The 56009-nt window shown below is 67.1% G+C and carries 55 protein-coding genes and 3 pseudogenes (1 of these 58 running past the window's edge); 32 read left to right on the top strand and 26 right to left on the bottom strand.

Features of this window, described 5'->3' with window-relative positions; genetic code table 11:
- Both EV643_RS28995 and EV643_RS28990 read right to left on the bottom strand, forming a co-directional pair.
- A protein-coding gene (locus tag EV643_RS28995) for an FAD-binding oxidoreductase (protein ID WP_133803338.1) crosses the window boundary here: on the bottom strand, positions 1-1295 show its 5' portion. 31 nt of this gene lie to the left of the window's left edge; only the first 1295 of its 1326 coding nucleotides appear in the window; it begins with the start codon at positions 1293-1295; the stop codon falls past the left edge of the window.
- Between the two features lie 54 nt (positions 1296-1349).
- Positions 1350-2186 carry a helix-turn-helix domain-containing protein gene (locus EV643_RS28990; RefSeq protein ID WP_133803337.1) on the bottom strand — a complete coding sequence of 279 codons (837 nt, stop codon included), beginning with the start codon at positions 2184-2186 and terminating at the stop codon, positions 1350-1352.
- Between the two features lie 261 nt (positions 2187-2447).
- Here EV643_RS28990 and EV643_RS28985 point away from each other — a divergent pair, with 261 nt between their 5' ends.
- Positions 2448-2885: a VOC family protein gene (locus tag EV643_RS28985; RefSeq protein WP_202869799.1), complete on the top strand. Its 438-nt coding sequence runs from the start codon at positions 2448-2450 to the stop codon at positions 2883-2885.
- Positions 2886-2893: 8 nt separating this feature from the next.
- On the opposite strand, the gene EV643_RS28980 is transcribed toward EV643_RS28985, so the two are convergent.
- Entirely contained in the window at positions 2894-3475 is a 582-nt protein-coding gene (locus EV643_RS28980; protein WP_133803336.1) for a dihydrofolate reductase family protein, read from the bottom strand.
- 151 nt (positions 3476-3626) lie between these two features.
- On the opposite strand from EV643_RS28980, the gene EV643_RS28975 reads away from it, so the two are divergent.
- Both EV643_RS28975 and EV643_RS28970 read left to right on the top strand, forming a co-directional pair.
- Positions 3627-4298 (top strand): histidine phosphatase family protein, encoded by a 672-nt coding sequence (locus EV643_RS28975; protein ID WP_370452399.1) that lies wholly within the window; start codon positions 3627-3629, stop codon positions 4296-4298.
- A 315-nt stretch (positions 4299-4613) separates the two neighbouring features.
- Positions 4614-5138, top strand: a complete 525-nt coding sequence (locus tag EV643_RS28970; protein WP_133803334.1) for a DinB family protein — start codon at positions 4614-4616, stop codon at positions 5136-5138.
- Positions 5139-5253: 115 nt separating this feature from the next.
- On the opposite strand, the gene EV643_RS28965 is transcribed toward EV643_RS28970, so the two are convergent.
- The 3 genes from EV643_RS28965 to EV643_RS28955 all read right to left on the bottom strand — a co-directional run bounded on the left by EV643_RS28965 (position 5254) and on the right by EV643_RS28955 (position 7953).
- Positions 5254-5949 (bottom strand): ABC transporter ATP-binding protein, encoded by a 696-nt coding sequence (locus EV643_RS28965; protein ID WP_202869798.1) that lies wholly within the window; start codon positions 5947-5949, stop codon positions 5254-5256.
- An 85-nt stretch (positions 5950-6034) separates the two neighbouring features.
- Positions 6035-7300 (bottom strand): sensor histidine kinase, encoded by a 1266-nt coding sequence (locus EV643_RS28960; protein ID WP_133803333.1) that lies wholly within the window; start codon positions 7298-7300, stop codon positions 6035-6037.
- Entirely contained in the window at positions 7285-7953 is a 669-nt protein-coding gene (locus tag EV643_RS28955) for a response regulator transcription factor (RefSeq protein ID WP_133803332.1), read from the bottom strand. The genes EV643_RS28960 and EV643_RS28955 overlap by 16 nt, the downstream gene beginning before the upstream one ends.
- 98 nt (positions 7954-8051) lie before the next feature.
- Here EV643_RS28955 and EV643_RS28950 point away from each other — a divergent pair, with 98 nt between their 5' ends.
- From EV643_RS28950 to EV643_RS28905, 10 genes are all read left to right on the top strand, one after another.
- On the top strand, positions 8052-8774 hold the full coding sequence (locus EV643_RS28950; protein ID WP_133803331.1) for an ABC transporter ATP-binding protein: 723 nt from the start codon (positions 8052-8054) through the stop codon (positions 8772-8774).
- Positions 8767-9534 carry an ABC transporter permease gene (locus tag EV643_RS28945; RefSeq protein WP_133803330.1) on the top strand — a complete coding sequence of 256 codons (768 nt, stop codon included), beginning with the start codon at positions 8767-8769 and terminating at the stop codon, positions 9532-9534. Before EV643_RS28950 ends, EV643_RS28945 begins: the two co-directional genes overlap by 8 nt.
- A complete protein-coding gene (locus tag EV643_RS28940; protein WP_133803329.1) occupies positions 9531-9989 on the top strand; it encodes a hypothetical protein in 459 nt (152 codons plus the stop codon). Before EV643_RS28945 ends, EV643_RS28940 begins: the two co-directional genes overlap by 4 nt.
- A 117-nt stretch (positions 9990-10106) precedes the next feature.
- Positions 10107-12692 (top strand): AMP-binding protein, encoded by a 2586-nt coding sequence (locus tag EV643_RS28935; RefSeq protein ID WP_133803328.1) that lies wholly within the window; start codon positions 10107-10109, stop codon positions 12690-12692.
- Entirely contained in the window at positions 12671-13699 is a 1029-nt protein-coding gene (locus tag EV643_RS28930) for an iron ABC transporter substrate-binding protein (protein ID WP_133803327.1), read from the top strand. The genes EV643_RS28935 and EV643_RS28930 overlap by 22 nt, the downstream gene beginning before the upstream one ends.
- Complete coding sequence (locus tag EV643_RS28925) at positions 13683-15278, top strand: ABC transporter permease (RefSeq protein ID WP_133803326.1); 1596 nt, start codon at positions 13683-13685, stop codon at positions 15276-15278. Before EV643_RS28930 ends, EV643_RS28925 begins: the two co-directional genes overlap by 17 nt.
- A complete protein-coding gene (locus EV643_RS28920) occupies positions 15275-16330 on the top strand; it encodes an ABC transporter ATP-binding protein (protein ID WP_133803325.1) in 1056 nt (351 codons plus the stop codon). Before EV643_RS28925 ends, EV643_RS28920 begins: the two co-directional genes overlap by 4 nt.
- 9 nt (positions 16331-16339) lie before the next feature.
- Positions 16340-16738, top strand: a complete 399-nt coding sequence (locus EV643_RS28915) for an ArsR/SmtB family transcription factor (protein ID WP_133803324.1) — start codon at positions 16340-16342, stop codon at positions 16736-16738.
- Positions 16735-17508, top strand: coding sequence for a cation diffusion facilitator family transporter (locus tag EV643_RS28910; protein WP_370452398.1), 774 nt, complete (start codon positions 16735-16737; stop codon positions 17506-17508). The genes EV643_RS28915 and EV643_RS28910 overlap by 4 nt, the downstream gene beginning before the upstream one ends.
- A 204-nt stretch (positions 17509-17712) precedes the next feature.
- Positions 17713-19329, top strand: coding sequence for an alkaline phosphatase D family protein (locus EV643_RS28905; protein WP_133803323.1), 1617 nt, complete (start codon positions 17713-17715; stop codon positions 19327-19329).
- A 24-nt stretch (positions 19330-19353) separates the two neighbouring features.
- Here EV643_RS28905 and EV643_RS28900 read toward each other — a convergent pair whose 3' ends face one another.
- Positions 19354-19767 (bottom strand): VOC family protein, encoded by a 414-nt coding sequence (locus tag EV643_RS28900; protein WP_133803322.1) that lies wholly within the window; start codon positions 19765-19767, stop codon positions 19354-19356.
- 48 nt (positions 19768-19815) lie between these two features.
- Positions 19816-20247: a helix-turn-helix transcriptional regulator gene (locus EV643_RS28895; protein ID WP_133803321.1), complete on the bottom strand. Its 432-nt coding sequence runs from the start codon at positions 20245-20247 to the stop codon at positions 19816-19818.
- A 291-nt stretch (positions 20248-20538) separates the two neighbouring features.
- Between EV643_RS28895 and EV643_RS45970 the strand changes: the two genes are divergently transcribed.
- The 5 genes from EV643_RS45970 to EV643_RS28875 all read left to right on the top strand — a co-directional run bounded on the left by EV643_RS45970 (position 20539) and on the right by EV643_RS28875 (position 24670).
- On the top strand, positions 20539-21216 hold the full coding sequence (locus tag EV643_RS45970) for a globin domain-containing protein (RefSeq protein WP_238165870.1): 678 nt from the start codon (positions 20539-20541) through the stop codon (positions 21214-21216).
- Positions 21213-21839, top strand: coding sequence for a ferredoxin reductase domain-containing protein (locus EV643_RS45965; protein WP_238165869.1), 627 nt, complete (start codon positions 21213-21215; stop codon positions 21837-21839). Before EV643_RS45970 ends, EV643_RS45965 begins: the two co-directional genes overlap by 4 nt.
- Complete coding sequence (locus EV643_RS47015) at positions 21787-22344, top strand: DivIVA domain-containing protein (RefSeq protein WP_166665619.1); 558 nt, start codon at positions 21787-21789, stop codon at positions 22342-22344. The genes EV643_RS45965 and EV643_RS47015 overlap by 53 nt, the downstream gene beginning before the upstream one ends.
- 56 nt (positions 22345-22400) lie before the next feature.
- Entirely contained in the window at positions 22401-23843 is a 1443-nt protein-coding gene (locus EV643_RS28880) for a nitric oxide synthase oxygenase (protein ID WP_238165866.1), read from the top strand.
- A 302-nt stretch (positions 23844-24145) separates the two neighbouring features.
- A complete protein-coding gene (locus EV643_RS28875) occupies positions 24146-24670 on the top strand; it encodes a DinB family protein (RefSeq protein WP_133803319.1) in 525 nt (174 codons plus the stop codon).
- Between the two features lie 63 nt (positions 24671-24733).
- Here the strand turns inward: EV643_RS28875 and EV643_RS28870 are convergent, their stop codons facing one another.
- A complete protein-coding gene (locus tag EV643_RS28870; protein WP_133803318.1) occupies positions 24734-25549 on the bottom strand; it encodes a sulfite exporter TauE/SafE family protein in 816 nt (271 codons plus the stop codon).
- A gap of 19 nt (positions 25550-25568) precedes the next feature.
- Complete coding sequence (locus tag EV643_RS28865; RefSeq protein ID WP_133803317.1) at positions 25569-25907, bottom strand: ArsR/SmtB family transcription factor; 339 nt, start codon at positions 25905-25907, stop codon at positions 25569-25571.
- Between the two features lie 85 nt (positions 25908-25992).
- Between EV643_RS28865 and EV643_RS47180 the strand changes: the two genes are divergently transcribed.
- From EV643_RS47180 to EV643_RS45940, 4 genes and pseudogenes are all read left to right on the top strand, one after another.
- On the top strand, positions 25993-26178 hold the full coding sequence (locus EV643_RS47180) for an NAD(P)-binding protein (protein ID WP_255513049.1): 186 nt from the start codon (positions 25993-25995) through the stop codon (positions 26176-26178).
- Between the two features lie 28 nt (positions 26179-26206).
- Positions 26207-26326, top strand: a pseudogene (locus EV643_RS45950) (hypothetical protein); the annotation flags it as partial.
- A pseudogene (locus EV643_RS47010) lies at positions 26268-26462 on the top strand (hypothetical protein); the annotation flags it as partial. The pseudogenes EV643_RS45950 and EV643_RS47010, both read left to right, overlap by 59 nt.
- Positions 26463-26583: 121 nt before the next feature.
- Positions 26584-27012: an NAD(P)/FAD-dependent oxidoreductase gene (locus EV643_RS45940; protein ID WP_238165891.1), complete on the top strand. Its 429-nt coding sequence runs from the start codon at positions 26584-26586 to the stop codon at positions 27010-27012.
- Here the strand turns inward: EV643_RS45940 and EV643_RS28855 are convergent.
- Positions 26996-27304, bottom strand: coding sequence for an ArsR/SmtB family transcription factor (locus tag EV643_RS28855; RefSeq protein ID WP_238165865.1), 309 nt, complete (start codon positions 27302-27304; stop codon positions 26996-26998). The two genes, EV643_RS45940 and EV643_RS28855, sit on opposite strands and share 17 nt — an antisense overlap.
- 217 nt (positions 27305-27521) lie before the next feature.
- Positions 27522-29575, bottom strand: a pseudogene (locus EV643_RS28850) (PhoX family protein).
- Positions 29576-29932: 357 nt separating this feature from the next.
- Here EV643_RS28850 and EV643_RS28845 point away from each other — a divergent pair.
- From EV643_RS28845 to EV643_RS28810, 8 genes are all read left to right on the top strand, one after another.
- Positions 29933-30901, top strand: coding sequence for a PstS family phosphate ABC transporter substrate-binding protein (locus EV643_RS28845; RefSeq protein ID WP_133803316.1), 969 nt, complete (start codon positions 29933-29935; stop codon positions 30899-30901).
- Between the two features lie 2 nt (positions 30902-30903).
- On the top strand, positions 30904-31893 hold the full coding sequence (pstC, locus tag EV643_RS28840; RefSeq protein WP_133803315.1) for a phosphate ABC transporter permease subunit PstC: 990 nt from the start codon (positions 30904-30906) through the stop codon (positions 31891-31893).
- Entirely contained in the window at positions 31893-32789 is an 897-nt protein-coding gene (gene pstA / locus EV643_RS28835; RefSeq protein ID WP_133803314.1) for a phosphate ABC transporter permease PstA, read from the top strand. Before pstC ends, pstA begins: the two co-directional genes overlap by 1 nt.
- 26 nt (positions 32790-32815) lie before the next feature.
- Positions 32816-33715 carry a phosphate ABC transporter ATP-binding protein PstB gene (gene pstB / locus EV643_RS28830; RefSeq protein WP_166665618.1) on the top strand — a complete coding sequence of 300 codons (900 nt, stop codon included), beginning with the start codon at positions 32816-32818 and terminating at the stop codon, positions 33713-33715.
- A 5-nt stretch (positions 33716-33720) separates the two neighbouring features.
- Positions 33721-34551 carry a response regulator transcription factor gene (locus tag EV643_RS28825; RefSeq protein ID WP_133803313.1) on the top strand — a complete coding sequence of 277 codons (831 nt, stop codon included), beginning with the start codon at positions 33721-33723 and terminating at the stop codon, positions 34549-34551.
- Between the two features lie 81 nt (positions 34552-34632).
- Positions 34633-35988: an FAD-dependent oxidoreductase gene (locus EV643_RS28820; protein ID WP_133803312.1), complete on the top strand. Its 1356-nt coding sequence runs from the start codon at positions 34633-34635 to the stop codon at positions 35986-35988.
- Between the two features lie 24 nt (positions 35989-36012).
- Positions 36013-36663, top strand: coding sequence for a phosphate signaling complex protein PhoU (gene phoU / locus EV643_RS28815; RefSeq protein WP_133803311.1), 651 nt, complete (start codon positions 36013-36015; stop codon positions 36661-36663).
- A gap of 590 nt (positions 36664-37253) precedes the next feature.
- Positions 37254-38156 (top strand): EamA family transporter, encoded by a 903-nt coding sequence (locus EV643_RS28810; protein WP_133803310.1) that lies wholly within the window; start codon positions 37254-37256, stop codon positions 38154-38156.
- A gap of 247 nt (positions 38157-38403) precedes the next feature.
- Here the strand turns inward: EV643_RS28810 and EV643_RS28805 are convergent, their stop codons facing one another.
- On the bottom strand, positions 38404-39810 hold the full coding sequence (locus tag EV643_RS28805; RefSeq protein ID WP_133803309.1) for an FAD-dependent oxidoreductase: 1407 nt from the start codon (positions 39808-39810) through the stop codon (positions 38404-38406).
- Positions 39811-39929: 119 nt separating this feature from the next.
- On the opposite strand from EV643_RS28805, the gene EV643_RS28800 reads away from it, so the two are divergent.
- A complete protein-coding gene (locus tag EV643_RS28800) occupies positions 39930-40289 on the top strand; it encodes an ArsR/SmtB family transcription factor (protein ID WP_133803308.1) in 360 nt (119 codons plus the stop codon).
- Between the two features lie 25 nt (positions 40290-40314).
- The gene (locus EV643_RS28795) at positions 40315-41376 is read left to right on the top strand and encodes an ArsO family NAD(P)H-dependent flavin-containing monooxygenase (RefSeq protein ID WP_238165864.1); all 1062 of its coding nucleotides are present in this window, start codon (positions 40315-40317) and stop codon (positions 41374-41376) included.
- Here the strand turns inward: EV643_RS28795 and EV643_RS28790 are convergent, their stop codons facing one another.
- From EV643_RS28790 to EV643_RS28725, 13 genes are all read right to left on the bottom strand, one after another.
- Positions 41377-42360, bottom strand: coding sequence for a metalloregulator ArsR/SmtB family transcription factor (locus tag EV643_RS28790; RefSeq protein WP_133803307.1), 984 nt, complete (start codon positions 42358-42360; stop codon positions 41377-41379).
- A gap of 55 nt (positions 42361-42415) precedes the next feature.
- Complete coding sequence (locus tag EV643_RS28785) at positions 42416-42817, bottom strand: arsenate reductase ArsC (RefSeq protein ID WP_370452397.1); 402 nt, start codon at positions 42815-42817, stop codon at positions 42416-42418.
- Positions 42814-43563 carry an aquaporin gene (locus EV643_RS28780; protein ID WP_133803305.1) on the bottom strand — a complete coding sequence of 250 codons (750 nt, stop codon included), beginning with the start codon at positions 43561-43563 and terminating at the stop codon, positions 42814-42816. The genes EV643_RS28785 and EV643_RS28780 overlap by 4 nt, the downstream gene beginning before the upstream one ends.
- A complete protein-coding gene (locus EV643_RS28775; RefSeq protein ID WP_133803304.1) occupies positions 43560-44228 on the bottom strand; it encodes an arsenate reductase ArsC in 669 nt (222 codons plus the stop codon). The genes EV643_RS28780 and EV643_RS28775 overlap by 4 nt, the downstream gene beginning before the upstream one ends.
- Complete coding sequence (locus tag EV643_RS28770; RefSeq protein ID WP_305000416.1) at positions 44225-45028, bottom strand: arsenate reductase/protein-tyrosine-phosphatase family protein; 804 nt, start codon at positions 45026-45028, stop codon at positions 44225-44227. The genes EV643_RS28775 and EV643_RS28770 overlap by 4 nt, the downstream gene beginning before the upstream one ends.
- Positions 45029-45423: 395 nt before the next feature.
- Complete coding sequence (locus tag EV643_RS28760) at positions 45424-45795, bottom strand: hypothetical protein (RefSeq protein ID WP_133803302.1); 372 nt, start codon at positions 45793-45795, stop codon at positions 45424-45426.
- A gap of 276 nt (positions 45796-46071) precedes the next feature.
- Complete coding sequence (locus EV643_RS28755; protein ID WP_133803301.1) at positions 46072-47049, bottom strand: hypothetical protein; 978 nt, start codon at positions 47047-47049, stop codon at positions 46072-46074.
- Between the two features lie 119 nt (positions 47050-47168).
- Positions 47169-48233, bottom strand: a complete 1065-nt coding sequence (locus EV643_RS28750) for an alginate lyase family protein (RefSeq protein WP_133803300.1) — start codon at positions 48231-48233, stop codon at positions 47169-47171.
- Positions 48230-49858, bottom strand: a complete 1629-nt coding sequence (locus EV643_RS28745; protein ID WP_133803299.1) for an extracellular solute-binding protein — start codon at positions 49856-49858, stop codon at positions 48230-48232. The genes EV643_RS28750 and EV643_RS28745 overlap by 4 nt, the downstream gene beginning before the upstream one ends.
- A gap of 37 nt (positions 49859-49895) precedes the next feature.
- Positions 49896-50846 carry a carbohydrate ABC transporter permease gene (locus tag EV643_RS28740; protein ID WP_133803298.1) on the bottom strand — a complete coding sequence of 317 codons (951 nt, stop codon included), beginning with the start codon at positions 50844-50846 and terminating at the stop codon, positions 49896-49898.
- Positions 50843-51829 (bottom strand): ABC transporter permease, encoded by a 987-nt coding sequence (locus EV643_RS28735; RefSeq protein ID WP_133803297.1) that lies wholly within the window; start codon positions 51827-51829, stop codon positions 50843-50845. The genes EV643_RS28740 and EV643_RS28735 overlap by 4 nt, the downstream gene beginning before the upstream one ends.
- The gene (locus EV643_RS28730; RefSeq protein ID WP_133803296.1) at positions 51829-53073 is read right to left on the bottom strand and encodes a polysaccharide pyruvyl transferase family protein; all 1245 of its coding nucleotides are present in this window, start codon (positions 53071-53073) and stop codon (positions 51829-51831) included. The genes EV643_RS28735 and EV643_RS28730 overlap by 1 nt, the downstream gene beginning before the upstream one ends.
- A 140-nt stretch (positions 53074-53213) precedes the next feature.
- Entirely contained in the window at positions 53214-54227 is a 1014-nt protein-coding gene (locus EV643_RS28725) for a LacI family DNA-binding transcriptional regulator (RefSeq protein ID WP_133803295.1), read from the bottom strand.
- Positions 54228-56009: the final 1782 nt, after the last annotated feature.

The raw sequence follows: 56009 nt of genomic DNA, 5'->3' as shown, positions 1-56009 counted from the left end.
TACGGGTCGTAGGCCTGCTTGATCGCTGCCAACCGCGGATAGTTGCCCGCGTGGTACGCCGCGGCGCAGTCGTCCAGCGCCGGGTCGGGGAAGTTGGGGTAGACACGTCCTGACCCATCGGCGTGGGCGATCGCCCAGGACTCGTCGACCCAAGGATCGGCTGCCTCGGCGATGTGTTCGAGCAGGAAGCGTTCGCTGCGATGGGCGAACGCGGTGGCGTCCTCGGCGACCCAGTTGTAGGCGCCGCCCATCACGGTGAACGTGAGCTCCCGTCGGCCGTTGGTCCTTGGCTCGCCGAGCTTGGTCAAAAGTGATGCGAGGGTGCCGGGGGCCATCGACTGGGAGAAGAACTCCGACCGGAACCGTACGACGCGTTCCGGTACGTCGTGTGGCTCGGCAAAGGTGCTCTTGAGGTGGTGGAAGGGCAGGCCGGCGCGCAACTCGATGGTCGTCGGGGCCACGCGCGTCCGCTTACTGAACTCCTGCAGCAGTTCCCGGGTCGATCCCTCGTCGAGGTTGGAGGCGCCGAAGAGGGTGGTCTGGACAGGTGCGCCGGGCTCGGACACGAGGGTGAGGTTGACGGTGAGTTCGTCGGGGGCGTCCGGTGCCCAGGCTTGCCAGGCCGAGACCAGTTCCTCGAGAGCGGGGTCCGACCAGTGCGCCTCGATGCGGGTGGTCATCGGCTCAGGGACGGTGTCGAACTGCAGTGACGTGACCACACCGAATTGGCCGCCGCCAGCGCCGCGCAGACCCCAGAACAGGTCTGGTTCGTGGTCGTCGTCGCAGTCCACAACGCTGCCGTCCGCGAGTACGACCTGCGCGCCGACGAGGCGATCGCAGGTCAGCCCGTGCTTGCGCCCGAGTAGACCGATCCCGCCTCCGACGGTGAGGCCTGTGATGCCGACGGTGGGACCGCATCCGGCCGGCAGGGTCCGGCCGTAGGCGTGGAGCCCCGCGTACACCTGGTTCAGGCGGGCACCGGCGCCGATCGTGGCGATCTGGTCGTCTGCGATGGAGATGTCGTCGAGGCCGGACAGGTCGAGCACGATCCCGTCCGTGGACGATCGGCCCGCGAAGCAGTGCCCGCCGCCGCGAGGGACGAGGCGCTCCCCCGTGGCTGTCGCGTACTTGATGGCGGCAACGACGTCCGATACCGAGCGGCACAGAACCACGAGCCGGGGACGGACCTCCCGGTACGCGAGGTTGACCGGTCGGCGGATCGCTGCGTAGCCCGGGGAATCAGGGCTGAACAACTCGCCGTCGAGTGAATTGCCGAACTCGGTCAGGTCGGACATGGGTTCGACACTAGGGTCGGCGTGACGGCGGGGTCTTGAACGAATCGCGCAGGCTCAGACTCGTACGGGCAGCCTGTTGCGGATGGCGAGGAAGGGCTGGTAGGAGGCGGAGTGGTCATGGCCGCAGGTGCACCGGTCGATGTCGCCGCCGAGGAGTTGGCGTGGGGTGAGGCCGGTCAGGCGGAGGCATTCGCGGCTGAGGTGCGCCTGGTCGGCGTACCCCGCATCAATCGCCAGTCCCGCCACGCCGTCCGCTCCACGCCGACCCGTTGCCGTGGCGCCGGCCTGAGCCAGCGCGAGAAATCCCTGAAATCGCAACGTCCGCTGGAGGACCTTGGGACTCACCCCAACCGCGTGCAGGCAGCGGCGGCGCAGTTGGCTCGCGGACAGAGCCAGGTGGCCGGCGAGGGTGTCGATGTTGACCGGCTGCCAGGGCATCAGCGCCTTCACGGCTTCGCCCACCAGCGGATCCACGCGGACCGTACTTCGAAACTCGCGCAGGAGGTGGCTCTGCAAGAACATGAGTGCCCGCTCGGGCGTACCGGCCTGGGCCATCAGCTCCACGAGGCGGTCCGCCGAACTTCGCCACAGCTCCGCCAGGCCCAGGCGCTGGTCCACCAGGTCATCGAGCACCGTCGGAAGGGGCGGCGCGGTCCCCGGTAGGAACCGGACACCCACGATGGTGGTGTGCGCCGGAATGACCTCAATCTCCGGACCGGTCAGCGGACCAACCAGCTGGGGACGGCCACCGATCGGGAAGTGGATCTCGACCCCACCCGTAGGCAGGTGCCGTTGCACGTACGCCGCTTCGCCGGTGCGCTGGATCCACACCGTCCTCACCACTCCCGCCAACCCCGGCAACGGCGGCCGCTCAACGTATGACTCCGTCACGGTCACCCTCGCAATGAACCGCCCGACCGGGATCGACGTCAACCCCCTTTGGCCGCTCGGCGAATCGCCATCAGGTCCACAGCACCGGTCCGTACGGCGAACGTGCGCGAACCGCTTTGGTCCAACGGATCGACGCGATCCGCCGCTGGACGCGAGCCACCAACTGATCGACCAGCCGCTGCATGTCGAGAACGGCTTGGCGGCTCCGTCCCCGGGGTAGATGCGGCCACCGTGCCCTTGACTCTTGAAGGAGAGACCAGCGTGACGATCAAGCGAATGGACCACGTCGGCGTCGTTGTCGACGACCTCAAGGCCGCGACCGCGTTCTTTCTCGAACTCGTTATGGAACTGGTCGGCGAGGGGCCGGCCGAGGGACCTTGGGTGGACAGCGTCGTCGGGCTCGACGACGTCCGAGTCGACGTCGCCTTCCTACGGACCCCGGACGGCCACGGCCAGATCGAGCTGACGAAGTTCCGCACCCCGACGGCTTCCACCACCGAGCCGAACGCACCGGCGAACACCCTGGGCATCCGCCGCATCATGTTCTGCGTCGACGACATCGAGGACACTGTCGCCCGCCTGCAACCCCACGGCGCCAAACTCATCGGCGAGATCGCCCAATACGAAAACACCTACCGCCTCTGCTACCTCCGAGGCCCCCAACAAATCATCATCTCCCTCTCCGAGGAACTCACCTGACCGCCAGCTCAGATATGCAGGGTGGGCCGGTAGATGAGCTCTTGGATGTTGCCGTCGAGCGTCCGGCTCTCGAGCAGCTCGAGGTCGAAGTCGGCCGCACCCTGGAAGATCGGGTCCACTCCGGTCTGGCCGGTGATCACCGGGAAGAGCGTCACCTGGACGCGGTCGACCAGACCGGCGGCCATCAGGGCCCGGTTCAGCGACAGGCTGCCGTGCGAGCGCAACGGCACCCCGGACTCCTCCTTGAGCCGGGCGACCACGTCGACGGCGTCGCCGCTCACGAGGGTCGCGTCCGGCCAGTCAAGGGGTCCTTCCAGTGTGCTCGACACCACCGTTGTCGGCAGGCTCATCAGCCGCGTGTTCACCGGGTTGTCCACCTTGGCCTCCTCGGGGCTCGGGCCGAGCACCTGCACGAACTGCCGATAGGTGTTGGCCCCGAGCACCATCCGCTGATCCTCGCCGTACAAGGCGAGGCGGCGGTCGAGAAACTCGGGGCCCTGCTTGCCCCAGTAACCGCCCCAGTCGCCGCCGTTGTAGGAGCCGTAGCCGTCGAGGCTGGAGAAGATGTCGAAGGTGTAGGTAGCGGTCATGATGCTCTCCTTGAGTACGGTGCGGCGCCCTCGTGGGCGGCCGCTCACTCCTGCTACGAACACAACGGCCCCCATCCGACACCGCCTCCCGGAATTCAGGCCGCAGGCGTTGGCAAAGGTCTCGATGTCCTCGCCTTGGCCGTGCTGACTCGTGAGAGGCTCGGAGCCTGCAAAGGTGGGTCGAAGGAGGGCAGTGAGACACATCTACCTCGTCACGCATCCCGAGGCACAGCATCACGTTGACGGCATCGTTGGAGGCTGGCACGACTCAGATCTGACAGCCCGTGGGCGCCTGCAAGCCGATCGCATCGCCGAGGTCCTGGCGAGCAGGATCGGACTCCAGCCGGTCGACATCTACTCCTCTGATCTGAACCGAGCCAGTCATACGGCAGAGCGAATTGCTCGGAGGTTCTCCGTCGACGTTCAGACTGATGCGCGGCTTCGCGAGAGGTCCAACGGTGAGGCTGACGGACGTCCCCAAGCGTGGCTCGCCGAGCACCGCATCCCACTTCCGGAATACGGCGATCGACTCGGCCACCACGACGGACCAGCTGGTGCGGAGACACGAATGGCATTGGTCGAACGCCTGTACCCCGCCCTCGATGACATCCTCCGTCGACCAGTCGCGAACCAGATAGTGGTGTCTCACGGGTCCGCATCGAGCTATCTGATTGCTGCCTGGATCGGCATGCCGATGACGTCGACAGACCGGGCCTTCTTTCCCCTGACGTCAGGCAGTATCACCACCCTGCTCCGCAACGACACCCACTACAGCCATCAGGTTGTGTCTCTGAACGAGACCCAGCACCTGCAGGGTCTTTGAGAGCCACCACTGGTGTGATCCTGGCCCCTCGCGCACACGAGCCGGCGCTGCGCGTTTTCCAGGCTCACGGGGCATGCCGGCCAGATTGCCGAAATGCGGCCCTGACCTGCGGTTTTACCTGTCAACGGTTGTCGCCCGTGATCGTCGCTTGCCAACGTCTCACGGAGCTGTGACGGAGCTGGAGTGTGTCTTACGCTGCCTTCATGACCAGCCTGTTCGGGATGGCGTTCGCACGACTCGACAACATGGCGCTCCACGCGGGCGAAGTACCTCCTAGAGGATTTCGCACCTTCAACCCTGACGGGCCAGGCTGACATGGACAAAGGCCCGATCCATGACGAGATGGAGCAGGCCCGACTGGCCTTCCGTCGACTCGTGGAGCAGGCGGACGAGGAAGATCTCCGCAGGCCGTCGACCGGCACGCGCTGGAACAACCGGCAACTTCTGTTTCACATGCTGCTCGGCTACCTGATCATCCGGGCGCTGTTGAGACTCGTCCGGGTCTTCGGACGGCTACCTCGAGGTGCCAGCCATGCCTACGCATGGCTGCTGAACGCCGGGACGAGACCTTTTGATGCAGTGAACTTCCTCGGCTCCTACCTCGGCGGGAACACACTCAGCACAGATCGCATGGTGGTGATGTTCGATCACGTCATCGACAAGCTCCACCGCCGACTCGACGCAGAGACCGACGCTGACCTCGCCCGCGGCATGCACTACCCGACCCGGTGGGATCCCTTCTTCAAGGACTACATGACGCTGGCCGACGTCTACCATTTCCCGACGCAGCACTTCGACTTCCACCGCCACCAACTCACGCTGGACGATCCCGCGAGCTGAGGTCATCAGCGTTCCCGCTCCGAATGGCGAGCATCTGCACGGCAACGGAAAGGACCTGGTCCCCGCCCGACGGCTCGGATTCACGCTGGAACGGCTGCCGCTGAGCCCAGACCCGCTAAGTGCCCGGAGCGCCCGCGGTGGCCAGGAACTGGGTGGCCGCGAGTTCTGCGTCCAGGGGGTTGGCGGCGACCAGCTCGCGGTGGGTGCCGGTTGCGCACACGCGGCCGGCGTCCATGACGATGATCCGGTCGGCGAGCGTCACCGTGGACAGCCGGTGGGCTACCACGAGCACGGTGGTGGTGCGGGCCGCGTCGGCGATCGTGTCGCGCAGCGCGGCCTCGTTGACCGCGTCGAGTTGTGAGGTCGCCTCGTCCAGTAGCAGCAGGCGTGGTCGCCGCAGCAGCGCCCGGGCGATGGCGACGCGTTGCCGCTCACCACCAGACAGCTTCATGCCGCGGTGCCCCACAGTGGTGTCCAGGCCGTCGGGCAACGCTTCGACCATCGACGTCAGCCGAGTGGTACGCAGCACTTGCTCGAGTTGGTCCTCACCGGCTTCGGGGGCGCCGAACAACAGGTTCTCGCGCAGAGTGCCGGACAACACTGGGGCGTCCTGTTCGACGTACCCGATCGCATCCCGCAGATCGTCCAGCGGCCAGGCCTGTACGTCGAGCCCGTCGACCAGCACGCGGCCGCTGTCGGGTTCGTAGAAGCGCTCGATCAGCGAGAAGACGGTGGTCTTGCCAGCGCCGGACGGGCCGACGAACGCGGTCATCCCACCGGGCGGTACGACGAAGCTGACCCGGTCGTGCACGACTGGTGGCGGGATGTACGTGGCGAAGCGGCCTCGGTACCCCTTGCGGAGGCCGTACCGCGGCCGGGCTTCGGCCGCAGCTCGATCAACGGTCGACGTCGGCGCTCGGGAGGCGAGCCTCGAACGTGGCGCCGCTGATGTTCCTGATGCTGCCGTGGTGGCGATTGACGACTTCGGCGACGATGGCCAAGCCGAGGCCGGTGCCGCCGGTGTCGCGGGAGCGGGCCGGAGTGAGGCGGACGAAGCGGTCGAAGACCCGCGTTCGGTCCTCCACCGGGATCCCCGGGCCGTCGTCGGAGATCGTGAGTACGACGGCGCCCTCCTCCTCGGTCAACGCGAACGTGATCCGGCTGCGGGCGTACCGGGCAGCGTTGTCGGCGAGATTGTGAATCATCCGGGCCAGCGCGGTCTCGTCGCCGCGCACCTGGCCGGCCGAGACCGCCGTACTGTCGATCGTCAGATTGGTTGCTGTGCGCAACCGCTCGGCCTCCGCGAAGACCAGGTCGTCCAGATCGACCGGCGTACGCGGAGGTTCGGTGTGTTCCTCGTCGGAACGCGCCAGCAGTAGGAGGTCGTCGACAAGGTGCTGCATGCGCAGGTCCTCGGCCAGGACAGTGGTGGCCAACTCGTCCACGGTCGTGCTGTCGGGGTGTGCCTGCGCAACCTCGGCATGCTGGCGGATCGCCGCGATCGGGGACCGCAATTCGTGCGACGCATCCGCGACGAACCGCTGCCGGCTCTCGTGCGAGCGCTGAAGGCGATCGAGCATCCGGTTCATCGTCCGCGCGAGCAACCCGATCTCGTCCCGACGTACGGCGGGAACCCGGCGATGCAACTCGGTGGCGGAGATCTCGTCCACTTCACGCCGGATCGCGCTCACCGGCGCGAGCACGCGCCCGGTCACCACCCATGTCACCCCGCCGACGATCAGCATCATCACCGGCACCCCGACCACCAGCACCCGGCTCACGAACCGGGTCGAGTCCAGTACGTCGACCAGCGGCCGCCCCACAATCACCTCACCACCCGACTCCACCGCGGCCGCCGCAAACACGTAATCCTCCGCATACCCAGGAGGCTCCAGGTTGACGCAATCCCTGCCAGGCGAAGCGAACCTGCCCGTGTCCGAGCCGCCCACCACGACGCCGGACCGGTCGATCATCTGCACGAGCTCGCTGCTTGTCGACGACGCTCGTACGGCGGAGGCCGACAACTCCGCCGCCCGGTCACGAACGTCCGCACAGACCTGAGCCGTCAGAACCGAGCCGAGCAGCGTCACCAGCACGAACGCGCCAGCCACGAGAGCCAGTCCCACGACCAGTACGGCGGCCAGCGTCACTCGGATCCGCATGTCGCCAACCGATAGCCCGCGCCGCGCACCGTGGTGATCGACTCGTCCCCCAGCTTGGTGCGTAGGCGGCGGATGTAGACCTCGACGATGTTCGGATCGCCCTCGAAGTCGTAGTCCCAGACGTGATCCAGAATCATCCGCTTCGACACCACCTGACCGCACCGGCGGATCAGGAACTCCAGCAGCGAAAGCTCCCGCGCAGTCAGCACCAACTCGGCCTCACCACGCCAAGCACGTCGCGAGGCCGGATCAAGCCGGAGCTCACCGGCATCCAGCACCGCCGGTCGTTCTGCGGCACCCCGCCGTACCAGGGCTCGCAACCGCGCGATCAGCACGGCGTACGAGAACGGCTTGGTGAGGTAGTCGTCCGCGCCGGTGTCCAGTGCCCGGACCTGGTCGGTGTCGGCATCTCTTGCTGTCAGCATCAGAATCGGCGTCCACACCCGCTCGGCTCGCAACGTCGCGCAGATCTCGAACCCGTCGATCTCCGGCAACATCACATCCAGCAGCACGACGTCGTACCCGTGCTCACGCGCGAACCACAACCCATCCGTGCCAGTCAGGGCGACGTCGACGGCATACCCCTCCGCCTCCAGCCCGCTCCGCAGGCCGGTAGCGAGCCGCGGCTCGTCCTCCACCACCAAAGCCCGCATCCGCCACCTCCCTGCACGATCCTCCTTCATTGTGGCTGAATACGGGCTGAATGCACCGTTCAGCGAGCATTCAGCCCCGCGGTCCTACCGTCGGCCGTATGACGACCATCGAGGCGATCGGCCTCAGCAAGCGGTACGGCGCGCGCAACGCCCTCGACGGACTCACGTTCGCCGCGGACCAGGGCGAGGTGATCGGCCTACTCGGCCCGAACGGCGCCGGGAAGACAACCACGATTCGCCTGCTCACCACGATCCTCGAACCCACCGGCGGGACCTTCACCGTGGCGGGCATCCCGGGCGATCAGCCGGATCGGATCCGGCAACGCATCGGCGTTCTGCCCGAGAGTGCCGGCTATCCAGCAAGGCAGACCGGCGGCGAGTACCTCCGCTATGCGGCCCGCCTGTTCGGCCGCAGTCGGCACGACGCACGCGGCGTGGCCGATCGGTTGCTCACCGACGTCGGTCTCAGCGATCGCGCGGGCGCTCGGATCTCGACGTACAGCCGGGGCATGAAGCAACGACTCGGTATCGCCCGGGCCTTGATCAACGATCCCGCGGTCGTGTTCCTCGACGAGCCGACGCTCGGCCTGGACCCGGCCGGCCAGCGGGAGATCCTGGCCACCATCGGCGAGATCGGGCGGGGCGCCACCGTGGTGCTGTCGACGCACACGCTGACCGAGGTCGAGCAGGTCTGCACCAGCGTGCTGATCCTCGACCGCGGCAGGCTCCGCGCCGCCGGACCGATCGACAAGGTCGTGGCCGGCGCCGGAAGCCTGAGCGCTGCGTTCCTCAACCTCACCGAGGAGGCGCGTCATGTCTAGGTGGACCGTTGTCGCCGAGCAGGAGAGCCGGGACCTCTGGGTGGGCGGACGAGGACCCGCGCTGGTGTTCGGCTTCAGTGTGTTGCTCAGCGCGATGACCTACCTGGCCGCGACCAACCAGGCGATGAATTTCCTCGAGCAGCGCGAAGCGGTCAACCTCATCGTCCAGGTCGGGCTGGCGGTCGGCGTATTGCTCACGGTCGTGGTCAGCGCGGACGCGATCAGCGGTGAACGCGAACGCGGCACCTTCGAGGGCCTGCTGCTCACACCGGTGTCGCGCCGCGCGATCGTCGTCGGCAAACTCGCGGCGGCATCGACAATCTGGCTGGCCTGCCTCGTCGTCACGCTCCCCTACCTGTGGGTCCTCGGTCGAGGCGTGGCGGGCGCCGTACAGGCAGCGCTCCTTGCCCTGACCGTCGGCACCTTGGTCGCGACCGGCCTTGGTGGGATCAGCCTGCTCATCAGCGCGGTGACGAACTCCAACAAAACCAGCCTGGCTTGGGGATTACTGCTGCTTCTCGTGCTGTTCGCCCCGACCCAACTGCCCGCCCTACCGAAGACCGGAGTCGGCGAGGTGATCACCCGCGTCAACCCGATCGGGTCTTCGCTGCACTACGTCTCCCAGATCCTCGTCAGCCGCCGGGACTGGACACACGACCTCAGCTACCTGGCATCACCGATCGTTATCGCCGTGATCGTCACCGGCGTCCTGATCGCGGCCGGCCCACGACTCGTCCGACTCACCGCGGGGCCCCGATGAACCTGCTGAACCTGCTCGCCACCGTCGCACTCGCCGACCCGACGATCACCATGAACCAGGACGACCTGACCGCCGTCATCGGCCAGACACTCACGGTCGAATCCGTGGTGACCGGGCCGGCAATCGCCCACCTCAACGTGGTCAGTCTCGATGGCGTCTACGTCGACCTGGAGGACTGGTCGCAGGACGTCACGCGAACGGTGCCGACTGAAGAAGCCACAGTGGACTGGGAGTTCCAGGCCGTCAACCCCGGTCGCTTCGCGGTCTACGTCGTACTGATCCCACAGAACGGCCGCCTCGTCGCCGGCCCACCGGTCCACGTCACCGTCTCGCGCCGCGAAACCCTCGACACCGGCGGCGCACTACCCGTCGCGATCGCGGTACCGGCCCTGCTCGGCATCGCAACGCTGACGGGCACAGCGCGCCGGCTACTCGGATTGCGCAGCAAGGTCTGAGTGGAGTCGGATCGGACAGCATCTGATGTCCGACGATGTCAAATCCACTGTGTACACAGCGATTCCGGCCACCGGCTGCGACTGGACCCCCACAAGGACTTAGGTTAGCCTCACCATGTGCTTCCGCCTTACATCAGGCGGGCTTCTGCCGCGGTCCTGGTGTCCGGCACGGCCGATGCCCACTGTCCCGCTCTCATCGACGCGATCGGCCCGCTCAGCTACGGAGCGCTTGCCGAACGGGTCGACGCGCTCGCCGCCACGTTGCCCGACGTCGACGCCGGGCGACGACTTGTGCACGTTCCGCTCGCCGCTCGGCGCGACCTGGTGCTCGCCTACCTCGCTGTGCTGCAGGCTGGGCACGTCGCGTTGGTCACACCGTCCGAGCACACGTCGATCACAACCGCCTATTCACCGGACCTGCGGCTCCGCGAGGACGGCACTTTCGACGGACCTGGCCGCACTGAGCCGCGGCACCTGCTGCACCACGACCTCGCGCTCCTGCTCAGCACCTCCGGCAGCACAGGGTCACCCAAGCTGGTTCGGCTCAGCCACACGAACCTGACCAGCAACGCGGATGCCATCATTGCGGCGCTGTCGATCACTCCGGCGGATCGGGCGGTCACCTCGCTGCCGCTGCACTACTGCTTCGGTCTGTCCGTCCTGCACGCGCAACTCCGGGCCGGCGCGACCACCGTGCTGTGGCCCGGCTCGGTCACCGAGCCGGCCTTCGGTTCCGAGATACGCCGGAACCACGTCACCCTGCTGCCCGCCACGCCGCACGTGGCGGATCTTCTCGACGTACAAGGTGTGCTGGACGACCTGCCGTCGTTGCGGCTGCTCGCCCAGGCGGGCGGCGCGCTGCCGTCGGCACGAGTCAGTGAGCTGGCCGCGCGCGGCCGCGCGAACGGCTGGGACCTGGCAGTGATGTACGGCCAGACCGAGGCGACCGCGCGGATGGCGGTCCTACCACCGGAGCTGGCCGACCTCTACCCCGATGCGGTGGGGTGGCCGATCGCCGGCTCGGCCTTCCGGCTCGACACCGCTGGCATCGACCAGCCCGTCGGCCCTGATCCGGTCGGGGAACTGGTTTTCAGCGGCCCTGGCGTGATGCTCGGGTACGCCGAACACGCCGACGACCTGGCACTCGGCCGGATGCACGCCGAACTGCGCACCGGCGATCTGGCCAGGATCGACGGCGATGGTCTGGTCCGGATTGTCGGGCGGCGGTCCGACCACGTGAAGATCATGGGGATCCGGATCGATCTCGGGCAGGTCGAGCGGGTCCTGCGTGACAACGGTGTCGTGTGCTGTGTCACCGGAACCGACGAGCAGTTGCAGATCACCTACCAGCGCTGCGGACGGCAGGCAGGAGCGGTCCGCGACCAGGCGGCATCGGCCGCCGGCCTAGGCGTGTCCGTGGTCTCTGTCCGCGACCTCGACGAACTCCCGGTGCTGCCCAACGGCAAGACCGACCGCCGAGCCTGCGCCGCCCTTCACACGACGGACGCGATCGACGATGCCGGCGAAGCGACCGACTCGCTCGCGGCGGTGACGAGCGTGCTTGCGCCGCTGGTCGGCCACGCCTCGATCGACCCGGACCGGTCGTTCGCCGAGCTCGGCGGCGATTCGTTCAATCACGTCGCGGCCTCCCTCAAGCTGACCCGGCTGCTCGGAACTCTGCCGCCCGACTGGCACCATCGGCCGGTGCGCGAACTGGTCGCGCTGTCTCCCGGTCGCCAGGCGCGGCGGTCGCTGATCCAGCGGGTCGAGACGACCGTGGTTCTGCGGGGCGTGGCCGTGCTCACGATCTGCGGCAGTCACGTCGGACTGTTCCGGCTGGCCGGCGGAGCCCACATCCTGCTCGCGGCCGGCGGTTTCCTCTTCGCCAGGTACGTGCTCGCTGCCTCGGAAACGGCCGACCGGGTACGGCGTACCACGCGGGCCGCGATCACCATCGCCGTACCGGCCATGATCGTGGCCGCCGTGATGGTGTTCGGGTTCCGATCGATCCACTGGTCGAACCTGGCCTTGGTGCACTGGCTGGTGCGACCGCAGGACATCAACATCTTCTGGTTCGTCGAAGCCCTGCTGATGGTGTCCGTACTCACCACCGCTGTGCTGGCGGTGCCGCGGATGCGAGCGGCGTACTCCTTGGACCCATGGCGTACGGCGATGGTGGCGCTGGCCGTACTGCTGGTGCCGCGCTACCTGGTGCCTGCGTTGTTCGACGGCCCGGTGCGGGGTCTGCCCGGCACGGTGGCCTGGCTGTTCGTCGCCGGAATCGCGATGGCCGTCGCCGGCACTCGGCGACGCAGCGCGGTCACGGCAGTTGTCGCTGCCGTCGCGACAATCGGCTTCTTCCCCGACGGGGAGCGCAACCTCATCATCCTGTGCGGACTCGCGGTGCTGGCGTTGCTGCCCGCCGCACCGATCCCGGGCTTGCTCGTCCGGCCGCTCGGCGTACTGGCCGCCGCCTCGTTGCATATCTACCTGGTGCAGTTCCAGGTGCTCTCCCTCTTCGACGACCCGATTGTCGAGTTCGCCGTCGCGCTCGTCGCCGGCGTCGTGTTCTGCGCCGCCAGCACCTTCGTGCTGCGCTGGTTGCCGTTGCCGGATCCGACCGGTGGCTCCCCGATCCGTCGTCGCGCCACGACGATGCACCCTGCGAGAAAGGATCGACCATGCGTCGACGCACGTTCCTGACCGGCCTCGGGGCACTGGGCACGATGGGCCTGGTGGGGTGCGGGTCATCCAAGTCCGACGGCGAGTACGTCGCGGATCCCGGCTCGCTGCAGGTGTACTCCGCACAGCACGAGAACCTGACCAAGGCGTGGGTGGAGGCGTTCACCGCCGCGACCGGGATCAAGGTGCAGATCCGCAAGGGGAACGACGCTTCGATGGGTCACCAGATCGTGGCCGAAGGCTCTGCGTCACCCGCTGACGTGTTCCTGACCGAGAACAGCCCGGCGATGACCCTGGTCGAGCGAAACAAGCTGCTCGCGCCGCTCGAGGAGGAAACCCGGCGCCAGGTGCCGGCCAACCTGACCCCGTCGTCGAAGGCCTGGACTGCGATCGCCGCCCGGTCCACGGTACTGGTCTACAACCCGTCCAAGCTCCCCAAGGCCGACCTGCCGAAGTCGCTGATGGACCTCGCGGCACCGGAGTGGAAGGACCGCTGGGGCTGCGCGCCCGGTGGTGCGGACTTCCAGGCCATCGTGGCCGGCATGCTCGCCGGTCAGGGCGAGCAGAAGACGAAGGACTGGCTGGGCGGGCTGAAGACCAACGCCCGGGCGCTGCAGAACAACATCGCCACCATGAAGTCGGTCAACGCCGGCGAGCTCCCGTGCGGCGTGATCTATCACTACTACTGGTACCGCGACCAGGCCGGCACCAAGGAAGGCAGCGGCAACACCGCGCTGCACTACTTCCGCAACCAGGACCCAGGCGCGTTCGTATCGCTGTCCGGCGGGGCGGTGCTGGCCGGGTCGAAGAAACCCGCCGAGGCGCGCAAGTTCCTGGCGTACGTGACCAGCAAGGCCGGCCAGCAGGTGCTCGTCGATTCCCAGTCGATGGAGTACGCGGTCGGTACCGGAGTCACCTCCACGCCCGCGCTGCCACCGCTCAACACCCTGCAGGCGCCGCCGGTCGATCCGTTCACGCTGAACTCCGACAAAGTCACCACACTGATGACCGATGCCGGCATCCTCTGACCTTCGCGTCGACGCGGTCATCCGGTACGACGAACCGACGGCCGCAGTGCCCGTGGTCAGGTCGACCCGGACGCCCTGGTACGTCATGCTGGCCGCGATCCTGCTCGCCGCTCTGGTAGTGGCTCCGGTGCTCGTCGTCTTCGGCCAGGCCACATCGGCAGGTTCTGCCGAGGCGTCACGGCTGCTGTTCCGGCCGAGAACCGCCGAACTGCTCCGCAACACCCTGCTGCTGGTGGCGCTCACCGTCCCTGTAACCGTGCTGCTCGGGTGCGGCGCCGCCTGGTTGGTGGAGCGGACGACACTGCCAGGCCCCGGCATCTGGCGCACCCTGCTGCTGACCCCTCTCGCCATCCCCGCGTTCGTCAGCAGCTACGCCTGGACTTCGATGCTGCCATCGGTCCAGGGACTCGGAGGCGCGGTCTTCGTCACCGCGCTGGCGTACTACCCGTTCGTCTTCCTCCCGGTTGCCGCACTGCTCCGGGCGCTCGACCAGGGTCACCTCGACGCCGCACGGTCACTCGGTCTGACAGGGCTGGGTGCGATGCTGCGGGTCGTCGTGCCACTGCAGCGGCCTGCGGTCGCCGGGGGTGCGCTCCTGGTAGCACTCCACCTGCTCGCGGAGTTCGGCGTGCTGCAGATGATGCAGTACCCGACGTTCACGACGGCGATCCTGCAGCAGTTCGCGGTCGGGTTCAGCAACGCCGCCGGCAGCCTGCTCGCCGCCGTACTCGTCGTGCTGTGCCTTGGCTTCCTGGTCGTCGAGGTGCCGCTGCGTGGCCACGCCCGGATCGCCCGCCTGGGCCCCGGATCCGGGCAGCGGCCGGTGGCCCATCGGCTCGGGGCGTGGACGGTGCCGGCGCTCGCCGCGCTCGCCGCACTGGTCGGGCTGGCAGTCATGGTCCCCGCGGCGATCGTGGTGCGCTGGCTGGCGCGGGCGATCAGCAGCGGTGCGGTGGAGGCCGGGCCGTTGCTCGCGGCAACTGGTTCGAGCATCGGACTTTCGGTGCTGGCCGGACTGGCGGCGACCCTCGCCGCGCTGCCCGGCGCCTGGTTGCTGCATCGGTACCCGTCCCGGCTGGCGGCCGTCCTCGAGCGGGTGACCTACGTCGCGAGTGCCCTGCCCGGCGTGGTGATCGGGTTGGCCCTCGTGACCCTCGCCGTCCAGTGGGCGCGGCCTGTGTACCAGACCGCTGCGCTCGCGGTGACGGCGTACACCGTGCTGTTCCTGCCGCGGGCCATGGTTGCATGGCGATCCGGCCTGGCCGCCGCGCCGACCGAGCTGATCGAGGCCTCACGTTCGCTCGGAGTGTCCGGCTTGGGTACCTTCGCTCGCGTGGTTCTCCCACTCGTCCTGCCGTCGGCGCTGACCGGATTCGTGCTGGTCTTCCTCGCCACCGTCACCGAGCTCACAGCGACCCTTCTGCTCGCCCCGACCGGCACAGAGACGCTGGCGACCGCGTTCTGGTCGGCCAGCGACGAACTCGATTACGTCGCGAGTGCGCCGTACGCAGCGGCAATGATCGCCCTGTCCGCGCCGCTTACCCTGCTGCTACGCCGGCAGATCCTGGACCAGCGATGACCAGCCGCGGCATCGTGATCAGCGACCTCACGGTCGGGTACGACGGCCCGCCGGTGCTCGACCAGGTCAGCCTGCAGGTGAGCTCGGGTGGCACTGTCGCCGTACTCGGCCCCTCCGGCAGCGGCAAGACCACGCTGCTGCGGGCGCTGGCCGGATTCGTCCGGCCGGCGCAGGGCCGGATCGAGGTGGACGGCAAGGTCCTCACCGGTGGTCCGGTGTTGGTCGCGCCGGAGCGGCGCGGGATCGGCTACGTCCGGCAGGACGGCGCGCTGTTCCCGCATCTCGACGTCACCGGCAATATCCTGTTCGGTCTCCCCCGGGCCGAACGCCGCCGAGCGACTCAGGTCGGCCCCCTGCTCGAACTCGTCGGACTCTCCCCGAGCCTGGCGCGGCGCCGGCCCGACCAGTTGTCCGGCGGCCAGCAGCAGCGGGTCGCGCTGGCCCGGGCGCTGGCCCGCGAGCCTGCGGTGGTACTGCTCGACGAACCGTTCTCGTCCCTCGACACCGCGCTGCGCGCCGCCACCCGCGAAGCGACGCTGACCGCCCTCACCCAACGCGGCGCCACCACCGTGCTGGTGACCCACGACCAGGCCGAGGCGCTCTCGTTCGCCGACAGGATAGCGGTGATCTTCGACGGCCGGATCGCACAGATCGGCAGCCCCGCTGAGGTGTACGACGCCCCGGCCACACCCGAGGTGGGCAGCTTCCTCGGCGACACGATGCTGCTGGCCGGGCAGGCCGCGGGCGGCATCGTCGACTGTGTCCTGGGCACCCTCGAGCTCGCCGAGCCGGCCACCGGGAAGGTGCTGGTGATGGTACGGCCCGAGCAAGTCGTACTCGGCGATCCATCCGGCCCAACGGCACACGTGGTATCGGTCGCCTACCAGGGTCCGGATGCCATGGTCCGGCTCAACCTGCCCAACACTGCCGCGCGTCTCATGGCGCGCGTCCCGGGTCGCCGCGCCCCCCAGCCAGGTGACGAGGTCGGTCTCGCGGTCCCCGATCCGGTCCGGTCCTTCCCGGACTCCCCAATCCTCCCGATTTCTGGATAACATCGCTATATGGCGATGAAATCACCGGGACTCACTCTTGAACCAGCGGTCGACGAGACGGCGGCGTTGTCGGTTGCAGCGTGCCTGTTCCACGGCTTCAGCGACGCCTCACGGCTCGCGATCGTTCGCCACCTGGCGCTGGGCGAGCATCGTGTGGTCGATCTGACCGAGCATCTCGGCTTGGCCCAGTCGACGGTGTCCAAGCACCTGGCCTGCCTGCGCGACTGCGGCCTGGTCGAGTCCCGCCCACTGGGGCGAGCGTCACTCTTCCGGCTCACCCATCCCGAGGCGACACTCGACCTGCTGTCGTCGGCCGAGCGACTGCTCGGCCTGACCGGTGACGCGGTCGCCCTCTGCCCCGTCTACGGCCAAGCCGCGACCCAGCGCACCAGCGAGGATCAGCCGTGAGTACCCACCCCCGCGACTCGCGACCGACCGACCAGTTGCTGCAGATCACAACCACGCCGCCGGCCGCGACCAGCCCGAGCACGTGGACCGCAGACCCGGACCTGCGCCTGCGGATGAGCCGCCGCGCACAACTGCTCGCGGCCGCGTCGGTGACCTACAACGTGCTCGAAGCAATCATCGCCATCGCTGCAGGTGTCGCCGCCGGATCCGTCGCACTCGTCGGGTTCGGTCTCGACTCGGTCGTCGAAGTCTCCAGCGGCCTGATCATCTTGTGGCAGTTCCGCCACCGACTGCCCGAGACCCGCGAACGGCAGGCGCTCCGGCTGCTCGCATTCTCCTTTTTCGCGCTCGCCGCCTACGTCACCTTCGAGTCGATCCGAACCCTGATCGCCGGCGCCGACCCGGACACGTCCGCTGTCGGGATCGGACTGGCGATCGCATCGCTGATCGTCATGCCGTTCCTCTCCTGGGCCCAACGACGTACCGGTAAAGCGCTTGGCTCCAACGCCGTCGTCGCCGACTCCACCCAGACCCTCCTCTGCACCTACCTGTCCGCCGTCCTGCTGATCGGACTGCTGCTCAACGCCACCCTCGGCTGGGGCTGGGCCGACCCGATCGCCGGCCTCATCATCGCCGCTGTGGCGGTCCGCGAAGGCCTCGAAGCATGGCGCGGGGAGGGTTGCTGCTCACCGATCGCCAGCGCCACAGGGCAGGCCGCCGGCGGCTGCAGTTGCGCTGGCGGTAGCTGCACCGACGGCTGCTGCGACTGACAAAGGGGCACCGACCATTGCTGCCCTTGCGCTGACCTTGTACAGATCCGCACACCGGGTCTGGCCAAGCAGCGGACCTTAGGCACCGGGCACTAGTCCGCTGTCGTCATTGTTCAGCTGCACGACGCGCATCTGATATTGACGCGAGCCGACATCGCCGGGAGGTTGTTGATCGAACGACTGGCGTGCCATCGAGGAAGGGTCATGATGAGCGAACGAGCGATGCCGGCCTCGATCGGACGGCGAACGCTGCTGGGTGCTGCTGGTGCCGCGGTCGTCGCCGGTGGGGTCGTCGATGTACGGCGGGCGCATGCGAGCCCGATTCGCAGCGACCCCTTCGGCCTGGGTGTGGCCAGTGGCGACCCGCTGTCAGACCGGGTGATCCTGTGGACCCGGCTGGTGCGCGACCCGGCGGACAGCAGTCCGCTGCCTGACCGCCCGGTACAGATTGGATGGCAGATAGCCACTGACCCACGCTTCAGGCACGTCGTCCGAGCCGGATCGGCGACGGCACGCCCGAACCTGGCCCACTCGGTGCATGTGGATGCCGCCGGGCTGCAGCCGGGTCGGGACTACTTCTACAGGTTCCGTGCCGGTCGCTTCGTCAGCCCGGCCGGACACACCCGGACCGCGCCGGCACCAGGCAGTGTCGCAGGGCGTCTGCGCTTCGCGGTCGCCAACTGCCAGGACTGGCAGAACGGCTACTTCGGGGCGTACCGGGACATCGCCGCGTCGGACCTCGACCTGGTGCTGCACGTCGGCGACTACATCTACGAGTACGACCCGCGGTCTACGGCGGTACGGCAGCACAACCCGTCGTCCGGAACTGCTGTCGCCGCTGACCAGCTGATCACGCTCGCCGACTACCGCAACCGGCACACGCTGTACAAGTCCGACCCTGCGTTGCAGGCGGCCCACGCAGCACTGCCCTTCATCTCGACCTGGGACGACCACGAGACCGAGAACAACTACGCGGCTCTCACCGACGAACAAGACGATCTGCCGTTCCCACAGCGGTCGCAGACACCGGCGCAGTTCGCGGTTCAGCGGGCCGCGGCGTACCAGGCCTGGTACGAGCACACGCCGGTACGGACGTCGTACCGGCCGGGATCGTCCGACCTGCGGATCTACCGCCGCTTCGACTTCGGCACGCTGTTGCGGCTGAACGTCCTCGACACCCGGCAGTACCGCACCGATCAGCCCGGCGGTCTGCCCTCCGATTTCGGACCCCAGGTGCTCGGCGACACCAACGCGACGGGCACACTGACCGGTCCGGCGCAGGAAGAGTGGCTTCTGGACGGCCTGCGTACGTCGCCCGGCCTGTGGAATGTTCTCGGTCAGCAGGTCATGATGGCGCCGACCCGGTTCGTCACACCACCACCGGCGTCGGTGGTCAACCTCGACCAGTGGGACGGATACACCCCGCAGCGCCGTCGGCTGCTGGCCGCGATCGCCGCGAGCCGGGCCACCAACCCGGTGGTGATCGCCGGCGACATCCACTCGACCTGGATCAACGACCTGCGCCTCAATGTGGACGACCCGGCCTCACCGTTGGTGGCCAGCGAGTTCGTCTCGACGTCGATCACGTCGGACTTCCCGGCGGCGCTCGTGCCGGTCGTCGAGCAGTCCAACGCCGCCTTCAACCCGTGGGTGCGCTACTTCAACGGCCGCACCCACGGCTGGCTGCGGATGGACGTCGACCGCACCAGGTGGCTGACCGAGGAGCGCTCGGTCTCCTCGATCACCATCCCCGACGCCCCGTCGTCAACCACCGCCCGCTGGGCCGTGGAAGCCGGCAAACCCGGCGTGGTCCCGGCCTGACCAGGGCCTCCGGCTGCGGTCGCGCTAACCGAGCTGAACGATGCGGATCTGGTTCCCCGACGGGTCGCGGAACGAGGCATCAGTGCCGTACGGCTGCTCGGTGAGCTCCTCGGTGAACTCGACGCCCCGCTCCACGAGCTCCTTGTGGGTGGCGCGGACATCGTCGGTGGTCAGGAAGAGGTTCCCGGTGAAGCCCTTCGCCATCAGGTCGCGCACCTCGTCGGCGGTCTCGGCGTCCATCACCGGCGCGCCGGGGATCGCCATCAGCGCGATCGCGACGTCGGGCTGACCGACCGGCCCGACGGCGAGCCAGCGGAAGTTGCCCATCTCAGCGACAGTCACGTCGGAACGCGCCTCCATGCCGAGCTTGCGGGTGTAGAAGTCGAGCGCCGCGTCCTGGTCGTGCACCCAAAACTGCACGCTGCTGATCTTCATCATGGGGAGTTCTCCGAGGTCAGTGGTGTACTTTGACGCGCTCAACGCTAGTCAGGAAGGCAGCGCGGCGTCTTCTCGAAACGTCCGGTTTCGCGGGCGCCCGTACACGCGCAGCACGCACGCCGGAATCATCGCGTATGTCGCGGCGGGCGGGAACGTGGCGCGGTACGCAGTCGGCGACCTGCCGTACGTGCGGGTGAAGCTGGTGGTGAACGAGCCGACGCTGTGCAGCCCCAGGGACACGCAGATGTCGGCGACCGTACGGTCGGTGGTGCGCAGCAGAGCCGCGGCGCGCTCCAGGCGGCGGGTGAGCAGGTACGCGTGCGGGGACTCGCCGAACGCTCGCCGGAACTCCTGGCTGAAGTGCGCGCGCGACAGCCCGGCGGCGCCGGCGAGGTCGGCCACGGTCAGCGCCTCGAAGTACCGCGCGTCGGCCAGATCCTTGGCGCGCAGCAGATGCCGAGCAGGTGGTACGCCGCTCATGCCGCCCAGTATCGCCTGCGTGCCCGCTGTCTGCCTCAGTTCTTTGGTTTCTCCCTGGTGAGCCCCGCCGAGATTTTCGAGACGATTGAGTCCGATACCGGTTTCAACCCGCTGGCCCGAGGGTAGGTCCGGAGGACTGGAAAGACTCGGGGACTGGATTCGGGAGGGGAACCCTTGTCAACGCAGTACCCGTCGGCTCGAGCCGCCGACGACCCGGAGTACATGGTGCCCAGTGATGGCCTGTCCGTTTCCCTCGAGGAGCTGCCTCTCCGAGCCGGATAGCCAAGCCCGATGGATGCACACGCCCTGCAACGCAGCTGGGACCAGGTCACGGAGCACGGAGATCAGGTACCGCTGTACTTCTACTCACACATCTTCGTGTCTCATCCCGAGGTGCGGTCGATGTTCCCGCTCTCCATGTCGAACCAGCGGGACAAGTTCGTCAGCGCACTCGGCCGGATCGTCAGCCACGCCGACCAGATCGAGAACGACGCGGCCTTCCTGCAGCACCTCGGCCGCGACCACCGCAAGTACGCCGTCGTTGCGGAGCACTACAACGCGGTCGGCGCCTCGCTGTGCGCAACCCTGATGCACTTCCTGGGGTCCGAGTGGGACGAGGAGCTCGCCGCGCACTGGACGGCGGCCTACCAGGTGGTCGCGCGGATCATGGTCGAGGCGGCGGAGACGTCGTCGGAGTCCAGCCCTGACTGGTGGGACGCCGACGTGGTCTCTGCCGAGCGGCGGACCATGGACCTCACCCTGCTGACTGTCCGGCCCAGGCGCGCGTTCCAGTTCCTTCCCGGCCAGTCGGTGTCCATGGAGATCCCGCAACGCCCCCGGCTGTGGCGATACTTCAGCCCGGCCAACGCCCCGCGCCCGGACGGCACCGTCGATCTGCACGTGCAACAGATCGACGGTGGCCAGGTCAGCCCGACCGTGGTGCGGTCCCTGAAGGCCGGCGACACGTGAAGCTGGGGGCGCCGGTCGGCGAGCGGCTGACCCGGCGGGAGGGCGAGGCCAGGGATTTGCTGTTGGTCGCCGGAGGGACCGGTCTCGCTCCGCTCCTCGCCGTCCTCGAGCAGATCGACCACGAGTGGCAACGGTCGGGCACCGGACCTCTGGTCCATCTGCTCCACGGCGTCCGGATGCCCTGGCACCTCTACGACCGCCCCCGGCTGCGAGAACTCGCCCAGAAGCGGCCATGGTTCGACTACACGGAGGTCGTGTCCGACGACCCGTCCTATCCCGGGACGCGCGGCAAGGTCGGCACGGTCGCAGCCCGGCAGCTGCTGTTCGGGCGCACGGCGATGGTGTGCGGCGGCCCGCAGATGGTCGCGCACACGTTGGAGCAGCTGGCCGCGGCCGGCATGCACCCCGAGCACATCAAGTACGAGCACTTCTACTACGCAGCCGCAGGCGAACACACCATCGAGCCACCGCTACCAGGTCAGGAGACAACAAGTGACGAACAACAATCACCGCCACAACTCTCCGCATCAGACACCCCGGTCGATCCGGGACCAGACGTTCCAGCGCCGGATGCGTGGCCTCGACGCGGGCAAGGTCTACGGATACCTCGATCTGCTAGCTGACCAGGTACAGGCCACGGAGAGAGAGCTCAGCGAGAGCCGGGCCAGGAACGAACGTCTCCAGGCCGAGCTGCAGCGTGGGCGGGCCGAGCTGCAGCGCGTACAGGCGGAGCTCGACCAGTATGAGCAGGCCGGCGACCGCGTGAACGAACAGGTCGTCCAGATGTTCAGCCAAGCACAGCTCGTGGTCGAGGAGATGGTCCAGGACGTCAGCCGGGACGCCCGCGAGCGCATCGGGCAGGCGCGCGCACACGAGCGCAGGATTGTCGCGGAGGCCATGGACACCGCTGGGCAGCAGGTTCGTTCGTACGCCAAGACGGCCCAGGCGCAGATGCAGTCGATCGTGGACTCGTTCGGTGCCGAGGTGGACCAGCTCGCGCCCACGCCTCTGTCCGGCGAGTCGGGTTCCGCGGCGCCCCACCAGAACGACCCCTTGTTCGACAACTCCGGCGACTGGCCGACCCGTTTCCGGAACGGAAGCGGTCCTGACTCTCCGGGCTCGGATTGACCCGGCTTGTGGTGCTCCCGCTCGCAGTCGTCGGCGCGGTGGAACTTGGTTGGAACATGCCGACCAGCCGCCCGGCCGTCGTCGTACTGAGCCTGGCAATCCTCTTCCTGACCATTCGGATCTGCGCCCGCCAGCTCGTTGCGGTCCACGCCGGAGAACAACTGCTCCAGATCGGCGACAGGCCGTGGCGCAAGATCCCACGGACCGGCCGGCGGGCGTCCCCAGGACCCGGGAGGATCCGGGCGAGGCCCGACCACCCGGTGCGGCCCGACAGCCCGGTGAGCCGACCCGACCAACCGGTGCGGCCCGACCAACCGATGCGGCCCGACCACCCGGTGAGCCGACCCGATCCCGAACGACGTCCCACGAGCGCCGACATCGAGCTGGTACGGGCCGAGGCCAAGGAGTTCCTCGAGCTCTTTCATGCCGAGAACCCCCAGGCCGGGTGGATGGGGCCGCGGATCGCCGCGGTGATGCGCGAGATCGACCTGACCGGAACCTACTGGCACACCCCTGAGGAGCTGGCCTTCGGCGCCCGTGTCGCCTGGCGCAACAACGCACGGTGTATCGGACGGCTGTATTGGCGCAGCCTGCAGGTGCGGGACCTGAGGACCGTCTCCGACGCCGGCGGCGTCGCCGGGCACTGCTTCGACCATCTGCGTGTGGCTCACAACGGCGGGAAGATCCGGCCGATGATCAGCGTGTTCGCTCCCGAGACTCCGACCCGGCCTGCCCCCAGGATCTGGAACGAACAACTCATCCGGTACGCCGGGTACGAGCAGCCGGACGGACGTGTCCTCGGGGACCCCCGCTACCGGACTTTCACCAGCGGACTCATCCGGCGCGGGTGGCGGCCGCCCGAACTCCCTGGATCCTTCGACGTTCTCCCACTCGTCGTGGAGACCGTCGAGGAGGGACCGCGGATGTTCCAGCTCCCCGGACATGCGGTCCACGAGGTCCCCCTCGAGCACCCCGAGCTGGCGTGGTTCGCCGACTTGGGCATGCGGTGGCACGCGGTCCCGGTGATCAGCAACAACCGGCTGGTCATCGGCGGCGTCTCCTACCCGACCGCACCCTTCAACGGTTGGTACATGGGCACGGAGATCGGGGCCCGCAACTTGGGCGACAGCGACCGCTACGCCCTGGTCCCGGAGGTTGCGGAGCGGATGGGGCTCGATACCTCGGACGAGGCAACCCTGTGGCGAGACCGGGCCCTGGTCGAGATCAACCGTGCGGTACTGCACTCGTTCCATGTGAACGGCGTGAGCATCACCGACCATCACACCGAGTCCCGCAGGTTCCTCATCCACCTGGAGCGTGAGGAGCGGGCAGGTCGCCGTTGTCCTGCCGACTGGACCTGGATCGTGCCGCCGATGTCCGGCTCGCAGACCCCGGTCTTCCACCGCTACTACGAAGCCGAGAACCTGGTGCCGAACTTCGTCGCCGACGACGACGCCACCCGCCGAGCCCTCCACGGCGGTCCCCCCGCCTTCCCCTGAACCATCGGCCTGCGGGAATGTCAGCGGATACGCATGCCCGAGATAGCGCGGGAGATCACCAATCGCTGGATTTCGGAGGTGCCTTCGAAGATGGTGTAGATCTCTTCGGTGCTGAGAGCAGGCATGGAGACAAGAATCCGAATGTGCCTCTGACCTGCGGTTTTGTCTCTCATCGATTGTCGTTGGTGATCAGCCTCTGCCGACGTCTCACGGAGCAGTGACGGAGCAGATCACCTGTCGCGCCGCGAGCTCCTCGGCCGCACGTAGTGGCGCGGGACGCCGGGATGCGCGGACCATGGAGCATGGACAGGAGTCTGGTGCACGAGGAGCTGGAGCGAGTGCGACGGGACTTCCATCGGCTTGTCGAGACCGCTGACCCGGAGGACCTGCGCAGGCTGTCGAACGGAACACGGTGGAGCAATCGGGAACTGCTGTTCCACATGCTGCTCGGGTACCTCATCATGCGCGCACTGTTGGGGTTGGTGCGGCTGTTCGACAGGCTTCCTCGGGGAGTGAGCCGGGGATATGCGCGGCTGCTCAACGCGGGAACCAAACCCTTCGATGCGGTGAACTTCCTCGGCTCGTACGCCGCCGGGCACACAGTGAGCCCGGATCGAATGGTGGTCATGTTCGACCACGTGATCGCCAAGCTGCACAGGCGATTGGATGCCGAGAGCGAGGCGGATCTATCACGTGGGATGCACTACCCGACCCGATGGGATCCGTTCTTCAACGACTACATGACATTGGCCGACGTCTACCGGTTTCCTACGCAGCATTTCGACTTTCATCGAGGCCAGCTCACGTTGGACGATCCCGCGGGCTGACGTCAGCCGCAGGTCGGCATGATTATCCGCGCGGCGGACATGATCGCACCTGCTGGGATCCGGTCACTGGTGGCGCCAGACCTTCAAGGCGGACACCAAAAGGAGCGTTACCAGCAGTGGGACTATCACCGAACCCGGGACGATCCCGAGCAGTAGCCCGCCCAGCACAGTGCCAACGACGGACCCGACTGTCATCGTCAACACGAAACCTCTGTTGTCGCGCAGGACCTGAAAGCTCGCGTCCTGGGAATAGCGGGCGAAGGCGACCAGCATGGTGGGAAGCGACACTGCCAGTGACAGACTGCCTGCGAGCTTGATGTCCAGGCCGTAGAGCAACACGATCGTCGGGATCAGCAACTCACCGCCGGCCACACCCATCAAGGCCGCCACTATGCCGATCAGCACTCCGGCGACCAGCCCGGCTACCATCTGAACCGCCGACGGGAGTTCCAGCGTTCCGACCGGACCGAGGTGTGTCGCTGTCAGCGCTGCCGCGATCAGCACCAGCAAGGCCGCTAGGACCTTGTAAAGGGTTGCCGACCGCATCCTGGTTGCCCAGGTCGCACCCGCCCAGGCGCCGACGAGGCTTCCTGCCAACAGGTTCACCACCACATCCCAATGCGAGGCGACTTCGGAGAAGGGGACCGCCAGCAGCCGAGCAGGTAGCGCGGTGAGCACAACGATCAGGCTCATCGCCTTGTTCACGATCACGGCCTGCAGGGCGACGAACCCGAACACCGCGATCAACAGCGGCAGCCGGAACTCCGCACCACCGAGCCCGATCATGCCGCCGAGCAGTCCTATCGCAGCGCCAGCGGTGAACGCCAAGGGCAGGGATCGAACCGCGCCGCCCGCTGCTCTCGCTTCACCTTCGAACAAAGTCTGACCGTACCGCGGGTTAGCAGCAGTTCTTGAGGTAGGTCTGGAGGTCGGTCAGAGCGGCGGAGGTGCCGTCTTTGTCGGCTCGGTAGAGGACTGTTTTGCCTTCGCGGCGGGAGGTTACGACGCCGCCGCGGCGGAGCAGGTCGAGTTGCTGCGAGGCGGTGGACTGGCCGATGCCGGCTTGATCGGCGACCTCGTTGACCGAAAGTTCGGCGCCGCGGGCGAAGAGGAGCATGATGCGCTGCCTGGTCGGGCTCGACAGGGCCTTCAGGAAGTCGTGGGTGGCGGCGCGGAGTTCGACCGGCTCCGCGGGGGCGCAGGCAGGCGCAGCCTGGGGATCTACTTGTTGCGCCATGCCTTCAGAGTAGCCAATATCGTCGTTTCGTCATATCGGGATATTAGGATATGTTGCCGCCACGACTCTTACCTCTGACTCCGTTGTGGTCATCGGCGGTGGGCAGTCCGGGCTCGCCGGGGCCTTCGCGGTCCGCGACGCGGGGATGCGGCCGGTGCTGCTGGAAGCCGGCGATCGCACCGTCGGATCCTGGCCGGACTACTACGACAGCCTGACCCCTCTTCTCGCCCGCCCGGTACAGCGGCTTTCCGGGCGCGCCGTTCCCCGGTGACCCGGATCGCTACCCGACGGGGGACGAGGTGGTCGCCTATCTCGAGAAACTCGCGTTGGGTGTCGACGCCGAGATCCACACCAACACCCGTGCGACCTCAGTCGAGACTTCGGGCCGCGGCTTCGTCGTACGCACCAGCACCGGGACGGACTTCCAGGCCGCCGGTGTCATCTGCGCCAGCGGGTCGTTCACCAACCCGCACAAACCCGGGCGACTTCAGCGGGCAACTCCTGCACGTTGCGGACTACCGCAGCCCCGAGCAGTACGCCGGGCAGCGGGTCGTTGTGGTCGGCGCGGGCAACTCCGCGATTCAGGTCGGCCACGAGCTCGCCGAGATCGCCAGGGTGACCTCTCGCGGTACGACGACCTGTCCAGTTCGTGCCCCAAGTTCGTGGTGGCCGGGACATGCACTATTGGCTACACACACTGCGACTGGATCTCCTGCCGCCGTCGGTGTTGAGCAAGCTCATCCGCGGCACCCTCGTCTTCGACACCGGCATTTGCAGCAACGCGCTGAAATCGGGTCTGCTCGACGAGCGGCCGATGTTCACCCGGTTCGACGGCGACCAGGTCGTCTGGACAGACGGTACCCAGGAGCACGTGGACAGTGTCATCCTGGCCACCGGCTATCGCCCCAACCTGCCGTATCTCGAGGGTCTCGGCGCGCTCGACGCCACCGGTATGCCGCTGCACAGGCGTGGCATCTCGCTCACGCATCCGGGCCTGGCCTACCTCGGAGTCGAGTTCCAACGGTCCTTCTCGTCGAACACGCTGCGTGGAGTGTCGCGCGACGCCCAGTACGTCGCTCGAGCGCTCGCTAGCGCAAGAAGGTAGGGCCGGGCAGGAGAGCGCGAAGGGTTTGCAGTTGCTCCGGCACGATCGAGTACCAGGACCAGAGGCCCCGCTTCTCGCGAGCCAGGATGCCAGCCGTGACGAGGATTTTCAGGTGGTGACTGATGGTCGGCTGGCTGAGCTCGAGCGGCTCGGTCAGATCGAGCACACAGGCTTCACCATCCCTGCTCGACTCGATCATCGCGAGGAGCTGCAGGCGGGTCGGATCTGACAGCGCCTTCAGGATGACGGCCAAGCGCTCGGCCTCGTCGCGATCGATCGCTACGCCGGCCACCTGGTGAGCGTTGTCATTGCCGGGCGCGTCGACTCTCACGGCGTCAGGACCAATGCTCACCCCTGCAGTCTAGTTCGCTGCCGGCGCAGGAGGCGGACCGATGCCGGGTTTGTTCACGCAACGGACATTGGATGACCCGCAGACCGGCCGCCCCGAAGTGTCCGCGGCGGGCGGCCGGTCCGGTGTCAAGCGCCGCTCAGGCGCCCGGCATGGTTACTCAAGCGCCGATCTCGCCGCCGTCGGGGCGCCAGGTGACGATCACCGCGGGCCGGGCGAAGTCGCCGTCCGGCCAGGTGCTGGCCGGGTTGTCCACCGATGCTCCCGTGATCTCGCCGGGGTGCTGCACAGACACGACGACCGAGCGATTGTCCGGTACGACGTACGCCGACGCCTGCTCGGCGCCACGCGGAACCGACAGGAACTGCTTCGCCTTACCCCGCTCGGGCCCCTCGATCGCAACCGCGAACAGACCGTCGTTGAAGCTGGTGCCGGCGTGATCCACCAGCGCGTTGCCGTCAGTGGAGATCCACAGGTTGCCGTGCGCATCGAAGTCGAGGTTGTCCGGGCACGAGATCGGCGACACCTTCGTCTTGTCGTAGCCGGCGAAGTACGTCGACGGGTCGGCAGGGTCACCGCAGACGATCGGGAGCGACCAGGTGAACGTCTCGCTCGCGTGGTTCCCGCCATCCTCGACGATTTCGAAGATCTGGCCGTGCTTGTTGCTCTTGAGTGGGTTGGCCTCGTCCGGCGCGGGCAGTCCCGCGGCGCCACGGTTGCTGTTGTTCGTCAGAGCGACGTACACCTTGCCGGTCAGCTTGCTGACCTCGATGTCCTCGGGCCGGTCCATCTTGGTCGCGCCGGCCTGTCCGCCGCGAGCCGCGTGTGCACGAGCACCTCGTCGATCGCCATCCCGGCGACGAGCGACTTGCCGCCCCGGGTCAGCGGGATCCAGGTCCCGGTCCCGTTGAACGCGCCGTCGCTCGGCAGCTTGCCGGTTCCGTCGATCTCCCCGGCGCTGGTGAAGCCGAGCTTGGCGACGTACAGGCTGCCCGATTCCAGCAGGCGACGATTGCTCTCGCGATCGGCCTTCGAGTTCCCCGTGCGGAGCTTCCGGTCGGAGACGAACTTGTACATGTAGTCGAACCGCTCGTCGTCACCCATGTACGCGACCACCTGGCCGGACTTCGCCACCACGACGGCGGCTCCCTCGTGCTTGAAGCGGCCGAGCGCCGTGTGCTTCCGCGGCGTCGAGTCCGCGTCATACGGGTCGACCTCCATGATCCAGCCGAACCGGTTAGGCTCCTGCGGGTTCTTGGAGACGTCGAAGCGCGCGTCCGCCTTGTCCCAGTAGCGGCTGCCCGACGGGTAGCGCTTGCTCACATCGATCCCGTAGCGGGCGAGTGCCGGCTTGGCGCCCGCCGGTGCGCCGTCGCCGCCGACGAAGTACTGATTGAAGTTCTCCTCGCCCGACAGCACGGTCCCCCATGGCGTCAGTCCGCCTGAGCAGTTGTTCAGCGATCCCAGGACCCTTACACCGTGCGGATCCGCAGCCGTCCGCAACAACGGCGAGCCGGCAGCAGGCCCGGTGAACTCCATCGGCGTGTAGCCGGTCAAGCGTCGGTTGTAGTGGCGCCGACCGTGGGTCACGATGCGCCACTCCCCCGTACGGTCGACGCGCTCGACCTCGACCACGCTCATGCCGTGAGCGGCCAGGGCGATCCGCATCTGCTGCACCGTGGCCGTGGCTCCCCCTGCGTAGCCGCGGAACATCAGCTCTTCGTTGGTGTACTCGTGGTTCACCACCAGCAGGCCTCGGGTGAACTTCCGGTCGAGCGGAACCACGACGAGGAAGTCGTTGTTGTACCCGAACTGACCGGCCTGCGAAGCCGGGCTCTGGTTGTCGACGTCGAACGCGAGTGCGCCGGGGAGGATCGGGTCACCCCACCGGATCAGCACTTTCTCGTCGTACCCGTTCGGCACGATCACGGCGTCGAGCGTGTTCGGCGGGATCGCCTTGAAGGTCAGCCCAGCGCCGGTTGGGCCGCCTGCCAACGACGACGAGCCGGACGCAGCAGCGCCGCTGGACGGAGCTGCAGCGGCGGGTACAGCGCCGGTCGCGCCGGCGCCGATCACGAGCGCGCCGACGGCGCCCGCCTTGAAGATGCCGCGCCGCGACACCTCCGTCTTGACAGCATCACCGAAGTACTCGTTGCCGGATGTGTTCGGCGCCGGGTGCGCGCACGCGTTCCCGCACCGGTAGAGACAGGTCATCGAACTGCGGCCACCATGGCCGTCGGCCAGCGGCAACAGCCGGCGTGGCTCGTCAGCGAGCGTCATGCGTCCCCTCCTGGAGATCGAAGCAGTCGCGGTGACGCTAACAACTGCATAGGCGTTCATCTATGTAGTTGTCAGTGGCCAATCCGTGACCATTAGGTGAACGACCACCCACCGAGGCCGCCCGATCACGGATAGAACGGCATACATCGACATTCGTCTATGTAGAGCCCAGAGATCACCCTTCGTTCACCTTGCGTTTACATCGAACTTCTTCGATCTAGTTGTCGCGTGAACGCGTGACAGCTCGCGGTGTCCCGGGTCCACCGGGACCTAACTCAGGAGGGGTGCCCGGTGGTCATCCGCCCGGTCAAGCACTTGCGCTACGTCGCCGTCTCGACGGCTGCCCTGCTCGCCCTGTCGGCTTGCGGTGGGAACAACAACCAGAGTTCCGGGGACAGCGGCAGCGGCGAATCGCTGTCCGGCCAGGTGGTCGTCGACGGCTCGAGCACGGTCGAGCCGCTCACCGCGGCCGCGGGCGAGCTGTTCAAGGAGCAGGAGAAGGGCGTCGACGTCGCCGTCGGCACCTCCGGCACCGGTGGCGGGTTCAAGAAGTTCTGCGCCGGCGAGACCGACATCTCCGACGCCTCCCGGCCGATCAAGGACGAGGAGAAGGCGCTGTGCGACAAGAACGGCGTCAAGTACTCCGAGCTCCAGGTCGCCAACGACGCGCTCACCGTCGTGGTCAACAAGGACAACGACTGGGTCGACTGCCTGACCGTCGCCCAGCTGAAGACGATCTGGGAGCCGCGATCGAAGGTGAAGACCTGGAACCAGGTCGACCCGAAGTTCCCCAACGAGCCGCTTCCGCTGTACGGCGCCGGGTCGGACTCTGGCACCTTCGACTACTTCACCGCTGAGATCAACGGCAAGGAAGGCGAGAGCCGGACCGACTACAACCCGACCGAGGACGACAACATCACTGTCCAGGGTGTGTCCGGCGCCAAGGGCGCGCTCGGCTACTTCGGCTTCTCCTACTTCGAGGAGAACGCGGACAAGCTGAAGGCGGTCAAGATCGACGGTGGCAAGGGCTGCGTGGAGCCGTCGGTGGCCACCGCGCAAGACGGCAGCTACACGCCGCTGGCCCGCCCGCTGTTCATCTACCCCTCCGACAAGGGTCTGCAGAAGAAGCAGGTGCTCGGCTTCGTCGAGTTCTACCTGGAGAAGAACCAAGAGATCGTCGAGGCCGCCAAGTTCGTGCCGCTGACCGACGCCCAGAAGGCCACGGCGAAGACCGAGCTGGACAAGCTGAAGGCTCAGTGACCATGCCGGACACAACGGCAGCGACGGCGACGGGTGGCTCCTCCGCGAGGAGCCACCCGCCCGCCTGGCGCGGGCCTACTGTCGACCTGGGACAGCAACACCCCCGGCGCGGCGAGCGAGTCATCAAGATATTGCTGGTCGCGGCGGCCTGGCTGTCCGTCGCAGTCACCATCGGCATCGTGGTGTCGCTCCTCGCTCCGACGGTCACGTTCTTCACCCATGTCGGGCTCGGCGACTTCCTCTTCGGCACCGAGTGGACCGGAGGGTTCGGCGACAAGTTCAGCTGGACCGACAAGGCATGGGGCGTCCTGCCGCTCGTCGTGGCCACGGCGATCATCACCGTGATCGCGCTGGCCGTCGCCGTACCACTCGGACTAGGTGCCGCCATCTACCTCAGCGAGTACGCGTCCGAGCGGGTCCGCAAGGTACTCAAGCCAGTGCTCGAGGTACTGGCCGGCATCCCGACCGTGGTCTACGGCTTCCTGGCGCTGACGATCTTCACACCGATCTTCGCCCACCTGGTGCAGTTCAACACCATCCACAACATGCTCTCGCCGGGCATCGTGATGGGGTTCATGATCGTCCCGACCATCGCGTCGCTCGGTGAGGACGCCATGTCCGCCGTACCGCTCGCGCTGCGGCAAGGGTCGTACGCACTCGGAGCGAACCGGATGAAAACCACACTGCGGGTCGTCTTCCCGGCCGCACTGTCCGGCATCGTCGCGGCGATCGTGCTCGGCATCTCACGCGCGGTCGGCGAGACCATGATCGTCACCATCGCCGCCGGCAGCCGCGCCCAGCTGACCTTCGACCCACGCGAGGGCGCCCAGACCATGACCGGATTCATCGCCCAGATCGCCAGCGGGGACGCGCCGCAAGGCTCGCCGGTCTACTACTCGTTGTTCGCCGTCGGTGCGTTGCTGTTCGCGATCACGCTGCTGATCAACCTGGTCAGCATCCGCTTGGTGCGCAAGTACAGGCAGGTTTACTGATGACCACCGCAACGTTGCCCCGGGCAAACATGCTCACCCGTACGCGGAACCGTGACGGCATCACCTCGGCCGTGTTCGCGGCTGTGCTGTGGCTGTGCCTCGCGCTGATCTGCGTGTTCCTGTTCTTCATCCTCGCCGTCATCGTCCAGAAGGGCCTCGCCCGGCTCGACGCCAACCTCGTCACGAGGCAACCGTCCAAGATCCGCCCGGAGACCGCCGGCGTTCAATCCGCTCTCTTCGGCACTCTGTGGGTGGGTGGGATCACCGCACTCATCGCCCTACCACTCGGCGTCGCGGCCGCGGTCTACCTCGAGGAGTACGCGAACCCGGCCAAGTGGTGGAACCGCGCCATCGAACTCAACATCCAGAACCTCGCCGCCGTCCCAGCGGTCATCTACGGCATCCTCACGCTCGGGTTCGTCGTCCGCGGACCGGTGTCGATCGGCGCGGTCGTGATGGCCGGCGGCATCGCGCTGGCACTGCTGATCCTGCCGGTCATCATCATCACGACCAGGGAAGCGCTGCGGTCGGTCCCCCGCGAGATCCGCGACGGCTCGCTCGCCCTCGGCGCCACGATGTGGCAGACCACCTGGCGTCAAGTGCTGCCGGCCGCCGTACCAGGAATCGCGACCGGCACGATCCTCGCGATGTCCCGCGCGATCGGCGAAGCGGCCCCGTTGATCCTCGTCGGCGCCACCACGTTCGTCACCTTCAACCCGGACGGCGTGCTGTCGAAGTACACGACGTTGCCGGTGCAGATCTACAACCTCGTCCCGCAGGACCGCGACGCGTTCCGCGACCTCGCGTACGCCGCCATCCTGCTGCTCATCGTCGTCCTGCTGGCCATGAACGCCGTCGCGATCTGGCTGCGCAACCGCTACCAGCGTCGCTGGTGACCATGACCACCCCGGGAGACCCACCCATGACGAACGTCGAACCAGACCTCGACACCGTTCCCGAAACCGTCGGCGCCCCCGGTGCACCGCACGAGATCCACGTCGAACTCGGCGACCGCACCAACCACCGCGCCCCGTCGGCGGAACCCGACGGCGTGATCGAACTGCGCGACCTGGAGGTCTTCTACGACAAGTTCCGGGCCGTCTCCGGGGTGAACCTGGTGTTCGGCAGCAAGGAGATCACCGCGTTGATCGGCCCTTCCGGCTGCGGCAAGTCGACCGTTCTGCGCTGCCTGAACCGGATGAACGACCTCGTCCCTGGCGCGCACGTCATGGGTGACGTCCGGTTCCACGGAGTCGACATGTACGACGCGAGCGTCGACGTGATCGAGGTACGCCGCCGGATCGGCATGGTGTTCCAGAAGCCGAACCCGTTCCCCAAGTCGATCTACGACAACGTGGCCTACGGTCCACGCGTCACCGGCATGAAGCCCAAGAACATGGACGACGTGGTCGAGCAGGCGCTGCACGGCGCCGCCCTGTGGGACGAGGTCAAGGACAAGCTCAAGCAGAGCGCCTACGGCCTGTCCGGCGGACAGCAGCAGCGACTGTGCATCGCCCGCACGATCGCCACCAGCCCCGAAGTCATCCTCATGGACGAGCCGTGCTCGGCGCTGGACCCGATCGCGACGGCGAAGATCGAGGACCTGATGGTCGATCTGGCCAAGACCTACACGATCATCATCGTCACCCACAACATGCAGCAGGCTGCCCGGGTGTCATACCGTACGGCGTTCTTCACGGCCGCGGCCGACGAGCACGGGCAGCGCACCGGCCGGCTGGTCGAGTTCGACAGCACCAGCAAGATCTTCGGCAACCCGTCCGACAAGCGCACCGAGGCCTACATCACCGGCCGGTTCGGCTGATCGCCATGACCGCCCCGATGATGAACACCCGGGAGTCGCACAGCCAGCACGTCCGCACCCGACGCCGATCCGCTCATCCGGCGCACCGGAAGTTGCAGTTCCGCGTCTCGTTGCTGGTCGTCGATCATGGTGACGAGGTGGACGAGCTACTCGCAGCCGCGGTCGCGCAGCCGATGGAGGTCCACGTCTGCACCGATGCGGCGGAGGCACTTCTCCATGTCGGCAGGTTGTGTCCCGATGTCGTCCTGCTCGGTCCGTGCGGGGGCCGTCTGGACCCGATCGAGTTCCTCACCATCGTCCGCACCGACGACCCGCAGCAGCCGGTCATCGTCGGTGCGGACGTGGGCGGGAGCGAGTTCACCAGCCGGGCCAGCGATGCCGGCGCCAGCGCTGTCATCCCCCGCCCGTACCGGGTCCGCGAACTGCTCGCACTGATCAACTCCCTCGCGCCGGTGCCGAATCAGGTCGATCTGCGCCCGCTGGCGCTGGATCTCGGTCGGCTCCGGGTCGACGGCGCCGTTCCGCAGATGTGGCTCGACGGCCGCCAGATCGAGCTACCGCCGATGGAGTTCCTGCTGCTCCGCTTCTTCGCCGAGCGGCCCGGCGAACTCGTGACCCGTCAGGAAGTCCTCGATGCGGTGTGGGGCAAGGGCGTCGCCGTACGCAGCAACACGCTGAACGTGCACATCATGCGGCTCCGCAAACGACTTTCTGACGACGAGCGGAGCCCGCACTGGATCAAGGTGATTCGCGGACTCGGCTACCAGTTCAAGGTTCCACCAAGCCCTCGCGTGGCGGCCGAGGCACCGGCCGTCGACCAGAAGTTCGCCCAATGATGGCCTGCCGGGAAACCGCGCGACGCCGTGGTTTGCTTGCCTGAGGCAAACTCTGCTGCAGACGACGGGAGCTGGGGACCGATGCGGATTCTGATCGTGGGCGGGTCCGACGCGGGCATAAGCGCGGCACTGCGGGCCCGCGAATATGCCCCGGAGAGCACTGTGACGATGCTGGTCGCCGACGCCTATCCGAACTTCTCCATCTGCGGGATCCCCTACCACCTCTCCGGCGAGGTGCCGGACTGGCGCGATCTCGCCCACCGTACGACGGCCGAGATCGAAGCGACCGGAATCGACGTACGGATCAACCACACGGTCACCGCGATCAACCCGGCCACCAAGACCCTCACAGCCACCGCTCCAGACGGTCCGGTCGAGCTGACCTTCGACCGGTTGGTGATCGGCACCGGCGCCGAACCACTCCGGCCACCCATCGGTGGTCTCGACCGTCTCGGCCTGGCGGACGGCGTACATCTGCTCCATACCATGGACGAAGCTCGCCGGCTCGACGCGGACCTCGAGGAGCGCGGCGTACGGCGGGTCGTGATCATCGGAGCCGGCTACATCGGCATAGAGATGGCCGAGGCCCTCACCACCCGCGGCATCGGCGTCACCGTGCTGGAACGACTCGACAGCGTCCTTCCCCGCACACTCGACCACGAGCTCGCCTCGGAGATCACCGCCGAACTCCGTCAGCACGGCGTCGAGGTCAGGTGTGGGACGACCGTGACCGAGGTTCGGCGCGACGGTGGTGAGCTGAGTGTCGTCGCCGATGACGGCAAACGGAACGCCGACGTTGTCCTGGTGGTCAGTGGGGTCACCCCGGCGACTGAGCTGGCCGCGGCATCAGGCGTACAGGTGAACGACCACGGCGCGATCATCGTCGACCGGCAGATGCGCACCAACCTCCCGGACGTGTGGGCAGCCGGTGACTGCGTTCGCACGCACCACGCGCTGCTCACCGAACCGGCCTACGTTCCACTCGGCACCACGGCCCACAAGCAGGGACGGATCGCCGGTGAGAACGCGACCGGCGGCACCAAGGAGTTCGCGGGGATCGTGGGCACCCAGGTTGTCAGGGTCTTCGACTGCGTCGTCGCCGCGACCGGCCTCCGGGATCAGGAAGCGGCCGCGGCCGGCTACACCCCGCTGACCGTGCAAACCACCGCTGACGACCACAAGCGCTACTGTCCCGGCGCGACTCCGATCCACATCAGCCTCACCGGCGACCGCAACACCGGCGGGCTCCTCGGCGCGCAGCTCGTCGGCACCCACGGCGCCGAGATCGCCAAGCGAGTCGACACGTACGCCGTTGCCCTGCAGCACGGACTCACCGTCGAGCAACTGCTCGACCTCGACCTGGCCTATACACCGCCCCTGGGCAGCCCCTGGGACGCCATCCAGCTCGCCGCGCAGAACTGGCTAGCGGCGCGATAATTGATTCAGGCAGCGGAGGCAGCCATGCGCGACATCTACCACGAACACCTCGACGAGATCCTGGTCGAGGTCGAACGCATGACCCACGTCGTGTCGACCGCCGTACGACGCTCGACCAATGCACTGCTGACCGCCGACCTCGGGACCGCCGAGGAGGTGATCGCCGCCGACGCCCAACTCGACGTCGCCGGCGAGACCGTCGAGGGCAAGATCTTCGAGCTGATGGCCCTGCAGGCACCGGTCGCGATTGAGCTCCGCATGCTGGTTGCGGCCCTCCGGATGGTCGCCGACCTCGAACGGATGGGAGATCTCGCCGCCCACATCGCCAAGATCACCCGCCTCCGCTACCCCGCAGCCGCCATTCCCGACGAGCTGCAAGGCGTGATCGAAGACATGGGCCGCGTCGCCCAACGAATGGTCGACCAGGCCGGCGACGTCATCAAGACCAAAGACGTATCCGCCGCCCAGCGGATCGAGGCCACCGACGACCAGATGGACAAGCTCCGCCGCAGCCAGTTCCGGCAGATGATGGACGCCTCCTGGCCACACGGCGTCGAGGTTGCCGTCGACCTGGCACTTCTCGGCCGCTACTACGAACGCATCGCCGACCACGCCGTCTCCATGGCCCAGCGCATCATCTTCCTCGTCACAGGTGAGATGCCGGCCGCACAGTAGGCAGCCTCGTGACGAGGAGGAGAAGGACCCGCCATGACACAGCCTGTGGCAATCAGCACTACCAACAACGGATAACCCAATGCGGCCGCGATCGGTGCTCCACCCAGTGCCGCCAATGCCCGAGCGATAACGGCAGGCGCCGCCAGTGTGCCGGCGATCGTCCCGTACGCCGTAATGGTCCAGCAGGATCGCGGGCTTCGCGATCGACCCGACCCGAAACCCAGGCCGAACACGACAAGGCACGCGATAGCTCCCGGGACCTGTGGTGATCACCCGACCGGTGACCGACAGCAGCCCGAGCAATCCAGCGAGCGTCGCCGCCAATGCGGCCCGATGACTGAGGCTTGTCGGTGGAGGTACATCGTTCTGAGAGAGATTTGTTTCGGCTCGTGTCGAGGTGACGTCCGCACCTGGCGGCCCTTGAGTACGGTGGTCGCCATGGGCAGGTCACCGATGGCTGGACGGCGTTGCCAGCTGCCCAGCTACGACTGCTGTGACGACGAAGGCCGAGTGGCCTGAGAGCTGACGCTCCACCGCGTCGGCCAAGCACTCGTGTCCAACCACTCGTCTCTCTGACCGGAGTCACAGCCATGCTCGCCTCACCGTCACACCGTCATGTCCTTCTCCTTGTCGCCGCCCCCGCCTGCTGGGGTGTCGGCACCGTGCTGAGCAAACAAGTTCTCGACCGTGGCGTCGCGCCACTGACCCTGCTTGCCGTTGAGCTCGCCTCCAGCGCCCTCCTCCTACTGTTTGCCACGCTGCTGTTCGGGGTGCGGCTGAACTCGTCGCCAGCCATGGTCAAGCTCGCCGTCCTTGGCTTCCTCAACCCCGGTTTGGCATACGCTCTCGGGTTGCTGGGGCTGGTGAGCATCACTGCCAGCATGTCGGTGCTGCTGTGGGCGACCGAACCAATCCTGATCATGCTGCTCGCCTTCTTCGTGTTGGGAGAGCGGATCGCGCTCGCCACCGCGATGGCGGTGGCCGCGGCAATGGTCGGGGTGCTGTTGGTGGTCTACCGCCCCGGCGCGTCCGGGGACGCCATCGGTGTGGCGTTGACCGTGGCCGCGGTCGCGGCTTGCGCGTTCTATGCGGTGCTCACCCGCAGGCTGCTCCTCGACGACAGCTCCGTGGCCGTCGTCCTTGTCCAACAGGTCGCCGCCCTGTGCTTTGCCGTCGTCGTCGCCGGCATCGCCTCGGCCATTGGCGCCGCCGACCTCGGTCTGCCCGAGGACCTCGCGACGTGGGCACTTGCGGCAGCCTCCGGGATGGTCTATTACGGCTTCGCGTTCTGGCTCTTCGTAGGCGGCCTCAGGGGCGTACCCGCCTCGGTCGCCGGGACCTTCCTGCCGCTGATCCCCGTCTTTGGCCTCGCCGCCGGCTATCTGCTTGGCGACCGTCTCATCAACCGCCAATGGGTCGGCGCAGTCCTGGTGATTCTGGCCGCGGCAGCCGCTGCGATCCGGCACCTTTCCCGTCCCTCGGGGTTTCGGTAAAAAGCGTGTCACCGGCCGCCAGATTGGGTGGGACGCGATCGAGGGCTGCTAGTCAGGCCGGCGGTGGTACCGGTCGAGGCTGGGTCGTCGAGGCCTACTTTGCGGCTCGGCGCACCTTCGGGAGTTCAGGGCCTAATAGAGAACGCCGTACCCGACCGTCTGGGTCACGGCGAGCGCGCCCACCAACCACCGTCGTCCAGATCCGGTGTCGTAGCCTGCTCGCCAGCCAGACCTGGACTGAGCGACATCAGTTGCAGCAGCCCGACTGGGTGGTGGGCTCGGCCTCAACGACGGTCAGGAGTCCGCCGCTGATACCGGTGGCCAGTCCACGGCCGGACGGTGTACTGATCGTGACGGCTTGCGGTGCCGGTCCGCAGCAGCCACCTGCGGCCTCGTCGGCTGAGTCACCGTACGCGAGGTTCGACGAGCAGACACCGGTCTCGGGCAGGTTGAGCTGTACGTCGCGGGCCGCTTCCCAGTCACCCGCCAGCGCGGCAACCACCGAGCGAGCCTGCTCGTGGCCGGTAGCCAGCAGGAACGTCGGCGCCCGACCGTACGACTTCGCGCCCACCGCGTAGTAGCCCGGCTCGGGGTGCTCGAGCTCGTCGACGCCGTGCGGCGGTACCGTGCCACAGGAGTGCTTGTTCGGGTCGATCAGCGGCGCCAACGCCCGCGTCGATCCCAGGATCGGGTCGAGATCCAGCCGCAACTCGCCGACCATTTCGTGGTCGGGGCGGAAGCCCGTCGAGTTCACGACCGTGTCCGCCACGACCCGGCGTTCCCCCGCGGCCAGCTCGACCCGGCCGTCCGCCGTACGGGAGATCGACTCGATCCGGAAACTGCTCACCAGCTCGACCCGGCCCGACTGCACCAGCTTCTTCAGCCGGGCGCCGAGAGCGCCGCGGGCGGGCAGCTCGTCATCCTCACCACCGCCGTAGGTCCGAGCCTGGTCCGCGCCGCGAACAACCCAGAGCACTTCGGTGCCCGGCTCATGCGCGGCCAGCTCGCCGAGCTCGAGCAGTGTCGTCGCGGCCGAGTGACCCGCACCGACGACCGCGGTACGGCGGCCGGCGAAGCGCTCGCGGTCACGCACCAGGACATCCGGCAGCGCAGGCGAGATGGCGTCCGCCACGTCGGCCTCGCCCCGGGCGGCAATCCCCGAACCGCCAAGGACGTTCGGCCGGCGCCACGTGCCCGCCGCGTCGATCACAGCGGAAGCAAGCAACTCTTCGCCGTCGGCCAGGCGCACCAGGAACGGCGCGTCCTCGCGACCCGCCGTGCGGATGCGGTCGAAGCCGACCCGCGTCACGGCAGACACCTGGGCGCCGTACTGAATCCGGTCCGCCATCTGCGGCGCCTTCGCCAGCGGCGCCAGGTAAGCATCGATCAGGTCACCGCCGGTGGGCAGCTGGTCCAGTTCCGGTTCGATCCAGCCCGTCTGCTCCAGCAGGCGGCGAGCGGCGCCGTCGATGTCGTAGCGCCACGGGCTGAACAACTTCACGTGCCGCCACTCTGCGATCGCCGCGGCCACCGTCGGCCCGGACTCGAGTACGACGAACTCCAGCCCACGGTCCGCGAGGTGGGCCGCTGCCGCCAGGCCGACCGGCCCGGCCCCGATCACGACGACCGGCAGGTCCTTCGATGGAACACTCATTGCTTGTCTCCAAACTCTGCGAGCAGCTCGTCGGCGGCCTGGCCGGCGGCTGAGTTGATGGTCATCTAATCAACGACGTTCACCTTGCCTCTTGATTAGACATAAGTCAAGATAGACGCATGTCAAAACAGGACGTCGTCATCCAGCCCATCGGCGGCTGCTGCACGCCGATCATGGATGCCGCCCTCGACAGCGCCGGAGCGGCTGAGGGTGCGGCGGTGTTCAAAGCACTCTCCGACCCGATCCGGCTGCGGCTGATGTCGATCATCGCCTCGGCTGGCGGGGAGATGTGCGTCTGCGACATCACCCCGCAGTTCGACGTCTCTGGCCCGACGATCTCGCACCACTTGAAGGTTCTCCGCGAGTCCGGCCTGGTCGACTGCGAGCGCCGCGGCACCTGGGTCTACTACTGGCCCCTGCCCGAGCGCCTGACCTGGCTGTCGACCTTGCTGTCGGTCCCGACGCCGGCCGCGGTCTGATTCCAGTGCTTCAAGACCCGCTGACGTGACGACATCACCGCGCGAGGTCCGCGTCGTGGTCATCGGTGGTGGCCAGGCCGGCCTGGCCACAGGCTTCTATCTGCGCCGCTCCGGCCTGATCCCCGGCGAGGACTTCGTCATCCTCGACGCCGCGGCACAGCCGGGCGGTGCTTGGGCGCAGATGTGGCCGACACTGCGGACCTTCTCCCCCACCCAGTACTCCTCCCTGCCCGGCTGGATGATGCCGCCCTGGACTGGCGACACCGGGTACCCATTGGCGGGCCACGTAGTCGATTACCTGACGCAGTACGAGAAGCGTTATGAGCTCGACGTACGACGCTCTGTCTCGGTTGGCTCAGTGAGTCGCGGCGAGGATGAGCACCTCGTCGTCCACACCGACGACGGCGACTGGCTGGCCGAGCAGGTGGTTTCGGCGACGGGAACGTGGTCCAGGCCGTTCGTCCCGACGTACCCGGGATCATTCGCCGGTCGGCAACTGCACACCGCTCACTACCGGCGCGCATCCGACTTCATCGATCAGCGCGTTCTGATCGTCGGCGGCGGGAACTCGGCCGCTCAGATCCTGGCCGAGGTCTCGCTGGTCGCCGAGACGACGTGGGCGACACTCCGACCGCCTCGTTTCCTCCCCGACGACGTCGACGGCCGGGCGCTGTTCGAGATCGCCACCAAGAGGCACCGAGCACGACAGTTCGGCGAACGCGACGCGGGTGGCGTCTCCGGTCTCGGTGACATCGTGATGGTCGAAAGCGTTCGGGAGGCCCGCGACCGCGACGTACTGCACGCTCGTGACTCCTTTGCCCGCCTGGTCGATCACGGCGTCCGTTGGCGCGACGGAACCGCGTCGTCGTACGACACGATCATCTGGTGCACCGGCTTCCGACCGGCACTCGGCCACCTGACAGAGCTCGGTCTGCGTGGGCCAGACGGCCTCATCCCGACGGACGGCACTCGGGCGATCAAGGAATCACGCCTGCACCTGATCGGCTACGGCGACTGGACTGGACCGGCCTCGGCAACCCTCATCGGTGCCGGTCGCACCGCCCGTGACCTCGTCGCCATCCTCTGATCAGGGATTAGCGAACAGTTCTGCGACGAGGTCTCTAACCTGCTGGTGGATCTCGTCGCGGATCCGCCGTACCGTCGGGAGCGGCCGCCCTTCGGGATCATCGATCGGCCAGTCGAGGTACCGCTTGCCGGGATACACCGGGCACGCGTCGCCGCATCCCATCGTGACGACGACGTCGGCGGCCCGGACGATCTCGTCGGACAACGGTTTCGGGTACGCACCGCCGAGATAGACGCCGACCTCGTCCATGGCCGTCACCACGTTGGCGTCGACGAGTGCCACCGGCAACGACCCCGCCGATCTCACCAGGACACGGTCGCCGGCCAGCTGACTCAGGATGCCGGCGGCCATCTGTGACCTTCCGGCGTTACGTACGCAGACGAAGAGCACCTCGGGTACGGATCCCCGCGTCTTACCCTGTGCCTTCGCCAAGGCAGTGAGCCGCTCCGCTGCGAAGTTCGCAGTCAGGGACGGCAGAAACCTGCGCACGCGGGACCGGGCAGCCAGCATGTCGTAGCTCTCACCGACGTACCGCCGTACCGTCTCCGGCGAGAAGACACCAGTAAAGCGGGTCGCCAACTGCTCTGCGATGTGCTCGAGCTGACGATCGAGAACGGCCGCGCTCAGATCGAACCCGGACTCGCGAGCCGCGCCTTGCTCGGGCACCTCCACCCCGAGCAAGGTCGCCAGCTGCGCGACCGCATGATGTGTCGGCCGGTAATAGCTGAACGACTGCCGTCGCTCTCTCGTCAGCAGATCCGCATCGCAGAGCAACCGAAGGTGATGGCTGATCGTCGTATGCGACTGATCGAATTCGGCGGCGAGTTGACCCATGCTCGCCTCCCCCGCCGGGTGGGTCAGTACGAGACTCATCAGGCGCAGTCGCGTCGGATCCGCGACGACGCCCAGCTGGGCCGCGCGCCGCTCCGCGTCCTCCCGCGACAGCGGCACGATCACCGACTGTCGACCCGACGGATTCGACATGGGTCTATGTTCACAGTCGTCTATATACCGGTCAATGTGCCGGCCCCTCCCGGCTTCAAGCGGCCTGCAGTTCGCCGACGAGCTTCTCCACCCGACCGCGGATCTCGTCGCGCACCTGGCGGACGACCTCGATCGGCTGACCGGCCGGGTCGGTGAGTTCCCAGTCCTCGTAACGCTTGCCAGGGAAGATGGGGCAGGCGTCGCCACAGCCCATGGTGACGATGACGTCGCTCTCGCGGACGGCCTCGGTCTCCAGGCGCTGCGGGATGGCGCCGGTGATGTCGATGCCGACCTCACGCATCGCCTCGACCGCGATCGGGTTGATCTGATCGCGCGGCGCCGATCCGGCCGACCGCACCTCGACCGTGTCGCCCGCCAGGTGCCTCAGCCAGCCGGCTGCCATCTGGGACCGGCCGGCGTTGTGGACACAGACGAAGAGAACGCTTGGCTTGCTCACGTGGATGCTCCAGTATTCGCAGGGGTTTTGGTGTGTGGCGTGACGACATCATCGGCCGCTCGTCCGGCCGTGGGGTAGAGAAGTCTCAGCAGTCCGACACCAACGGCAGCGCCGATGAGCTGCGCGATCACGAAGCCTGGCAGCGAACCCGGCGCGATCCCGGCGAAGGTGTCACTGAAGGCCCGCCCGATCGTGACCGCCGGGTTGGCGAACGAGGTCGACGACGTGAACCAGTACGCCGACCCGATGTAGGCGCCCACCGCGGCCGGTGCGAGCGCGGCCCGCCCGGATGACGCAAGGGCGAAGATCAGCACGATCAGCCCAGCCGTCGCGACGATCTCGCCGAGCCACAGATGCCCGGCGCTGCGTTCTGTCGTCGACCAGGACACCGCGGCTTCGTCGTACATGAGGTTCGCCAGTACGGCGCCGAGGACCGCACCGATGACCTGCGCGGGAATGTAGGCCCCGAGGTCACGCGGCGTCAGCCCGGCGCCACTGCTCCGGCCGATCCACCAGTCGACCACCGACACCACCGGATTGAAGTGCGCACCGGACACCGGGCCGATCATGAGGATCAGTACGGCGAGACCTAGCGCGGTGGCGAATGCGTTCTCCAGCAGTTGCAGCCCGACGTCGTTCGGCGACAGCTTCGACGCGGCGATCCCCGATCCGACGACGACGGTGACCAGCAGCCCAGTTCCGATGCCCTCGGCAACGGCCCGTCGCCACAATGGAGTCGCGCTCACCGGCCGCTCACAGCAGGTACCTCGAGCTCGTCGAGCAACTGGCGGACCCGCCGCTCGATCTCGTCGCGGATCGGACGGATGTCGGCGACGTCGAGCCCGGCAGGGTCGTCGAGGACCCAGTCCTCGTACCGCTTGCCCGGGAAAATCGGGCAAGCATCACCGCAGCCCATAGTGATCACCACATCCGCCGCGCGGACGACCTCGTCGGTCCACGGCTTCGGGTACTCGGTGGAGATGTCGATCCCGCGCTCGGCCATCGACGCTACCGCGGACTCATTCACCTCGACGCCCGGCTCCGAGCCACCTGACCATCCGATCGCGCGATCGCCGACAAGGTGCTCGAAGAACCCGAGAGCCATCTGCGACCGTCCCGCGTTGTGAACACACAGGAACAGCACCACCGGACGACCGTCGTCGTGATGCCCTTCCACCCGAGCGAGCGCAGTCAGCCGCTGCCGGGCAAACCGCTCGGCCAGCAGGGGCAGGAAGTTCGGGACCGTACTGCCCGTCGCGAACTGGTCGTAGCTCGAGTGCAGGAAACGCTCGATGGTCTCCGGTCCGTAGATCTCGGCGAACTGCTCGCCCAGCCGGGATGCCGCCGTACGCAACGCGAGCTGCTGGTCGATGGACAGGTCTTCCCGCTTGTACCCAGTGACTTCGGTCATGTTCCGCTCCTCGAACGGTTCGCCTCGGTGGGCGAAACCAATGGCACCAGCCGATCGATGCGGCCGGCGATCTCGCTGTAGGCAGCCTCGAAGGCCGCATCCGTGTCGGCAGGCGCAGGGTCCGGCACCGACCAGTGCACCCGCGGCCGAGCCTCGGCCGGCAGATGCTCATAGGCGATGTCGCACACCGCGATGACCAGATCGTCAGCCTTCACGACGTTGTCCACCTGAGCTGTCCGCCACGTGTCGGGATCGAGCCCATGTCGTCGCGCCACCTTGACCGCCCGAGGATGCACCCGCTCCGCCGGTCGAGTCCCCGCCGACGTCACCGGCACATGACTACGCAGCGCCCAAATCCCTGCCGCCAACTGCGACCGAGCCGAGTTCTGCGTACAGACGAACACCACCCGCCGCACGTCACTCAACGAAGGACTCGCGACCATCGCGAGCGTTTCCGGCACCAGGCGTACGTACGTCCGACGATGATCGCCTTCAGACCTCCCCCGCACCACCAGCCCAGCGTCCTGCAGAACCTTCAGGTGATGCGCCACCAAGTTGGTCGGCATCTCCAACACCGCCCCCAACTCCCCCGGCGCCGCGTCCCCCACCGCAAGCGCATCCACGATGGCCAGCCGCGCGGGATCTCCGAGCGCCGCGTGCACCCGCGCCCGCGCCACCAAAGACTTCCGCTCAACGTTCATTGCCTCAATGATCATTGAGTCACCCTCGCCTGTCAACGCCAAGGCGCCACAGCGTCTCAGCACTGCGCGACCACCTTCACCGCAGGCAATCGGCCCCACGCGGAGACGAGCTCCGACCAGTCGCCCGTTGCTCGCTGAGCTGGAACGTCAGCGGATGCGCATGCCGGAGATCGCTCGGGAGATTACTAGGCGCTGGATCTCGCTGGTGCCTTCGAAGATGGTGTAGATCTTTTCCAGCCCCGCGGACAGTTCGCGTCCAAGGGGACGAATCGGGGTCTGACCTGCGCGTTTGTATCCCAGTGTTGCTCGGCCGTGATCGTCGTTTCTCATTGCCTCACGGAGCTGTGACGGAGCAGGCACTTGCCCATAGCAACCTTGACTGACAGTTTGTCTCAGCGGTCAAACCCCACGACGGAGGCGGAGGATAGTCTGCGGGCCGCCACGTGTGTACACCGGCGTCTACGGCCGAAGCCCAGCGAGGACAATCTGGCGGTTCAGCGTGACCAACTCGGCGGGAAGGACGGGCAGTCCGACCACACCTGCCAGTACAGAATCAGCGAAGTTGACCTGCGTTGCGCTCGCAGAAACTCCAAGCAGCGCTGCTCGAGTGCGCGTACGTTGCCCTCGGCATCGACACGCTTGATCCCGTACGCCCGGATCCGCTCCTCTACGGCATCCGCGTGCCGTTCAAGCGCCTCCCGGTCCGACAGACTCGCCTGGTACCGGTGGACGAGCTCGCTGTACTCGGTTAGCCGGCGAATGTCGGCCTCGAGTGTTGCCTGCTCCGCAGCCTCTTGCTGGAGCTGCGAAGACCGGTCGGAGATGAACATCGACGTGCCCTCGTCGAGCCGGCGCGACAGCTCCACGATCTCGGTGTCGAGGGACGACCGCTCCGCCTCCAGCCGGCCTCGGGCTGCGAGACGCTCGTGGAGGACGTCCCCGGTCTCCTCTGCTTCAGCTTTATGCCCGAATCGGTGCTGGTAGTTGAGTGATCGATGTTCAGCCCGACCTGCCCGAAAGCTCTGAAGGCTGAACAACGAAAGACGGTCTCGACTGCTGGAGTCGGGACCGTCTTCGTCGCGCACAAACTCCGAAACGTCACCAAGGGCCGCCACTAATCACCGAAGACGTAACAGGGGGAGTCAACCGCGGTTGTAGGGCTGCACCGCCGCCTTGCTGGCGCCGATCCTCACGTTCCGGAAGTCGGAACGGAACGTCGCGCCCGGCTGGTAGTCCTTGTACATGCCGAACTTGATCCTGAACTCGTTCTTGAAGGAGTCATCAGCGCACCTGGAACGCGTCGCGTAGCCGAAGTACTCATCCTGCTCGAAGAGCTTCTCCTCGACGGTGGTCGCTCCCACTCTCCTGTGGTACACCGCGATACTCCCCTTCGGCGCGCCGTCGTGGTAGGGCTCCACGCGATACTTGATGACGAAGGAATGCCACTCGTTGGTCCCGACGCTTTTGGTCGCCATCGCCGTGTTGTAGTCCGTGCCCGGCTCCTCGCCACGGCGCACGAACTGGACATTGTGTCCGTTGCCAGCGCCTGACTGGATGCGAACGCCGCCGATCGGGTTCGCGGTGCACTGCCACAGCTGGAGCACGTACGCCCCGCTGCCCGTCACGTCATCGACGCCCGCGGGGATGCGAACGTCGAACCCGACCCACACGTCGGTGTGGAACGGCAGGTCCCACCCCGTCGCCAGCTCCGAGCGGTCCCGAAGGGTATTTCCAGCAGCGTCCTTCCAGGTGTTCTTGGCGGGGTCCTCAACGATGGCGCCTTCGTACCTGAAGTCCTTGTCCGTGCGGAACGTCAACGCCCGCGCGTCCGACGTCCCGGTGATCTGGGGTGCCTGCCCCGCTCCCTGACACTTGCCCTGAAAAAAGCCGTCGCCCTCCCTGAGGTTGCCGCCCTCGCCGATCGTCGCACTGCAGCCATCGGGGTTCTCGATCGTCCAGGTCTCACCCGCGATACCCGCCGAGTAGCTGGGGACCGCGGCTGCCGCGCTGGCGGTTTGTGAGTTCGTCACTGCGGCGATACCCGCCGAGGCGCTCAGCGTTAACGCCACGGTGAGAGCCATCGTCTGTCGAGCAAGTCGACTAGGGGCCGAGATCTGCATCTGTGTCACTCCTTACTTAGAGGGGAAATGCTTCGTTCGCCCGCAACATCTCGTGAACATTGCGGTTTCCTTCCGATGGTTGAGCCCGACGAGAAACGTCAGATTCTCCGGACTGACGCTCAGGTCGGGATGTGTTCCATGGCTGCGGTTGACGGGATCTCGGGGGCGGGTAGGTCTCGCCTTCGCAGGGCTTCTGCGAACGCTTTGAGGCTCGGGGTCTGGTAGACGGCGGCGGCTTCGTCGGCGAGCCATAGAGCGGTTCGGTCGAGGTCTGAGGGCTGCCGGGGCCAGATCCATCGGCGGTCGTCGTTGCCGTGCTCGGCCCAGAACTGGAACGCGTCGCGCAAACTGCCGAAGCCGGGTTCGGCGGGCGCTTTCCAGAGGTCGCGGCCCTCAGCAGCTGCAACCCGACAGCAGACGGCGAAAGCTCGCAGGCAGTAGGTGGTGTAGAGCAACGAGTCGGGACGAGCCAGTTCTCTCGGGAGCGCGCCGCCGGGAGCGATCTGGCGCAGCCGGATGTCGAACCGATCGAGGACCTCGGTGAGCGCAGTCCGATCATCGACGAACTGCAGATAGCGCAGTACCTGCGCGTCCCACCAAACTCCGTGGTTGTTGGCCATCAGTTCTTCCTGCCGGCCGAGTTCGCTCGACCGCATCCAGTTGGTCAACTCGGCGAACCAGTCCTGCAGGAGCGGGAGACGCTCGGTGAATCGTCCGGCCCTCACCAGCAGGTCGACGTGATCCACGAGGTCGGTCAGGAGCGTCGCCTCGATCTGCCCGATCGCCGCACCGTCGTGATGACCGGGCAGCGCGGCAGCGTGAGCGAAGTTGGGGCGCATCGCAGTCGCCGGGTCCAGAAACCAGCGTTCGAGACGTGCCACCGCGGCGTCGGCGTAGCGTGCCTCGCCGGTTCGGACGTGGGCTTGCACCAGGGTGTTGACGGCCGCGACCGTTTGCCGGAACCGCCGTTTGTCGTAGCGATCGCTGAACGAGTCCGGGTTCCGCCGGCCGTCGATCCTGATGTACGGCAGGCCGTCGGCTGTCTCCGGATTCGGCCAGGAGTAGTTGCCGACCGAGTAGTAGTCGTGGGCGTCTCCGGCCCAGTCCGACGGCTCACGGTCGATGATGGAATACGGCCGCCCGGCCAGGAACTCGTCGGCTAGGGTCACCAGCTGACGGCTCATTTGGGCCCCGCCTCCGAGAAGGCCTGTTGATACTCGGCCCGGATCTTGTCGCCTCCGCCGTTGCGCCACTTGGTCACGGCGGCCTTCCAGCTCGATACGGGTGCGCGTCCGGCCAGGATGCCGTTCCGTGTATCGGTCAGGTCCTTGCTCAACTGCAGACCCTTGGCCGCATCGGTCTCGGAGTACAGGCCCTGGGTCGGATCAGCGGCGAGGATCGGCAGCGCGGCTTCCTGGTAGTCGAAGCGGGCCTGGGCGACGTCGCGCCGTCCCGGGTCGTAGATGACCTGGGTCGGTCCACAGACGTACCCGAACGGCACCAGCCGCAGATTCTGGCCGCGCGAGTTCACGATCGGGTCGCTGCCCTCGAACTTGAACGTCTGCCCCTCGATCCCGAAGTTGCGCAGGAGGTACTCGGAAGATCCGAACGGCGCGGCGAGCCAATCGAGTACCCTGAGCACCTCGCGGACCCGGTCCGGTTCGGCCCGGGTGACAGCGGTGAACGCCTGAGCCGCACTCCCCCGAGGATGTACGGGCTTGCTCGCCGCGTCGTAGCCGAACATCGGAAGAGACCCGAGCTTGAAGCCCGGCACCTCGGCTCCCCACATCTCGTACTTGCTCCAGCCGGCATACCCGCCGAAGACGATCGGGGTGGTCCCGTTGGTGAACCAGTCGTTGCGTTGGTTGTTGGACGCAACCAGGCCGTCCGGATGGAAGACGCCGGCGTCGGCCAGCTCGCGGGTGTCGGCCAGCGCCTTCTCGTACGCCTCGAGTTCGATGTTGGAGGTGAACTTCCCGCCGTCCTCGATCCAGCTGCCGGCGATGCCCAGGGCAGCGGCGATCATGGTCAGGGTGCTGCCCGGATCGCCGCAGGCCCAGCGGGACTTGCGCTCGTTGGTCAGCCCCTTCAGCAGTGCCTTGAACTCTCCGATGTCCTTGGGCTGCGCGGGCAGTCCGGTACCGGCGACGAGGTCTGCGCGGATCCAGGCGACCGACGGGATCGGTACCCGGGCGATCGGTACTCCCCACAGGGCGTTGCCGTACACGGTCTTGCGCCACGAATCGGTGGACAGACCCGCCAGGTTCGGATAGTCCTTGACGGCATCGCCCGACAAGTACTCGGTCAAGTCGGTGAACTTTGCCTTCAGCAACGCGGGCAGCTGCTGCACCGAGCCGTAGATCGACACCAGGTCGGGCAGATCTCCGCCGGCCACGGTCGTCGCGAACCGTTGAGCGTAGTCAGCCGCCGGCGCGTACGTGATGTCGAGCTTTCCACCAAGTCGCTTGTCGACCTCCTGCCACAGCGGATTATCGGACTTGCCGGGCGCCACCGGGTCGAAGGTGTAGGTGAGTGCGGAGATCTGGCCACCCGACAGCGGAGGCGTACTGACCGCCGCGACGGGATTCGGCGGGTACTCGAAGTACCCGCTCATGCCGAGCGGGTTTGCGCTCTTCAGCGCGGGTTCGGCGTTCCCGGCCTGGGCGAACGTCGGGAGTATGTCCGCTCCGATTCGGCCGGAAGTTCCCGTCGTCGTCTTGGCAGAGCAGCCGAGAGCTGATCCGGCGGCACCGGCGACGGCTGCCGCGGACAGCCCTTTGAGCAACGTACGGCGCGAAAGCGCATCCATGGTTACGGTTCCCTCCTCATGGCGGGCGTCCGGTCGATCAGCCTTTGACGGCGCCGATCAGAAGTCCCTTGCTGAAGTGCTTCTGGATGAACGGGTAGATGATCAGGATCGGGATGACGGACATGACCAGAATCGCCATCTGGATCGATGCCTGGGGTGGCAGCGACTCGGTCGACGCCGAGAGCTCGTCCGTACCGAGCGGCGTCTGGTTCACGACGAACGTTCGCAGGACCAGCTGCAGCGGCCACTTCTCCGGCGACGGCAGGTAGAGCAGGGCAGAGAAGAACGCATTCCAGTAGGCGACGGCGTAGAACAAGCCGACCACCGCGACGACGGCCTTCGAGAGCGGCAGGACGATGAAGGTGAGGATCCGGAGTTCGCCGGCCCCGTCGATCTTCGCTGACTCGGTCAGCTCACTGGGAAGCTCGAGGAAGAAGGACCGCATCACGATCACGTTGAAGGCGTTGACCACCACCGGCAGGATCAACGCCGCCAGGTTGTCGATCAGGCCGAGCTGCTTGACGATCAGGTACATCGGGATCATGCCCGGATTGAACAAGAGGGTGAACAGTGTCATCAGCAGGATGGGCTTGTGCAACAGCGATCCCGGCCGCGACAGGGCGTACGCGAGCATGATGGTGCAGGCCAGCGACAGGACAGTGCCCACAGCGGTGACCGCGACCGACACGCTGAGGGCCCGCGTCACCACTCCTCCCGACAGAACGGCCCGGTACGCCGCGAGCGACGGCTCGCTAGTGAAGAGGACAAGTCCACCGCGCGCGCTGATGTCGCGTTGCGGCGCCAGACTCGTCATCACGACGGCGACGAATGGGACGATCACCGCGAGGCAGGCGACGGTCAGCAGTCCACCGCGCGCCGCGGTCGCCCAGCGCGGTTGCCGTCCCATCCAGGCAGGCCGCTCGTCCGACGCCGGTTGACGGTTGCGCCGAGCCCGGCGTTCAGCGGTGGTCTCCAGCAGTCCGGTCATTTCGAGTACACCCCCCGCTCCCCCATGGCGTGGGCGAGCCGGTTCGCCCCGAGTACGAGAACCACGCCGACGACGCCCTTCACCAAGCCGACCGCGGCCGAGACACCCCAGTTCCCGCCGATGATCCCGTTGTTGTAGACGTAGGTGTCGAGCACTTCGGAAGCCCGCGCGCCGACCGGACCCTGCTGCAGGAGGATCTGCTCGAAACCGACCGTGAGCGAATCACCCAGCCGCAGGATCAGCAGCAGTACGATCACGGGCCGGATCGCGGGCAGCGTGACGTGCCACAGCTGCCGAAGCGGGCCGGCCCGGTCGATCGCCGCCGCCTCGTACAGGTTCAGGTCGACCTTGGAGAGCGCGGCCAGGAAGATGATGGTCGACCATCCGGTGTCCTTCCAGATCACCTGCGACGTGATCAGCAGTTTGAACAGCTCCGGTACGCCGATGATCTGGAAGGTTCCCAGGTCCGCGGAACGCAGCCACTCGTTCAGCATTCCGCCGTTGCCGAACATCTGCTGGAACAGCGCCACGACGATGACCCAGGACAGGAAGTGCGGCAGGTAGAGGATCGACTGCGTCAGCCGCTTGGCTCGTTCGTTCAGCATCGAGTTGAGGACCAGGGCCAGCGCGATCGGCAATGGGAACACGAACAGCACCTGGACCATCGTGATGATCAATGTGTTCACGAGCGCGTTCAGGAACTCCGGGTCACCGTCGAAGATGACCGAGAAGTTGCTCAGGCCAACGAAATCCGATCCGCTGATGCCGAGGAACGGCTGGTAGTCCTGGAAGGCGATCACGTTGCCCAGCAGCGGCAGGTAGTGGAACACCACCAGGACGATCACTCCCGGCACCGCGAGCACGAGCAGCACCCGGTCCCGGTGCCACCGGGCCGCGAGCTGCCCGCGGAGGCGAGTCTCGCGGGCGGCAGGCGCACCGGGATCTGCGCCGGCCCCCGGCCGCACCTTGATCCCCGACGACATCAGCGGATCCTGCTGCCGACCGCTGCGATGGCGGCCTCGACCATCCCCCGCACGCGCTCCTGCGCGCCGTCCCGCGTCTCCTGGGCGCGTTCGGCCGCGGCCGGCCGGTCGTCGACGATCTTCTGCAGGAGTTGCCCGGCGGCAGTGTCGGCCCCAGGTCCCAGCTCGATCAGCGGCAGGCCGAGATCGTTGTACATCTGGCCCTTGATCGTGTCGGTCGGCTGACGCAGGTAGACCGACGGAATACCTTCCGCCAACGCGATCAGAGGTGAGTGGCATTCCATGCTCACGACCGCGCTGGCCCGCCGGTACACCGCGGCCGCCTCGGTCAGGTCCCAGAACCGCGGCAGGATGTGGACCAGGTCGGCCACGTCGGCAGGGAAGGTCCCCGCGAACTCGGCCTCGGCGACTTCCATCGCGTAGCTCATCTCTGGCACCACGAGCGCCGGCTCGCCAGTGGCTCGCACCCAGCCGATCACGGTCTGCCGCAGAACGTCCAAGTCGGACTTCAGATAGCCCGCGTTGTAGGCCGTCCGGCGAACATCCTCGGCCGCGGGTGGGTAGTTCCGGATCTGGTGGTACGGCGTGAAACGCAGCCGCGGTACGACGCATAGGAAGCGTCCGGGCTTCAACCCGTACTCCGCGAGGACCGCCTGGCCGTCGCCGTCGTCGACCACGTCGAACATCACGGTGGCGTCCGGACCAAACGCGATCGTGGGCGCCCCGAGGTCCTGGCCGGCCAGGAACCGCTCGGTCAACGAGTCCCGGCAGTAGACGAACGCGGCCGTGTCGAGCACCTCGCGCTCGAGCTCGGTGAGCAGGTCACCGTCGATCGCGCTGACCATGCTCGCCGCCCGGGCCAGCGTCGAGCCGTACGGCCGGAGCGGATCTACTGTCACCCCGAAAATGCCATGCGGCTTTCCGGTCCGCCGATGCCATTCGGCGACCTCGACCTGGGCAACGAGTGATGGCCCCGACCCGTGGACCAAAAGGTCGCCTTCAGCAAACAACCGTTCCAGCTCCGGGCTGAGCGGCTCGCCGGGCACGACCCGGTCCTCGACGATCTCGACGTCCGGAAAGTAGCGGCCGAGCATCTGCCGTACGCTCTCGTCGATGCTGCGAGCCCACAGCGTCAGCTTCACTTCCGGTGCGTAGCGCTGAAAGGCTCGGAGCGCGCCTGGCGTATGGGCGACGTCGCCGATGTTGACGGTTTGCCAGCCGGAGACGAGAACGACGTGAACCATGAAGAATTCCCTGTCCAGCCCATCCCGAGCAGCGGTGGGCTTACGGTCGATTCGGAGCTACGGCGAGCATCATGCCGATGATTCATCGGTTAATCAAGATCTCGCGAGTGCGTCGACGGTGACTCTCAGCAGGTGGGCGCTCAGCCGGCGTACGGTGCTGTCGATCCTCGATCGATCAGTTTCGGCGCCGGCCGCGTCACCAGTGCCGACTGGACGCGGCGGCCATCGATCATCCGGCGCAGTGTCGTATAGGCGCGCATTCCGGCTTGCTGCACAGGCATCCGAACCGTGCTCGGTGCCGGCCGAATGGCGTCAGCGATGGGCAGATCCTGGTACACGACGATCGACAGATCGGCGGGAATCCGCAGGCCGAGATCGATGACCGCCGCGATCGCTCCCGGTGCCGCGACGATGTTGTCGATGATCAGCGCGGACGGCGGCCGGGCCGAGCCCAGGAGCTCGCGCGTCGCGGCCGCCAGGTCCGGCGGCTCGTAGCCGACCTGCTTGATCAGCGACCGGTCGAAGCGCACACCCGCTGCCCGCAACGCCGAGCGGTAGCCGTCGACCCGGACGCTACTGGCGATCGGGACGACGGGGCCGCCGACCAGTGCGATGCGGCGGTGCCCGAGACCCAGCAGGTGCGTCGTGGCCAGACCGATCCCGGCCACGTCGTCGATCCACACCGACACGGAGTCGTCAGGTCGCGGGTTCTGCAGGATCACGTACGGGATCGACCGCTTGGTGAGTTCCTCAGCGGTCTCGGTCCCCCATTGGGTGGACCGCAACAACACCCCGTCGACCATGCCCGTGCCGACGATCCGGCTCATCAGGTGGCTGCCCGGCTCGATCCACAGTGCGTCGGCCAGCAACAGCACGTCACCGTGTTCCTCGGCGGCCGCATGCATGCCACGAATCGCCAGCTCGAAGACCGGGTTCGCGATCTTCGGCACCACCGCTGCGATCACTCCCGATCTGGACAGTCTCAGCGACTTCGCGGCGTGGTTGACGCGATAGCCCGTGTCCCGGACCGCCTGCTCGACGCGCAGCCTGGTCGCCTCGCTCATCCGGACGTTGCCGCGAGCCCCGGAGATCACCGCGGAAACCACGGCCGTGGACACCCCGGCCCGCTTCGCAACGTCCTTGATCGTGGTCATGCCGCCAGCGTAACCGCACCCGCCCTTGACACCGATCAACGCGGCTGCCAATCTGATTAATCGTCACATCGTATCCCACCGGTAGTGGGTTTGGTTGACTTGATGCCGGTCCTGACGGCGAATGCTTTGTCGGGTTCAACTTTGTAGAGCTGGGCGTTTCCGGTTCGGACGGCGTTTCCGTGCACACCGACAGTATGTCCGTGCGGAGGATCTCACTGGTGTTGCCGAAGTCAGCGCTAGGCCGACTCTCCCACCGCGCGAGGATCGCATCACCGTCGTCGAGTACGGCAGGCCATTGCTGTACCTGCTGCTCGAGGCGTGCCAACGCCACCAGCGACCCGTTCGGTACAGCGAAGGAGGGCTGCCCCTCGGTGTTGAGCGGTACGGCGATCCACTCGTGCAGCAAATCGCCGATGATCTGACCCGTCGCGCTGCGGCCTGCGACTCGCAGACTCTGGACCAGTCCGGAAGATCGCTCGGCGTGATCTCGCGCGGCATCGCGGGCAGGCCGGCCGTATGGGTCAGCACGTGCCGCAGCATCCCTGTCCTTGCCGGGCGCACCGAACTCGGGCCAGAGATCCGTGATCGGACTGTCGTTCTCGAGGAATCCCCGCGAAACGAGCAGATAGGCGAGCATGGCCGGTCCGCGCCGCCGGTCTGGTCGACAGTGAGTGACAGGTCGCCGCCGACGAGTTCGGCGTACCGGGTCGAGCCTGTGCCGTCAGTGGGAGAACCCTGCACGAGCTCACCAAGCTCGCCCCGATCGCGATCATCGCCGATGCCCTTGGCTACTCCACCAAGACCATCGAACGCCACGCCCGCGGCGCGGCCACCACTTACGCCGAGTACTCGCCGGCCACCGCTGACCTCAGCGAGCTCTACGGGCACTTCTGGTGAAGGATCTCGAAGTCCCGTGCCGGGTCATGGCAGGTGTACGAAGCCGACGAAGTCCGCCCCAGCTGGCCCCGGCCGCGAAGTTCCGTCGCGGGTCCATCCGTGTCGCTCGTAGAACCGACGGCACGAGAGTTCCGCTCCTAGACATCCACCTCGCCCACAGCGTCAGCCTGGCGTGCGATGGAGACGAAGCGTCCCATCAGGGCGCTGCCACGCCGCTGGACCACCGGCCTGGCTCGACGAAGATCCCGACGAGCCGGACGCGCGTCTCGTGAGGCGCAATGGTCGGAAACAAGCCGTTGGCATCCAACGTAATCACACCGACGATGTCATCGTCCAAGACAGCTACCTGGACGGCGACTCGCGAATCCACCACCATCTTGCGCCACGTCTCCCGGTACTCATCGCCAGGAACCGCTGCCTCGTCATGGCCGCCGGCACCGTAGTACATAGCCCTCGACCGGGCATGCAGCTCTGCAAGCGCATCGCCGTCGCCGGGCGCTGCGTCTCGAATGCGGACTACCTGAGTTGGCTCTGTGACAGCCGCCCAGGCGGATGCCCCCGTTGTCGCCGGCAGTGGTGTGACGGAGCGACGCCCATGGAGAGAACACCAGAGCCTCGGCGAACACCGTCTTCCATAGCGGACAGACGTCAGGGTGACCGGATAGGGGTGAGGCCCCGGGATGAACCAGATCTCTGCCGGAGATCAAGCTTCCTATCCCGAGGCCTCACGTGATCACATCGTCACAACCGGCTCAACCGGAAAGGTTCTTCAGTGTGGACCTGGGCGCTGCCCTACGTGTCAGGGTTGGGTGAGGCCAGCAGCTAACAGCAAGTCCGCCGGATGACGTAGGGCGAGAACAGGAATCGATCCATCATGTCCAGTCC

It is taken from the genome of Kribbella caucasensis (assembly GCF_004361855.1).
GTDB classification, from domain to species: Bacteria; Actinomycetota; Actinomycetes; order Propionibacteriales; family Kribbellaceae; genus Kribbella; species Kribbella caucasensis.
The sequence above is the reverse complement of the archived record's forward strand: the minus strand, read 5'-3'. Positions and strand labels throughout refer to the sequence as shown.

What these genes read in the sequence shown, in the direction of transcription:
- EV643_RS28980 (WP_133803336.1), bottom strand. Translation starts at nt 3,475, where the DNA reads ATGACCGCTACCTACACCTTCGACATCTTCTCCAGCCTCGACGGCTAC.
- EV643_RS28970 (WP_133803334.1), top strand. Translation starts at nt 4,614, where the DNA reads ATGGACAAAGGCCCGATCCATGACGAGATGGAGCAGGCCCGACTGGCC.
- EV643_RS28960 (WP_133803333.1), bottom strand. Translation starts at nt 7,300, where the DNA reads ATGCGGATCCGAGTGACGCTGGCCGCCGTACTGGTCGTGGGACTGGCT.
- EV643_RS28955 (WP_133803332.1), bottom strand. Translation starts at nt 7,953, where the DNA reads ATGCGGGCTTTGGTGGTGGAGGACGAGCCGCGGCTCGCTACCGGCCTG.
- EV643_RS28950 (WP_133803331.1), top strand. Translation starts at nt 8,052, where the DNA reads ATGACGACCATCGAGGCGATCGGCCTCAGCAAGCGGTACGGCGCGCGC.
- EV643_RS28945 (WP_133803330.1), top strand. Translation starts at nt 8,767, where the DNA reads ATGTCTAGGTGGACCGTTGTCGCCGAGCAGGAGAGCCGGGACCTCTGG.
- EV643_RS28940 (WP_133803329.1), top strand. Translation starts at nt 9,531, where the DNA reads ATGAACCTGCTGAACCTGCTCGCCACCGTCGCACTCGCCGACCCGACG.
- EV643_RS28930 (WP_133803327.1), top strand. Translation starts at nt 12,671, where the DNA reads ATGCGTCGACGCACGTTCCTGACCGGCCTCGGGGCACTGGGCACGATG.
- EV643_RS28925 (WP_133803326.1), top strand. Translation starts at nt 13,683, where the DNA reads ATGCCGGCATCCTCTGACCTTCGCGTCGACGCGGTCATCCGGTACGAC.
- EV643_RS28920 (WP_133803325.1), top strand. Translation starts at nt 15,275, where the DNA reads ATGACCAGCCGCGGCATCGTGATCAGCGACCTCACGGTCGGGTACGAC.
- EV643_RS28915 (WP_133803324.1), top strand. Translation starts at nt 16,340, where the DNA reads ATGGCGATGAAATCACCGGGACTCACTCTTGAACCAGCGGTCGACGAG.
- EV643_RS28905 (WP_133803323.1), top strand. Translation starts at nt 17,713, where the DNA reads ATGATGAGCGAACGAGCGATGCCGGCCTCGATCGGACGGCGAACGCTG.
- EV643_RS28900 (WP_133803322.1), bottom strand. Translation starts at nt 19,767, where the DNA reads ATGATGAAGATCAGCAGCGTGCAGTTTTGGGTGCACGACCAGGACGCG.
- EV643_RS28895 (WP_133803321.1), bottom strand. Translation starts at nt 20,247, where the DNA reads ATGAGCGGCGTACCACCTGCTCGGCATCTGCTGCGCGCCAAGGATCTG.
- EV643_RS45970 (WP_238165870.1), top strand. Translation starts at nt 20,539, where the DNA reads ATGGATGCACACGCCCTGCAACGCAGCTGGGACCAGGTCACGGAGCAC.
- EV643_RS47015 (WP_166665619.1), top strand. Translation starts at nt 21,787, where the DNA reads ATGCGTGGCCTCGACGCGGGCAAGGTCTACGGATACCTCGATCTGCTA.
- EV643_RS28880 (WP_238165866.1), top strand. Translation starts at nt 22,401, where the DNA reads ATGCCGACCAGCCGCCCGGCCGTCGTCGTACTGAGCCTGGCAATCCTC.
- EV643_RS28875 (WP_133803319.1), top strand. Translation starts at nt 24,146, where the DNA reads ATGGACAGGAGTCTGGTGCACGAGGAGCTGGAGCGAGTGCGACGGGAC.
- EV643_RS28865 (WP_133803317.1), bottom strand. Translation starts at nt 25,907, where the DNA reads ATGGCGCAACAAGTAGATCCCCAGGCTGCGCCTGCCTGCGCCCCCGCG.
- EV643_RS45940 (WP_238165891.1), top strand. Translation starts at nt 26,584, where the DNA reads ATGCACTATTGGCTACACACACTGCGACTGGATCTCCTGCCGCCGTCG.
- pstC (WP_133803315.1), top strand. Translation starts at nt 30,904, where the DNA reads ATGCCGGACACAACGGCAGCGACGGCGACGGGTGGCTCCTCCGCGAGG.
- pstA (WP_133803314.1), top strand. Translation starts at nt 31,893, where the DNA reads ATGACCACCGCAACGTTGCCCCGGGCAAACATGCTCACCCGTACGCGG.
- pstB (WP_166665618.1), top strand. Translation starts at nt 32,816, where the DNA reads ATGACGAACGTCGAACCAGACCTCGACACCGTTCCCGAAACCGTCGGC.
- EV643_RS28825 (WP_133803313.1), top strand. Translation starts at nt 33,721, where the DNA reads ATGACCGCCCCGATGATGAACACCCGGGAGTCGCACAGCCAGCACGTC.
- EV643_RS28820 (WP_133803312.1), top strand. Translation starts at nt 34,633, where the DNA reads ATGCGGATTCTGATCGTGGGCGGGTCCGACGCGGGCATAAGCGCGGCA.
- phoU (WP_133803311.1), top strand. Translation starts at nt 36,013, where the DNA reads ATGCGCGACATCTACCACGAACACCTCGACGAGATCCTGGTCGAGGTC.
- EV643_RS28810 (WP_133803310.1), top strand. Translation starts at nt 37,254, where the DNA reads ATGCTCGCCTCACCGTCACACCGTCATGTCCTTCTCCTTGTCGCCGCC.
- EV643_RS28805 (WP_133803309.1), bottom strand. Translation starts at nt 39,810, where the DNA reads ATGAGTGTTCCATCGAAGGACCTGCCGGTCGTCGTGATCGGGGCCGGG.
- EV643_RS28800 (WP_133803308.1), top strand. Translation starts at nt 39,930, where the DNA reads ATGTCAAAACAGGACGTCGTCATCCAGCCCATCGGCGGCTGCTGCACG.
- EV643_RS28790 (WP_133803307.1), bottom strand. Translation starts at nt 42,360, where the DNA reads ATGTCGAATCCGTCGGGTCGACAGTCGGTGATCGTGCCGCTGTCGCGG.
- EV643_RS28775 (WP_133803304.1), bottom strand. Translation starts at nt 44,228, where the DNA reads ATGACCGAAGTCACTGGGTACAAGCGGGAAGACCTGTCCATCGACCAG.
- EV643_RS28755 (WP_133803301.1), bottom strand. Translation starts at nt 47,049, where the DNA reads ATGCAGATCTCGGCCCCTAGTCGACTTGCTCGACAGACGATGGCTCTC.
- EV643_RS28750 (WP_133803300.1), bottom strand. Translation starts at nt 48,233, where the DNA reads ATGAGCCGTCAGCTGGTGACCCTAGCCGACGAGTTCCTGGCCGGGCGG.
- EV643_RS28745 (WP_133803299.1), bottom strand. Translation starts at nt 49,858, where the DNA reads ATGGATGCGCTTTCGCGCCGTACGTTGCTCAAAGGGCTGTCCGCGGCA.
- EV643_RS28740 (WP_133803298.1), bottom strand. Translation starts at nt 50,846, where the DNA reads ATGACCGGACTGCTGGAGACCACCGCTGAACGCCGGGCTCGGCGCAAC.
- EV643_RS28735 (WP_133803297.1), bottom strand. Translation starts at nt 51,829, where the DNA reads ATGTCGTCGGGGATCAAGGTGCGGCCGGGGGCCGGCGCAGATCCCGGT.
- EV643_RS28730 (WP_133803296.1), bottom strand. Translation starts at nt 53,073, where the DNA reads ATGGTTCACGTCGTTCTCGTCTCCGGCTGGCAAACCGTCAACATCGGC.
- EV643_RS28725 (WP_133803295.1), bottom strand. Translation starts at nt 54,227, where the DNA reads ATGACCACGATCAAGGACGTTGCGAAGCGGGCCGGGGTGTCCACGGCC.